Below are 57,671 nucleotides of genomic sequence, written 5' to 3'. Positions count from 1 at the left end.
CTGTATTTGGGACAGTCCAGTTGTTCTGCCTCTATTTCACCCAAACGCAACCAAGCCGAAATAGCACCAACATCACTTTGTTCTTGGCGGGTGCGACGAAAGGAAACTTCCATACCTGCATAGTAACTTCGCCACTCTTCCGGCGAAGCCACACCGAAAAAATGCAGTAACTTTTTTACCAAACTTGGTTTATTCTTGGCGACTAAATGGCACTTGGGAATTACACCTTGGTTCATCAATTCTTTAACTGGTAATCCATCTAACCAAGATGTCCACCCTTGTAAGCGGGTTTCTTCTTCTTTGCTTGCTAGAGCAGCGCGATATTGAGCTTCATATCTGAGCCAAAATGCTGCTGTACTCCCCAAAACCCGTTCTAGCTTTAGGGCTGTTTCTTCATTGATGGGTGCTTTGCCATTGATGAGCAAACTGATATGTTTCGTGGTGTAGCCTAAACGCTCTGCTAACTGTGCTTGTGTCCAATCACGCTCTTCTAATAAATCAGCGATGGTATCACCGGGAGGAGATACCCAATCTGGAGTGAATGTTCGGGTTGTCTCAGTCATGGTAATCCCCAATGAAAACAATACAAACAGCAGTAACTTGTGACCAATCAATGCTTCCATCTTCGGTGAGGGGGATGGGGTCGTTATCTGGCTTAAATACAAGTCGTTTTGCACCTTCTAGGTCTACTGCAAATTCACCTGCCCTATCTCCTTTTAAGGGATGGGGACGACCTGCAAGTAATTCAGTGACACAACCAGCCGCAGCAAGCATAGCCAACCGGGTTCTCAATTTCTTGGCACAGTTTGCACCCAAGTTTCTTTGTGCTACTTTTTCTTGCTCGCATAGGTTTTGCAATTTGTGATCGCCGAAAGTGATTTCCATGCGTTAGTAGACTAATACAAGTTTACCATTTTGGTAAACAAATTTGTTAGACCCCTTAAAATATCATTATTAGTTTAAAGAAAACTTTACCAAAATGGTAAATAAATTAGTTATTTTCTAGAGAATCTAGCATATCAACTAAGGCATCCATCTCTTGCCAGAAGTTTCTGCTGCCTTGTTCCCAGTCAGCCCAAACTTCAGCCAGTGTTTTTACTTCTTGGGTTTGGTTGTTGGCTATTGTCCGCCGGACATAAAGCGGGATGGACAGACTATAGTCCTGGGCGGCGACTTCTTTTAAAGTTGCAACTGTGGCAAAACCAGGTTCATCGCTGTAGTGCTGGTAAGCATTGAGGATGCGTGTCTGGTGTTCCGGCTTGAGAAAACTTTGTGCCTGTACGCGGGCGACTTCGTGAACGGCATCAATAAACAGTACTTTTCCTTGGCGATCGCGGGGTTTAGTGGTACGGCAAATAACAATACAAGCTTCCATTGGTGAGTTGTAAAACAAGTTTGCCCCCAGCCCCAGCACGCATTCTACCAAATCTGCTTCCACCAGCTTTTGCCGCATTTGGGCTTCTTCCTTGCGAAACAGCACTCCATGCGGGAAGAGAACCGCACAGCGTCCGGTTTTGGGGTTGAGGCTTTTTAAAATGTGCTGGAAAAAAGCATAATCAGCGCGTCCCTGAGGCGGTGTCCCCAAAAAGTTACGCCCCCACTGGTCAGTTTGAAACGCTTCCCGATTCCACTGCTTGATGGAGTAGGGCGGGTTAGCAAGGACTACATCAAATGTTCGTAGGCGATCGCTTTCAGTAAAAGCAGGACGTTCCAGTGTATCCCCCCGCATCACTTGGTAATCACCTACACCATGCAGCACCAGATTCATCCGGGCGATAGAGGCGGTCATGTGGTTGCGTTCCTGCCCGTACAGCTTGAGAGTACGATATTCACCTCCCTTGCGCTTAACTTCCGCAAGTGCTGAAATTAACATCCCTCCCGTACCGCAGGTGGGGTCATAAATGCTTTCGCCTGGTTCCGGTGCAAGCATCTGTACCATCAAATGCACCACAGTACGATTGGTATAAAATTCCTGTGCCGTGTGTCCGCTATCATCAGCAAATTGTTTAATCAGATACTCGTAGGCATTGCCCAATTCATCTTCAGGGATGTTTGCCAGAGATAGCACCACGCTGGAAAAATGCTCTAACAGGTTTTTCAGAGTGTAATCGGGCAGACGTTCTTTATTTGTCCACGGTGCATCCCCAAAAATCCCATCCAACCGACCTGGGTTAGCAGCTTCAATTTTCCGCATGGCATCCTGCAAAGCACGCCCTACGTCCTTGGCAACAATACGAACATCCTTCCAGTGAGCGCCATCGGGGATAATAAAACGGTCATTGGCGGTTTCACTGGCGTAATTTGCATCACCCGTTTCTTCTAACGCCTGCGTAAAATCCTCATCCCAAACATCGGACAGGCGCTTGTAAAACAACAGCGGAAAAACGAACTGCTTATAGTCCCCTGCATCGACAAGCCCGCGCAGGATGGTGGCTGCACCCCAAAGGTAACTTTCTAGGGCTTGTTGGGTGATGTGTTTGCTCATTCCAGCCATCCCCCTTGCCTTTCTCAGAATAAAGACCCCTTAGACGGAACGCAGTTTTACTTTGATTTTAAAAAAGCATTTATACTTACGCCACATCAACAATAGAAACAACCTTGCCATCATCATCATCTGACTCATATTCCAACAGTTCCCCAGGCTGACAATTTAACACCTTACAAATGCCATTCAATCTTTCTGGCGTCAATCGCGGCATTTGGTCAACCTTGCGAAGTCTGTAAACCGAATTTTCTGTTATCCCTAATGCCTCTGCCAAGTCCTTGTTCCTAACTCGCTTTCGTGCCATCACTTCATTTAATTTCCAGCGAATCACTTACTTCCTAGACATACACTACATCCCCAGTTTAGTAGCTGCTAGACGTAGATTTCTCTACTTGTCGGTATCTTGTATTACAAGTAGATTTATAACATTCTAAATTTTATAAATCTACATTTGACGTATACCTACGCGACACGTAGATTAATTGATAGACAAAAACAAAGGCGATCGCAGTCTCTTGCCGGAGGGCGATCGCCTTTTGTAAAACCCCGATTAAGAGGTCACTCACATGATGACACAACGAGAGTTTGATAACCAAGCCTCGGCTCAATCAGAGTTTGAGGAATATATTGAGCAGAAAGCTGATCCAGTAGCACCAGAATTTGAAATCGACTCGATACCAGACGATTTTGGAGAACTTTATCGAGTTTGGTATGGTTCCCGGCTTCTTGGCACTTTTTATCAGAATCTTGAGGGTAAATGGATAGCGCAAGCGTGTAATCGAGATGAACGAGTTTGTTGTGAAACTCCTGATGCAGCGCAACTATTAATCATTGCTGTTAGTGGGTTGCTAGTAGCAGATGTAGCGCAGCAAGTTGCATAAGTTTTTCCCTCAGCTAGAGGCGTGGTTAAATTCACGTCTCTTTCTTGCTTAGAACTTTTGGACGAATAACTTTTTTCTCAAAACTCTATCAATCATTCCTCTAATTGATAATCCTGCGTAAAACGACATGAGCATTATCACAATTCAATGTCGCCTGGTTGCAAGCGAATCCACTCGTCACTATCTTTGGCAGATTATGTCAGAGAAAAATACACCTCTGGTTAACGAGCTTTTGAAGCAAGTAGGGAAACACGCTGATTTTGAGAAATGGTTACAAGCAGGAAAACTTCCACCCGGAGTGGTAAGACCTGTGTGTAACTCGCTTGCAAACCAAGAGTGTTTTGCAGACCAACCCAAAAGGTTTTATAAATCAGCGATCGAATTAACGGAATATATCTACAAATCCTGGTTAGCTTTGCAACAGAGACGACAAAAGCAAGTAGATGGAAAAACCCGCTGGTTGTCTATGCTCAAAAGTGATGCTGAACTGGTCGAAATCAGCGGTTGTAGTCTGGAAAATATTCGAGCTAAAGCCCTTGAAATCCTGGTGAGAATAACTACTCATCCCAGTAATCAGCAACAGCAGAAGAAAAAAAGTAAAAAAGGTAGTAATTCCAAAGCTTCTTCCAAGCTATCAACTACCTTATTTGAGACTTACGACCAAACAGAGGATAAGCTAGAGCGCAGCGCTATCACCTACTTATTAAAAAATAACTGCCAGGTAACAGAAGAAGAGGAAGATGAAAAAAAATTTGCTCTGCGTCGTCGCAAAAAAGAAAAAGAAATTGAACGTCTTAAAGAGCAACTAGCTAGTCGAATGCCTCATGGTAGGGATTTAACCGGAGAACAATGGTTGCAAACTTTGCTTATTGCTACAACAACTGTCCCTCAAAGCGAAGAAGAAGCCCATTCCTGGCAAAGTAGTCTTCTCAAAAAAGCAAGCTCTATTCCATTTCCAGTCCAATTTACATCCAAGGAAGACCTGATTTGGTCAAAAAACCAAAACGGTCGTATCTGCGTTAAGTTCAGCGGTTTGGGCGAGCATATATTTGAAGTGTATTGCGATCGCAGACAACTTCATTGGTTTCAACGCTTCTTAGAAGACCAGCAAATCAAGCGTAGCGGCAAAGACCAGTATTCCAGTGGATTATTCACCCTATGTTCGGGTCGCTTGGCTTGGCAAGAAAACGAAGGCACAGGCGTTCGCGGTAGCGCGGCGACAGCAGCACCCTGGAATGTTCATCGTTTGACTCTCTACTGTTCCCTAGATACTCGTTTATGGACAATTGAGGGAACAGAAACGGTAAGCCAAGACAAAGCTGCTGAGGTAGCCAAAGAATTAACCAAGATGCAAGACAAAGGCGACCTCAACCCAAATCAGCAAAATTATGTCAAACGCCTTAGCTCAACGCTAACCAAAATCAACAATCCTTACCCACGTCCTAGCAAGCCTTTGTATCAAGGTCAAACATCAATCCTCGTTGGTGTTAGTCTTGGCTTAGAAAAACCTGCAACCGCAGCAGTCGTTGATGCTTCCACCAATACAGTGCTTGCATACCGTAGTCTTAAACAGTTACTTGGCAAGAACTATAAATTACTTAACCGCCAACGACAACAGCAACAACGAAATGCTCACGAACGCCACAAAGCCCAAAAACGCAGCACACCAAATCAACTATCAGAATCCGAACTAGGAAAACATCTAGATAACTTACTTGCTAAGTCAATTATTACTCTCGCTCAAACTTATCAAGCAGGCAGCATTGTGGTACCCAATATCAAAAATGTGCGCGAGGTTATTCACAGCGAAATTGAAGCCAAAGCCGAGAACAAATGTCCCAACTTCAAGGAGGGTCAACAAAAATATGCCAAGCAATATCGTCAAAATATGCACCGTTGGAGTTACAGCAGATTAATTGACTGCATTCACACTCAAGCAGCTAAGGCAAAAATTCCCGTAGAACAAGGACCCCAACCCATTCGAGGCAGTCCCCAAGAAAAAGCACGTTCTTTAGCGATCGCAGCTTACCATTCTCGTCAAAATAAATCTTAATCTCCCGATTGAGCAAAAATACCGAACCTTGAAAATAAAATAAGTAATAGCGCCGCAGTTCATGTTCTTAGGAACCGCTGAACTGTGAAAAATCTGGGTTAGTTTGACTATTGGAAGATAGTCTTGCTTTCTGACCCTAGTAGCTGCTCACCCCGATGCTGCTGTCTGCGGACAGGAATTAGGTGCGCTCCCAGCAATAAGGGCGCGGATATACTGCTGTAGTGGCTACCAAATCACCCCCGACCAAGGGGGAACCCATCCCAATCCTTGTTTTTAGCGATTTCAAAAGAGAAAAATTTCTCAATTCATCCGCGCTTTCTTGCGCTACAAAGGTTCCAGGGTTTTGTAGCACCAAAAATTGCTCTTTTTAACGGTAATTTGGGAAGGACAAAAATACATCCGCGCTACACACCTTGGAATCATCCGCATAACAAGGGTTTTAAGGGGGAGGTAACAATAACCCTCCCCATGTAGGGCGGGTTGAAAGAGCACTATCAGTATCTAACAGTAAGTATTTTCTTCAGTAACAATAACCCTCCCCATGTAGGGCGGGTTGAAAGACTATCAACAAAATGCGCTACACCATCCTCAAAAGGTAACAATAACCCTCCCCATGTAGGGCGGGTTGAAAAGTATCAATTCCGGCTCGCTGTTTTCTTCCTCAAAGTGTAACAATAACCCTCCCCATGTAGGGCGGGTTGAAGTCCTTCCTCAAATGTTTCCAAATGAGACACACACCAGTAACAGTACCCTCCCCATGTAGGGCGGGTTGAAGAAATGGAAATTGACGTAAATTAGCTAAAATTAGCAAGAACAATAACCCTCCCCATGTAGGGCGGGTTGAAAGAATGAAATCATCGAAAGACTGGCTGAATCTGTGCATTAGTAAACAATAACCCTCCCCGTGTAGGGCGGGTTGCAACAAGTTACCCGAATTAATCAGCCAGAACATAAGCGGATGTAACCCTCCGTGTAGGGCGGGTTGAAAGGAATTGCTGTCAAAATATTTTAGCCAAGTAAAAATATACAAACAGGGATTTATTTATATTTGAAATTGGATGGGTTGAAAGGGTTCAAATCCGTCTGCTTTGTTTGCAATACCTTATTTAAGGTTAAAATATTAAATTACGCTCTAACTTTGTTTGTAGCAATTCTTGCACAGCTAAATCAAAATCAAAGTAAGCGACATTTAATTTGTTAACGGCTACAGAGAATGCATATGCGACGCTAATTTGTGAATAACGACATTAATTTGTGAAATGCGACATTAATTTGTGAACAGCGACATTTAATTTGTGAATGTACAGTCGCTTTCTCCCCCTAACGGAATGATTATCATTATTTAAAAGCCAGCAGTCGGATTTGAACCGACGACCTTCCGATTACAAGTCGGATGCACTACCACTGTGCTATGCTGGCGTACTTGGCTCTTTTAGGATAGGATTTACCTTATCTTTTTTGAGCATCACACTAATTTATGATTATACCACAAGCTAGCTGATTGTACAATATTTAATTGAAGAGCAGTATTGAGTCCAAATGAGCCTGAAAATAAGTAATTATTCTCATACTGTTGATTTTTCAGCCGGAAATATATTAAAGCGCTGCAAGTGGAAAGAGATTAAAATAAATTTGTGATTTTTATCACTGATGAAATTGATAAACTAAATCATAGACCAAAGCCACCTTAAATTATGGGCTAGACACAAAAATATCTGGTACAGTTTTAAGGCACCATTTTTTGAAACGGCTAGGTACACTCTCACAAAAAGACAGAATTGTTTTTTACAGATCATCAGAAGCATGGCAGCGTTGATCGGACGAGATTTCTTAAGTCTGGCAGACTTTAGTCCAACGGAAGTTCTAGAACTTCTGCAAATGGCATCGCAGCTAAAATCACAAAAGCTGAGGTTGCGGTGTCAGAAGGTGTTGGGGCTGTTGTTCTCCAAAGCTTCAACTCGGACAAGGGTGAGTTTTACTGTAGCAATGTACCAACTGGGTGGACAAGTGATTGACTTGAATCCTAATGTCACTCAAGTGAGTCGCGGTGAACCAGTGCAAGATACAGCGCGGGTTTTGGATAGATACCTCGATGTTTTGGCTATTCGTACCTTTGCACAGCAAGAATTAGAAATTTTTGCCAATTATGCCAAAATTCCTGTTATTAATGCTCTCACTGATTTAGAGCATCCCTGTCAGGTACTCGCTGATTTGATGACAGTTCAAGAATGCTTTGGCACTTTTTCTGGATTGACTTTAACTTATGTAGGGGATGGGAATAATGTTGCTAATTCCCTGTTGTTAGGCTGTGCTTTGGTGGGAATGAATGTGAGAATTGCCACACCTAGTGGATTTGAAGCAAATGCAGCAATTATAGAAACAGCACGTTCGATCGCAGCCAATAAAACCGAAGTCCTCTTAACTCATGACGCTGAAGTCGCGACAAAAGGTGCTCATGTCATTTACACTGATGTTTGGGCAAGTATGGGGCAAGAATCAGAAGCAGACGATCGCATGCCGATTTTCCAACCTTATCAAGTCAATGAACAACTGATGAGCCTTGCTGACCCAGAGGCAATTGTTTTACACTGTTTACCAGCACATCGCGGTGAAGAAATTACCGATGAAGTGATGGAAGGTTCTCACTCACGCATTTGGAACCAAGCAGAAAATCGGATGCACGTTCAAAAAGCTTTACTTGCAAGTATTTTAGGGGCAGAGGAATTTTAAGTGATGAGTCATAAGTTGCTAAGTATTTACTCCTCAGTTTTAACTTCTGTGTTCTAAATTCTTAAATAAAAAATCAAAAATCCCAAAATATATAGTGCATAGGGAGGTTTTTTGTAGTACTAATGTTCTAAGAACATTAGTATTTACCTCCCTACAAATTTATGGAACGTCTCACAGAAGCGCAAAGAGAACTTTACGAATGGCTAGGAGAATATATACGAGTCCATCAGCATTCACCTTCAATTCGACAGATGATGCAGGCGATGAATTTAAAATCGCCTGCACCAATTCAAAGCCGCTTGGAACATTTACGCACCAAGGGGTACATTGAATGGAGTGAAGGTAAGGCACGGACAATTAGAGTTCTGCAAGCGATAAAACAAGGTGTACCAGTTTTGGGAACAATCGCCGCTGGTGGATTAATAGAACCTTTCACTGAGGCTGTAGAAAATGTAGATTTAACTAGTTTGACATTACCTCCGCAAACTTATGCTTTGCGGGTTGCTGGGGACAGCATGATTGAAGATTCTATTGTCGATGGAGATTTGGTATTTCTGCGCCCAGTACCAGAACCCGATCAAGTGAGAAATGGTACCATAGTCGCCGCACGAGTGGATGGATATGGTACCACATTGAAACGGTTTTATCGACTAGGCGATCGCGTCTCCCTCAAACCTGCAAACCCTAAATACGATCCCATAGAAGTGAACGCCATTCAAGTACAGGTGCAAGGTTCCCTTGTTGCCATTTGGCGCAATTACAACTGATAAATAGGGAATGGGGAATGGGGAATAGGGACTGGGTAATGGGTAGTAGTTAGTGGTTAGTAGAAAATTGAACTAACAATTAACAACGAACACGAACCTATCCTCACTCCCCACTCACCACTTCCCTTATCAATGAATTAGTTTATGTATGTAGTAAAGAACCAAGTTAAGCAACCGCCCACTTTCAAACTCAAATTACCATTTGTAGGCGAAACAAGGGGCGGTTATCAGACACAACCATCACCAGGATGCCCCAGAATGCCACCATCTCTGCAATTGCGGGGATATCAGCAACAAGCCGTTAACAACTGGTTTGCCAATAACGGCAGAGGTACCCTGAAGATGGCAACTGGTAGTGGGAAGACAATTACTGCACTGGCGATCGCCTGCGAATTATACAAGCAAATTAACTTGCAAGTCTTGGTGGTGGTGTGTCCTTACCGACATCTTGTCACTCAGTGGGCGCGAGAATGTGAAAAATTTAATTTGCAACCCATCTTAGCTTTTGAAAACGTACGTAATTGGCAGAGTCAACTTTCCACACAACTTTATAATATACGTTCTGGTTCTCAACGTTTTCTCACGGTGATTACTAGCAACTCTACCTTAATTGGAGATGGCTTCCAATCTCAACTCAAGTATTTTCCTGAAAAAACTTTAATTATTGGAGACGAGGCACATAACTTAGGCGCACCCAGGTTGGAAGAAAGTTTACCTCGCCGTATTGGCTTGCGACTGGCTTTGTCTGCTACACCAGAAAGGTATTTTGATGAAGGTGGGACTCAATCTTTATTTGATTATTTTGGTCCTGTTCTCCAACCAGAATTAACTTTAAGAGATGCGATCGCTCAAAATGCTTTGGTACATTATCTTTATTATCCTATATTAGTAGAGTTAACAGATACAGAAAGCCGCGCATATGCTAAATTAACGCAAAAAATTGGACGGGCGCTACTTTATCGGCAACGAGAAAATGTGGAATCGGCATATTTTGAAGATAACGAAGATTTGAAGCCGTTGTTGATGCAACGAGCCAGGTTAATTGGTGCAGCAGAAAATAAGTTAAATGCTTTGCGGGAGTTAATGTCAACTCGCCGCGAAACGACTCACACGCTTTTCTATTGCAGTGATGGTTCACAAGACGTGGGACAGCGTTCTAGCTTGCACCAACTAAAAGCCGTCGCCAAAATTTTGGGGGTAGAACTTGGTTACAAGGTAAGCACCTACACCGCCCAAACATCTTTAGAAGAAAGAGAAGTTTTGCGCCGTCAATTTGAAAGCGGCGAATTGCAAGGTTTAGTAGCAATTCGCTGTTTAGATGAAGGAGTCGATATTCCAGCAATTCAGACGGCTGTGATTTTGGCAAGTTCTGGTAATCCTCGCCAGTTCATTCAGCGGCGCGGACGAGTTTTGCGTCCTCACCCAAAAAAGGAACGCGCCACGATATTTGACATGATTGTTTTGCCACCAGATTTAGACAGGAAAACTTTAGAAGTTGAGCGCAATTTACTGCGAAAGGAATTACTGAGATTTGTTGAGTTTGCTGATTTAGCTGATAATGCAGGTGAAGCTAGAATCAAGTTATTGAACTTACAGAAGCGATACGGATTACTGGATATTTAATTTTTGAGTATCGCGCCAATCCGCCAAGAAAAACTTTCCGGATTGGCGTGAAATAATTTTCACATCTGGGCAAGAAAAAATTTAAATTATTATAAATAGATGATCTACCGAGCGGGGCAATCGGGTATACTTTAAATAATGGAAATATTGACTATTTTTTTAAAGCGATCAATATTTCAATGATAAAAAAATTATATTAAGTAATATGATAATATCAGAAAGACCCAAAAAGCAAGCATTTTTTGAAAAGTTTATGAAATAAAATGCGCGAATTTTGAAAAATTAAAAAGTTACATATATTAAGATGCAATAAGCCCAGTAGACTGGTTAAAATATAACTAAAATTTTATTGAAAAAAAATGAATAAAGAAGATAATAATAAAGAACATAATATAGATGATGTGCAGGAGCCAATTACCAGTGCTCCGCCAGAAGTGCGACAAATTATTGATCGCGTATGGCAACTAGAAAAAAGCCGACTAGATAAGAAAATTAACAGCCATATTAATGATGATATTCTGGCGATTGTGAAGGAAGCGGTACGATGAAGCTGACTTCAATTAAGCTTTGCAACTTTCGGTCTTTTTATGGCAAAACGCCGGAAATCATCGTTGCGGGAACAGACAGTTGTAACACAACGATCATTCACGGCAATAATGGTTCAGGAAAAACCAGTCTCTTGAATGCGTTTACTTGGGTACTGTATGAGAAATTTAGTGCAGCTTTTGCATCAGTTGAACAGTTGGTGAATAAGCGTGCTATAGCGGAAGCAAAACCAGGGCAAGCTGTAGAATGTTGGGTAGAGTTGGAGTGGGAACATGAAGGCAAACGCTACAACGTGAAACGCATATGTAAGGTTTATAAAAACCCAACTGACTTCAACGTTGGCAAGACAGAATTGCGTATGCAGGTAGCTGGAGATGATGGACGCTGGTATTTTCCACCTCAGCAACCAGAAGAAGTGATAGCCCAAATTTTACCTGTGAGTTTACATCAATATTTCTTCTTTGACGGCGAGCGCATTGAAGAGATAGTCCGTTCTGATAAGAAAGCAGAAATTGCTGAAGCCACGAAGATTTTCTTAGGTGTGGAAGTCATCAACCGTTCCATCACTCACCTGAAGGAAGCTAAAAAAACTTTAGAAAATGAGTTAAAGGCAATTGGTGATTCAGAAATTAAACAGCTTTTGAAACAGCAGGACAATCTAGAACAGGAAATTGAGCGCATCAGCAAGCGGCAAACAGAAATTAAACAAGAGTCGGAATATCAAGAAACTTTTAAAAAAGAGACAAGCAACCTTTTAAGAGAACTTAGTGCAGCTAAGGAATTGCAAGAAAGACGGCAAGAGTTAGAAAAACAGAAAGCATCAAGTCAGGAAAACCTGAGAGAAAGTAAGGAAGCAATCAAAAAAGCGATTTCTGCACGCGGTTATACAGTATTGCTCTCAGAAACAACAGCACAATTTCGGGAAATTATAAATGATTTGAAGCAGCGAGGCGAGTTAACCTCTGGAATTTCGCGGGAATTTGTGAATGAATTACTTGACTCTCAACGCTGTATTTGTGGTGCAGACTTACGCGATGGAAGTCACTCGCACAAGAATGTGAGAAAAATATTGGATAAAGCGGGTTCTTCGGCGGTGCAAGAAACAGCGATCCGCATGAGTGCTCAAGTGGATGAAATTGACAAGCAAGCAGTCAGCTTTTGGGAAGAAGTTGACAGAGAACAAACGAGGATTAATCAGTTAAGACAAACTATCTCCCAAATTGAAGGTGAGTTAGATAATATCCAAGAACGGTTGCGGAAAGATGCCAATGAAGAAATTAGCAGTTTACAAAAGCGGTTGGATGAGATTGAAGAGAAAATCAGAGATTTAATATTAGAACAGGGTGCAAATCAGCAGCAAATTGCGACTCTTAAAACTGAGTTGGAAGTTTTGAGAAAACAAATCGCCAAGCAAAAACTGAATGAAGATAGGCAAGCACTGGCGCAACGACGTATAGCGGCAACTCAAGATGCAATTGAACGTTTCACGGAAGTTAGAAACCGTCAAGAAAAGCAGTTTCGCTGGCAACTCGAAAAGCGGGTACAAGAGATATTCAGCGAAATTTCATTTACACCATATATTCCCAAAATTAGCGACAAATATGAACTGACGCTGGTAGAGAATACTGCTGGTTTAGAAATGCCAGTTGCAGCTTCTACAGGAGAGAATCAAATTCTCAGTTTATCTTTTATTGCCAGCATTATCGATATGGTACGGGATTGGAGTGAAAAGAAAAAAATTCTACTGGTTCCTGATAGTAGTACTTTCCCGATTGTCATGGATTCACCCTTTGGGAGTTTGGATGAAATTTCTCGGCGGCAAATTGCAAAGACAATTCCCAAATTGGCAAATCAGTTGATTGTGTTGGTGAGTAAGACGCAGTGGCGAGGTGAAGTAGAAGAAGAGATGGCAGAAAGAATTGGTAGGGAATATGTGCTGACTTATTATTCTTCAAAGCCTGATTGTGAACAAGATTCTATTGAGTTGAGTGGGGAACGGTATGCTTTGGTTAGGCAAAGTCCGAATGAGTTTGAGTATACGGTGATTGTTGAGGTGAACCGCGAGGGGTAGGGATATGAAAATTTCGCGCAAAGGCGCTAAGTACATGATTGCATCTGTTTGATAGCGAAAACTTAAACCAAGACTCTGCGTCCCTTTGTCTTGAAAAGTTTCCTACGGAGGGAAACCCTCCTGCAGAACTTTTCGCTGCGCTTACTTAGCTACCTGGTGCGTTTAAAAACATTACGAATTAATAAAATGCTGTACTAAGAAAAACTTTGTGTCTTTGTGTCTTAGCGTGAGAATTTAAGAGAAATGAACCGCCAAGACGCAAAGGACGCCAAGGGAAGAGACTGTTTAAGAAGTAAATAAAACAATAGCAAGGTATTGGGTTATGGTTGCGAGTTCAGACAAACGATATATAACTCCCCAGGAATACCTGGAATGGGAAGAACGCCAAGACACCAAATATGAGTACGTCAACGGCGAAGTTTATGCGATGACTGGGGGTACTATTCCTCATACTACCATTGCCCTCAACTTGGCTTCGGCATTAAAAAGCCATCTCAGAGGTCGTGGTTGTCGTGCTTTTATGGCGGATGCGAAAGTAGGTGTATCTGAGAATGGACCATTTCAGTACCCGGATGTCATGGTGAGTTGTGATGAACGAGATAGACAAGCTATTAAGTTCATTCAGTATCCTTGTCTCATTGTTGAAGTTCTTTCGCCTAGTACAGAAGCTTACGACAGAGGCGGTAAATTTTACCAATACCGTCGGATACAGACTTTGAAAGAATACGTTCTTATTGATGCTGAAAAAATCAGTGTGGAGTGTTTTCGGCTAAATCATACAGGTTTCTGGGAGTTACATCCCTACGAGGAGGGCGATGAAGTTCACTTAACCAGTGTTGATTTTCACTTTCCCATATCCCTCGTTTACGAAGATGTCGAGTTTCCGAGGTAGGCGATCGCGCTTTTGGAAGAAACGAACCACAGAGGCGCAGAGGACGCAGAGGGAAGAGAGGGCGATCGCTGGTCAATTGGTATAAAATAGTGCGTAGACTCGTAGCGGCTTGTCCTTAGACATTGCTTGAAGCCTTGAGTTAGGATTGTGACAAAGTAGATATTAGTATAATGGCTGATACTGGCAGAATCAGAGTTGCTAAAGATAAAGCTGAGTTGGTAAAAGCTTTAACATCGGCTGATGGTGCAACAGGTCCTTTTCAAACATTCGCTGATGTGATTGTGTTTGCTGCTGCTTTGGGTGCAAAGCATAATAAGCGGGTTCCTTTGGGTGAAATTTCTAAAAGAGAACCATCGCCAATTAGATTAGAGTATTTTGCCACAATGGGACATGATTGGGTAATCAAATTGCTAGGAATTACTGAAACTAAAGATATTAAAATTTTATCGCTTCATGAAGAAGAACACGAACATCAACGTAACCAAATTTTTGAAGAGTATGCTAATGGTGGACTGGAAATATTACAGAATGAGCTACGAGGAGCAGTAGATTATTCAGAGAGAATTTTATTAATTCTTAGTTCGGAAAAATTCAACATAGAGCAGCAAGAAGAGGAATTTGATTTAACCAAATTCCTGTCTTGATTTAAGTTACGTTCCAAAACAAAGATTTATATCCATCCCAGTCTTATTTTTACCATCTTGACTGCATCTGTTACAGCATTTGCAGCAGTAGATAGTTTATAAGGCTTCTGTGGATTTTTAGGGTTGGGGTCTATCCTAACTATGTTATCCTTCCAAAGTGGGTTTTCTCTCGACCAATCTAGTTGTGCTAGTTGGGAAACCTTATCTTGATCAAAATAATTTCTTGCCTTGTCATATGTACAGTATAGTAATCTACCTAGAACTTCTAGCCCAACACTCATTCCGAGTAAACATTCATCCTTGAATTTTCTTACATCATCAACAGTCAAATCCTCAACACTAGTTTCAAAAATATATTTTGTATTGTTGCATTCTAATAAAAACTGATTGAGGCATTTTACTAAAGCTTCAGAAAAACTTTCAACGTCGTAGTCTTTAAGTTCATCATCTGGATTGTTAGTAAAAGCACAACTTACAGCCCTAGCTATGTAATTATTTGTATAAATTAATTTGTCTTTTATGCGTGGTGAGTTATGAATTTTGTCTGTTTTATCTTTAAATATTGGTACTATTTGTACCAATTTTTTAGTAATACCAACACGACCTTCAAACTGACCAAAAGACAATAACAAAGCTTTATCTAAAGGTTTGGTTTGAGCCATGTCTCGAAAATCTGTCTTACATTGCTGTAAGTCTCCCTCTAACACCAGAGTAATTGGAAAGTCATCATCGCTAATTAAGTAACTTTCATCACCTTCAACCAATTGTTGAATCGCACTCTTACGATGTTGTCCATCAGTGATTTCTAACTTGACCCCACGAGGAATGACAACTAAGCAAATACCCCTACCAAATTCCAGAATTTTTATCTTCCCTGGAGATACATTTGCGGTAATTGTTCCTAAAATCCAAGGTTTTCCTTTTTGGGCGTGTTCGATAATATATTGTTTGATTTCATCAGCATGACCTGGCACTTCTGGGCGTTGTTTGCCTGAATCAGGATCATTCTCAGTAGCAGGTTTTGCTACTAGAAGAGCGGGAAAGTCACCAGCCGGTACATTGATTTGCAGCATAGTCCGCTTCCCCTGGTGAAAAATCAGCCCTGGATAGCACGACTCCCGATAATGCTCCGAAAAGAACGGCTCGATGAAGGCACTAAACTTAACTTTCACCTCAGATGAGACGCTGTTGGTATAAGCGTCATTCGTTTTAACCATAATAGTACGCATCAATTTTGTATAAAATTTGTCTATAATTATATGCTAATATTAAATCCTTGGTTATCAGGGATTACAACCCCCATTCCGCACCCCAACTGTCACAAACGGGAATTACTGAATGAAATCTCTAAAACAAGAATAAAATTATACTGTTTTTTTCATAAAAACAGATGAGAAAGCCTGAAAACTCATATCTAAGATATCCAAGCTATTCTCAATTATTAGCAATAAGACTGCAATAGATTTTCTGTCGCGATTAATAGATAAAGTTCTATAGTTAGTTGAATTAAGTTATGATTTCACTGATGTATCAGTCTCACAAAAAAACATTAGATATAATGATTTAAAGCTATTTTCTAAAGAAAAAATAGCCCGTTGCTGGAGAAATTATACATTTAAAAAATCTAATTATGTGATGAATCGATAATAACGCGCTCCAGTCTTCAGGTAATAGGTTTAGAATAAAGTTTCTCTGTTGATTCCAATTTGAAACTTGTTTTTTTTCATGAAAAATCACGAGATGAATTGATTGAAAAGATTGGAATATCCACTTTAATGTAGGATTGTCTATAGGCTTTCCTAGCTGATTCTTAACAGTTAATCGTGACTCGTATAAAGCCAGTCGTATTTGTCGCTGTGCTAACTTATAAACTAATAAGCAGAAACCCATTATCATTGCCAATGCTTCAATTCTTTCGGGTCTTTTGAGATAAACACTATTTGCAAAAAACGATGGGTCTTTGAGAAAAGCAAATCCTCTCTCGCACGACTGCTGTGCTTTATAGTGGGAAATCATGGTGCTATTGCCAAGCTGATTTAGCTCTAGAACATTTGTAGCAATGATAAATCTTCCAGCGCTCAGAGAGTCCTGACTTATTTTAGTTTCATCCTTTATGATTGTTGCTGATATTTGATAAATATCTGATGGGATTTCTGCTCCTTGTGCTTTTGGTGTTATTACAGTCACTTTATGTTTCTCAATTTGATGATATTTGAACTTTTGAGAAAGTTTTGATAATGCTTTAACCGCATCAGCTTCACAGGCAAATTTTTCCGAAGATAACTTCTTCAATTCACTGCGAGCTTTTTCTTCAGCTTTCAGAATTTTTTGGGAGAGTTTCCGTAAATCTACCTCTCTTCTTTCTTGGCTTTGTACAACTAACCATCTCTGCTCTATTCCACCATAATCACTTTCTTGAGATACAAATGAATATCCTTTGAGTTCGCTTTCGGTAAATTTTGATTCTGGTAATGTTGAGACTAATGATTGTGCTAATTTTAGACTTAACGGCACTCTACATAGCCATTTCATTTCCGACATGAGTTTGAGATTCGCTTCTGTATATAAAGCACAATCTGCCACTATTAAACTATCTAATTGGATTTGATTTTTATACTCAACAGCAATTTCTCCAAAGTACGAAGAATCCACTTTATTTCCAGATGCTGTTTTAAAAAATAAGGGTATATCTGCATCCCCCGTACAAATTAATTCTATTAAAAATTGTTTTAAATCTGGTCTATGATCTCGCGAATATCCATAGGTAATATTTATTGCCTGTTTGGATTTTAACTGTGATTCTTCTTGGTCAGATTCATCTTCAATTTTTGAATTCTCAAATATCACTTCTGGTAAAGTTGTTTTATATTCTCCATGTACGTGGATTGATGATGAATCTAAGTGTGACGTTGTTGTCTGTATTTTAAACTTCTTGACAACATTTAAGCTAATTGCTAAAAATATTGTTTCTAGTCCTGTGAGAAACATTTTATCCATGACTCTGCCTAGTTTATCATCATTTAAATATTCGGCTTTGACTCCCTCACCTATTAAATGCTCGCAAGGAATTGATTCAAAAAATTTTGGAAACATATATAAAGGCTGAGATACAAATCCTAATCCATTTAAAATCATGGCTTTCACAACGTGACCAGCACTCACCTTCTCTTCTTCTTCTTTTCCCAATAAATCATTAATAATTTCTACTAATCCAATAGCATCTACTATCCCCAAATGGTCTATATTCTGTATAGACATCTCTTCGACATTAAACATAACAACAGAATTCTCCGAGCGCAATTCTGTCTCAATTTTTCTATCTTTCTTTTGAGAAAACTTAAATTTTTCTATTTCTTTTATTTTCGTAACTCAATCCTCACCAAGGTTTCCCGATCGCTTGAGCATGGGAATATGCCTCTAAATTCATTCTCTTGACTACCTATCGCTACTTATTCTCAATTGCTGAATTGTTACCTACTCTTTTTTTAGTTTTTATGTACTACTTTTCCTTCATCTTATTCATGTGCGACATTTAGGGTGCGGAATGGGGGTTACAACAGTGCAAGAGGCAAAAGACCAAGCTCAATGTAGCGTGGCAGAGTTAGTGGACGAGAGCCAAGCTCTCTCCACTGAAACCCAAAAGATTTACTGCTTTGTCTCAATTCTTTAGTTTTTAGACTACTTCCAAATTTAGAAGTTCCCCGCTAACTCTGCAAATTATAAGACAGGTGGAAGTCCTACCGCTTTAGGTTCAACAAACTTACCATCAAAACCTATTGTTTTATTTTCTACAGTTCTAGCTTTAGCCAAATCCTTGCGAAGTTCCGCACGTTCCATCTGATCCTGAATTCCACCCAAGATGTAAATCAGTAACTTCGCCGCCAAATCCCGTCCAGCAACCTGCACCCGCTTTTTGTTTGGGTCATACAAAATACCGTACCAGAGAGATTGGGGGTACTCCATACCGCTAAAACCACCGGAACGGTCAAACTTTTGCAGCTTCTTAAAAATGTCTGCCAGGGAAAGCCCTTTCTTAAAAACCAAAATACCCAAAGCTTGCGCTAAAGCTACTTGACCAACAGGACGGAAAAGCATATTTCCTTCGCCGCCATCCTTCTCAAAGCTGAACCGTCGCAACGCAGGCGTAGCCTCATCTTCAAGAAGCTTATAACTTGGAAGACTTGCCAAACAATCGAATAACTTATGAAACTCCTGTATCCCCTCATAAAGTTCCTCATCCTCTGGACGCATGGGAATTAGACCTTTATCCAAGGGTTTCCAGTGAGAGTACTTTTGCCCCAAGTATCGTTCAGACATTTCTTTTAAAGCTTGCAGCGTTGTCAAAACTGTTGAGTTCGCTGCAACTGTCGCACTATTCCAATTGACGCGAGGCTTTCGCGTTTCCTGTTGTTCCAAAAGTGGATGGTTGACAGCGATTTTTCTAGCAACAATCGAAAAACCATCATCCTCATTCAGCTGTGCTAACTGTCCTTTACTCAAGGGTGCAGCCATCAAATTGACATGAACAAAGATGGACCTCACCCGTCGCCTTGCTTCTTCGCGGGTTTCACCAGCCGCAACCGCACAAATGAACTCAATACCAATTTTTTCCTTGTGCAAGCTTTGCAGATAACTTGGTTCGACACGATATTGTTCTACCAAGTCAGCCAACGTAATGAAAGTTTCGTAAGCGGTTTTATCCTTTCTGTATCGCTGGAGTTTGCCAGTTTTGATCAACTCCATCAAACCCTGCACCCCCATTAATCGGTGTTGACCATCCAAGGCATAAATGGTGACATTCTCCTCAGAAAGATTTAGCAGACCGACTTTATCATCTTTATCCAGTGCAGTGAATTCGGTAGTAGATTTTGTGGCACGTCCCTGACTATCCCACTCAGCAGCTTTGGGATTATCCACCCACGGTTGGTTAATCACCACGAGAACTGGCGGAAACTTGTGATTTTTCCGCGCAGCTAAATACTGGACTAGCGGTGCTTGACGTGACCAATCAAGGGGACGTTGTTGAATTTCATCAATGCTATCCGCGTCAATTTCGATGTTATCAGTATCTGGATTGTACTTTTTTTGCAGCAGTGGTAAGCCAGACGCGAAGTGAACACGACCCGCAAACCATTCTAGGGTGACAGAACCAACATAAGCCTCGGTACCACCCATCTCGGTTTTCTGAACAAGAATGCGATCTTTCCTGCCAAGGAACTTCTCTAGCAGTAAAGCGAGTAGCTGTTGGTCTTTGATTTCCCGTTGCAAGTACTCGCTAGCGATGTCAGTGGTTGGGTTAGATGCGCTGTCCTTCATGCTGGTTTTTGAAAACTGGAAGGTTTGGTACAAATTAATTCTCTATAAAATTCGGTTAATATGGACAAGTTTTTAAAAACTTTACGTTCTACAATACTAGGGTTGCAATTGCACTACATATAATTCGGGTAACTAACGTCCGTGTTTAGACAGAGAAGGAGAAATGGCTACAGCACAACACTCAGAAAATCAAAGTCAGCAAGCTCGTAGTGTGGCAGAGTTAGTCGATTATATCCAAGAACTCACCACTGAAATACAAGAATTATACTGTCTGGATGCCATTCCTTGGGTCGTTGGATACTCTGGTGGTAAAGATTCCACAGCTACTTTGCAGTTAATCTGGAATGCGATCGCAGCACTTCCTCTAGAAAAACGGATTAAAACAATACACGTTATCACAACAGATACACTTGTAGAAAATCCCTATGTTTCTGCTTGGGTACGCAAATCCTTGGAGCAGATGAAAGTAGCTGCTCAAAAGCAAGAAATGCCAATTGAAGCCCATCTACTACAACCAGAATTAAAAGAGACATTCTGGGTAGGTTTGATAGGTAAAGGCTACCCAGCGCCAAGAGGAAAATTTCGGTGGTGTACAGAACGCCTGAAAATAAATCCATCTAACCGCTTTATTCGTAATGTTATCCGAAACAGTGGGGAAGCTATTCTTGTCTTGGGTATTCGCAAAGCTGAAAGCACAAAACGTGCTAACAGAATGAAAGAATGGGAAGCAAAGCGAGTACGCGATCGCCTCAGTCCTAACATGAACTTGCCAAACTCTCTGGTTTATAGCCCAATTGAAGACTGGCGAAATGATGAAGTTTGGCTTTATCTTATGCAATGGGAAAATCCCTGGGAATACAGCAACAAGGACTTATTTGCTATGTACAGAGGTGCTAGCGCTGATAATGAATGTCCTTTGGTTGTAGATACATCGACTCCTAGTTGCGGTAGCTCTCGTTTTGGCTGTTGGGTTTGCACCTTGGTAAGTCAGGATAAATCACTGACCGCAATGATTCAAAATGATGAAGAGAAAGAGTGGTTACAACCTCTACTAGATTTCCGAGTAGAATTAGATGCTGAAGAGAACCGCGATCGACGAGATTTCAGACGTAGAAATGGTGATGTGCAGCTATATGAACGCAACTTAGATGATGAAATATCAGTTGAGCCTATTCCTGGTCCCTATCTTAAAGAAGCACGGGAAGACTGGCTTAGAAAACTTCTTACTGTTCAAACACAAATCCGGCACACAGCACCAGAAAATATGCGCGACATCACTCTAATTACCCTAGAAGAAATGAGCGAAATTCGTCGCATCTGGTTAGAGGAAAGACACGAATTTGATGATAGTTTACCCCGCATTTATATGGAAGTTACAGGCGAACGTTTCATCGATCCCCGTCCTGGTGCTGGCTATAGTCTGCTAGGGAGTGATGAATGGGCGGTGCTAGAAGAAATCTGTGAAGGTGATGCGATGCACTTGGAACTGATGGCGAAACTGTTGGACACAGAACGCCAGTTTCGCAAAATGGCGCGTCGGGTAGGAATATACGATGCACTAGAAAGTTGTTTTAAAACAAGTTCGCGTTCCCAAGATGAAGCGATTAAAAATGCACACTTGAAAAGGGATTTGAAAGAGGCGGTTGATAAAGGCGATGTTGCAACAGTTAAACAGTTAACTTTGGGGGATGTTGCTGTTGAAGATAACAGTGAAGCTGCCAAACCGCGAACTTGGGCAAATATTAAGTTTCAAAAAAGCGAATAGAAACCAGGCGAATAGAAACCAGGCGAATAGAAACCAGGCGAATAGAATTCGCGGCTACACAGACGAAACCCCTTCGGGTTCGGAGTCGCCTACGGAGGGAAACCCTCCTGCAGCGCTGTCTCACCGCCTTCGCGGGTTTAAGAAACATGAGAGCAAATTTCACACAGTTGTATTTACATTATGTTTGGGCTACTTGGGATAGATTGCCTCTAATTACACCTGATATTCAGAAGCTAGTTTCTGCCTCAATTATTAAGGAGTGTGAACAGTTGAAATGTACAGTGATTGCGGTAGGGGGCATTGAGGATCATGTTCATCTATTAACAAGCTTTCCGCCTACTCTGACCATATCTGACCTAATTAAACAAATTAAGGGAAGTTCCTCCCATTTTATGACTCATGAAGTAAAGCCAGGTGAATTTTTCAAATGGCAAGGTAGCTATGGAGCATTTACAGTTAGTCATGATGCTATAGACAAGGTAGCTAATTACATCAGGAACCAGCCGATACACCATAGTCAAAAATCAATCATTTCTACCTGGGAACTTACTCCCGGATAATCTAAAAATTCTGTATTTATCTGTATTTAATAGTCCGCGTAGGCGGACTTTGCCTGTGTAGCCGCGAATTCTATTCGCAAGCGTGTATTTGACTCGTTCCCACGCTCCGCGTGGGAATGCCTACCTAGAGGCTTAGCCTCTAGTTTACCTCATTGATATTATAAAGGAGGCTCCGCCTCCCAAAATACATTCCCAGGCTGAGCCTGGGAACGAGATATAAAACATCACCATGATTTTTCTTGAACTCATTCTACAAAACTTTGGTCCCTACTTTGGGAAACAACTCATCAATCTCGATCCAAAAATTGATAAAGATAATTCTTGCCCAATCATCCTCTTGGGTGGGATGAATGGTGGCGGAAAAACTACCCTGATGGATGCCATTCGCCTCGCCCTTTATGGACCTCGCGCCCAATGTTCGACCCGTGGAAATCTTAGCTACGGCGATTTTCTTACCCAATGCGTTAACAGTCACGCACCGACAAATGAAAAAACCCGTATTGAATTGGCTTTTGAACACATTGAAAATGATAAGCCAGTCAAATATCGTGTCGTACGAACTTGGGAAAAAAATCCTAAAGATGGTAAAGACCACTTAGGTATTTTGGATATTCGTGAAAATGATGAATGGCTCGATACGGCATTAGTTAATATCTGGGATGAGTATATTGAAAATCTGCTGCCTGTAGGAATTTCTAATTTGTTTCTTTTTGATGGGGAACAGGTTAAAGAACTGGCAGAACAGGAAATTCCTCCACCAATTGTCGTTGATGCGATTCGCGCACTTTTAGGATTAGAATTGGCTGAACGTTTGGCAGCTGATATAGAAATTTTAACAAACCGCAAACGTAAGGAACTTGCAGATACTAAAGATTTGGCAAATTTAGAGGAAATTGAACAAAAGCTGAAACAGCAGGAAGAAGAGTTGGAAGCAACTAAAGAGGTCGAGATTAGCTTGGTAACATCTCTAAAAGATGCAGAAAAAGACCAGGAAGAAGCTTTTGATAAATTCATTTCTGAGGGCGGTAAAATTGCAGCAGAACGCAGCCAGTTAGAAAATCAGCGTGACCAAAAGAAAGCAGAGACAGAGGAATCTCGTCAAGGTATGTGTGAATTAGCGGCTGACGTTTTACCGCTAGCATTGATTGAACCTTTACTTACTCAAGCACAAACCCAAGCAGAAAAAGAATTTCGCATCTCTCAAGCACAAATTGCACGGAATATCTTATTTGAACGAGATAAACGCCTCTTGAATTGGATGAGCCAGGTAGGTATTTCGGAAGAACAAGTTGACAAAATTAAAACTTTTCTCGACCAAGATGTAGAAACTTTGAATTCAAGCTTTCTACAACCTGAAGAACTTTGGTTATTAGCTGATGCTGAAACTTTAAGTAAATTGGGTAATGTTCTTTACTATTTGCAAAATACTAAAAATCTTGCCAAGCAACAATTAGGGATTCTCAAAAATAAGGAAGAAGAAATTATCACCCTGGAACGACAAGTGCAGACTGCTGCATCACCAGAAGATTATAAGAAGCTAGTCCAAGCACTGCAAAAATCACAAACTCACGTTGCTGAACTCAAAGCGAATTGGGAAGCTACACGCCGTCGGGTGATTGAATTAGAAGATACAATCAAAAAGTTAAAAAAAGACTTACAAGAATATACTGTGCAAACTATTGACCGCAAAAATAGAGAGCATATTATTACAGCTTCTGCTAAAGTCCAAGAAACCCTCAAACTCTTCCGAGAACGCCTCACTCTCCGCAAACTCAATAAACTTGAAGTCGAAGTCACCGAGTGCTTCCGCTACCTCCTGCACAAATCTGATTTAGTGCATCGCGTGGCAATTGACACCCACACCTTTAGCCTCTCCCTGTATGATTTACAGGGGAAACCCGTTCCCAAACATCGCCTTAGCGCTGGAGAGAAGCAACTCCTCGCGATCGCCTTCCTTTGGGGATTAGCCCGTGTTTCCGGACGCCGCCTACCAGTAGCAATTGATACACCTTTGGGCAGACTAGACTCCTCTCACCGCAGTAACCTAGTTGAACGTTACTTTCCATCAGCTTCTCATCAAGTCATTCTCCTTTCCACCGACACCGAAATCGGACAAAAAGAAGTGCAAGCCTTGCGGGAAAATGAGGCGATCGCCCGCGAATATCTCCTCAAATACGACTCATCCAGCCGCCAAACAACAGTTCAACCAGGCTACTTCTGGTAACCTCTCTTAATTTCTTCTTTCTTTGCGTCCTTTGCGCCTTCGCGGTTTATTTTTCTCAAAATCATGGAACCCCCAATAGATCGTATCAAACTCTCCCAAACAGCCAAAGACCAACTCCTCAAACTCAGACGCAACACCAAAATCGACCAATGGAATATCCTATGCCGTTGGGCGTTTTGTCGTTCCCTAGCCGAATCAACCGCACCCTCACCTGTACCAATTCCCCAAGATAGCAACGTCGAGATGACATGGCGCGTTTTTGGCGGCGAAATGTCCGATATTTTGCTACTCGCCCTCAAGCAACGCTGCTACAACGACGGCTTCGGAACAGACAAAGAAACCCTCGCCACGCAATTTCGCCTCCACTTGCATCGTGGTATTGGGTACTTAGCAGGCGATCCAAATATCAAGAAGATTGAAGATTTAGTTGAATTAGCGACAAAGAGTTGAAAAGATATGAACAATGGTGCGTTACTGTACCCTAACGCACCCTACTTCTATTTTCTCCCCTCCTCGCTTGCGGGGAGGGGTTGGGGGTGGGGTCACTCCACCTTTATCTGAGGCGGAGCCTTACGGTAGGCATTCCCAGGCGGAGCCTAGGAACGAGGATATTGCTATGTCAGAGAGCTACGTAGAAATTGAGCGTCATAGAGCCGCGATTGTTCGCACTGACTTATCGAGACCTGTGCGATTGGCAATAGAATGGGCAATTATAAATAAAGATACCACGTTTTTTGACTACGGATGCGGACACGGTGGCGATGTCCAGCGAGTGGCAAACTTGGGCTACAGCAGTGCAGGCTGGGATCCTTACTACTACCCGGATATTCCGCCTATTCCTGCTGATGTCGTCAACTTGGGCTTTGTCCTGAATGTGATTGAAGACCCAGAGGAACGCCGCCAAGCTCTTTGCCAAGCATGGGAACTTACTCGCAAGGTCTTAATTGTCGCTGCTCAAGTCCTGATAAATGCTCCCAGCAAGGCGCAACTGGCTTACGGCGATGGTATCGTCACCAGCCGCAATACTTTTCAGAAATATTACGAACAAGAAGAACTCAAAAAATACATTGATGAAGCCTTGAATGTAGATGCGGTACCAGTGGCGCTGGGCGTCTATTTTGTTTTTCGAGATGAAGCCGAAAAAGAAGGATTCAAGGCAATACGCTTTTTCTCCAGAACCTCAACGCCAAGAGTACGCATTCCTACGAAACGGTTTGAGGACTACAAACAAAAGCTGGAACCACTGATGGATTTTTTTACCAAACGTGGGAGACTTCCAGTGAAAGGCGAATTGGATAACGAACAGGAATTACTAGGCGAATTTGGAAACTTCCGCCGTGCTTTTGCTGTAGTTTTGCAAGCCACTGACGAAGCAGAATGGGATGCGATCGCCTACCGTCGTTCTCTTGACATCCAAGTTTATCTTGCTCTCACCCACTTCGATCAGCGCCCTGCATGGCAAAAGCTATCAGCAGAAATGCGCCATGACATCAAAGCCTTTTTTGGCAGCTATGACGAAGCTTGTCAAGTTGCTGACGCCAAGCTTTTCAGCTTAGGGAAACCAAGAGTCGTTCAAACTGCTTGCGAAAAAAGTAAAATTGGCAAACATACTCGCAGCGCCCTTTACGTCCATGTTTGTGCCCTTCAAGAACTCGACCCCTTGCTGCGAATTTACGAAGGCTGCGCTAGCCGCACCATTGGGCGTGTTGATGGCGCAACACTGATAAAGTTTTGTACAGAGGAACCGCGTATTTCCTACTTGTTCTACCCTGAATTTGATACTGATCCCCATCCAGCATTAAAGGCAAGTATCACTATTGACTTAAAAACTTTGTATATAACTCACCGAGACTACGAACAAAGGGCAAATCCGCCGATTCTGCACCGTAAAGAAACATTTGTAACTCCCAACTACCCACGTTACGAAGAATTTGCCCAACTCACCCAACAAGAACAGGAATTAGGGCTACTCAAGCACAAAAGCGACATCGGAACTCGTGAAGGTTGGGCAAAATGCCGGGTGAACACGGTATAGAAATTAGAGGACATCAAATTTATCAAGTTAAAGACATTTAGGAAACAGCCAAAAAATGAAAAACGCAAAGTGCATAAGATTGCGGAACTTTGTGTTACATATTGGCATCTTTGCCTGACATTACACAGTAACTGTGGCAAGATATCTGAAATTCATCCTGGTCAGGAGAATTATATACAACAGTGAAAACAATTTCATCGCTTTTGCAAGTTTTTGGGAGCCGGAAAATGGCGGCTTTGTCGTTATTGGGCTTTTCATCGGGTTTACCCTTTTTGTTAACCGGTAACACTTTGAAGGCTTGGATGACTGAAGAAAATATAAATTTGGGGACTATTGGCTGGTTGAGTCTCGTAACTTTGCCTTATTCCTTGAAATTTCTTTGGTCGCCTTTGCTAGATAGGTATAAGCTCCCATTTTTGGGACGGCGGCGGGGCTGGTTAATTGCAACGCAGATTGCTTTGATTGTAGCGATCGCGTTCATGGGTTGGCAAAAACCCGGCACAGCACTACAACTTTTGGCGATCAACGCCATAGCGATCGCTTTTTTGAGCGCCACGCAAGACATTGCTGCTGACGCTTACCGCACCGACGTTTTAGAAAAACTGGAAGTGGGTGCTGGTGCTGGTCTTTTCGTCTCAGGTTATCGAGTTGCCATTATAGTAGCAGGTGCGTTGGCGTTAATTCTTGCTGACCGTATGCCTTGGAAATCGGTTTACTTGTTAATGGCGCTTTTCATGGTTATCGGCATTTTTGGCACTTTGTTCGCACCAGAACCAAAGAAAGTTAGCCCTCCAGATTCTTTAGCACAGGCGGTCATACTACCATTTGAAGAATTTTTTCAGCGCCTAGGCATATACCAAGCTCTGTTGAGTTTAGGGTTTATTGTACTTTATAAATTGGGAGATGCTTTTCTCAGCAATATGTCCACCCCATTTTTACTCAAAACTGGCTTCACCAAAACTGATATTGGTGCTATTCAGTTGGGTATGGGTTCAATTGCTACTATTGTTGGTGCCCTAGCAGGTGGTTCGATTTTGAGCAAAATTGGTATAAATCGTTCACTTTGGGTATTTGGTCTTTTACAAGCATTGAGTAATTTTGTTTACTTCATTTTGGCGGCACTCGGTCAAAACTACCAATTTATGGTAATTGCCATCAATGTAGAAAACTTCTGTGGTGGTTTAGGAACAGCTGCCTTTATCGGCTTTTTGATGAGTTTGTGCAACCAGCGCTTCTCGGCAACTCAATATGCTTTACTATCTAGTTTGATGGCTGTCAGTCGTGATATTCTCGCTGCCCCAGCTGGTGCAATAGCGGAAATTACGGGTTGGCAGATGTTTTTCTTAATTAGTATTGCCGTGGCTGTGCCAGGACTATTACTGTTGCCATTCTTTGCCCCTTGGAACTCTAAGCCAGTGGCAATGAACAGACCAGGTCTCGACTATGAGGAATAAGGATTTATGGGGCAGAAACTAATTATTATTGTTGCAACAGCTATTCTCTTAATTACTGGCGTCTTACTTGGCTACGTTCTCTCCCAGTTAGTTCTGGGATTCTTGACGCTTAACCTACTAACATTTCTAGGAACATTTAGCCTAATCGTCATTTTTGGTACGCTTTATTACGTTTTATTTTGGGAGTTTAGAAGACAACAGTCGCAAACAGGTCCCGGAAGAACGCGACGTTCAAGAACAGAAGAGCGTTCACCTGATGTCAATCTCAAAAACAGGCTGATCTCTTTAGCTGGTGATGTTGCTAGCGCCGAACGGCTAGTAAACCAGACAAAGCAAGATTACCCTGGTATGCCAGAAAATTGGTATTGGGAAAAAGCAATTGCTGACTTAGAACGCGATCGCCCCTAAAGGGCGGGCGCTTTGCGCCATCGCTCTTAAGGGCGCTTTTCCTTGCCCAATCGCCCGTAGCCCCCAGCTATGTGCGCTCTTCGCATCGCAAGCAGCACGCACTGCGCGATCGCCCTTAAAAAGCATCACTCAGTCCAGCAAGCCTCAAGCCCTGCTAAAAGCAAAGCTTGAGGCTCATTCACAGCTAGTAGGTGCTTTACAATCAGCGAAGTGTTTTCTTTAAAATTACGCAAAAATCGCTAAAATAAACGAAGAAAGCTTCACAATACTTAAGTAAAATTCTCATAAAAATCCGCTGTTCGTTGCAAAATACAATATGGCTATATTTCGTCAGTACATCGCCCCGTTCATCGTGGTGCTGATATTCCTCACTGCTCTTGTAGCAGTCAGCGCCCGCATCTTTTTACCCTCTGATATGGCTGCACCCGCGCCGATTGAAGAAAATGCAAAAGGGGGATTAGAGAGCGTAAATACCGCCATTACCATGTTGTCCACCTTGTCTCCTTCTTTAAGTGTCTGATCTGCTACCGGGTTACAAAATTCGCCGTGGTTCTACCTTGGATAAGGCGCTGCTGGTGAAATTCATGCAGCAAACTTACCAAGAAGCCTACCCACAGCAAGATTTCTCCCATTTAGCCAGAACAGTCGAGCAATACTTCTCCAACGACACCCCTGTGTGGTGGGTAGACTTTGCAGGAGAAGAACTCAGGCGAGAGGGAATAACATCCCCCTCATCCCCCTATCCCCCGTCGCCTGTCTCTGGGTGGGAAATGCCATAGATCAAGTGCAGGGAACGCGCCATGCTCACATCTTTTTACTCTACGTTGTGCCAGAACACAGACAACGAGGTATCGGCACAGCTTTGATGCGATATGTAGAAAATTGGGCAAAGGCGAGAGGCGATCACCAAATTGGATTGCAAGTGTTTCAAAGCAACACAGCCGCATTAAATCTTTACAATCAGTTAGGTTATCAAACCCAGTCACTGTGGATGGTAAAATCTCTTGATAGTTCAAGGAAATAGGGGTGTAGAAAAATTTTTGAATGTTGAATTCTCAAAGAACTTGCCTTACCCCTTATCCTTATAGTTAGAAAAATAAATAGTTAGAAAAATAAACTACTATTAAGAGTTTGACTTATTGACACGGGGGGTTATATGTTAATCCCTATCAGGGATTGAAGCTATGTATGACGAAGACGACCTCAGCCTACTAGATGTCGAAGCAGAGCTAGAAAGCCCTCTGGATCATATGGAACCGCTCTCTGCCCAAACAGAGACGCCAAAGCCCAATCCAGAGGAGATGCTGGCATTATTAGAACATCCTCAGCCTCAGCAAAGGATGCTGGCAGCGCGTGCCTTTTGCGACATAGAAGATGCGAGGGCGACTCCGCATCTGATTCGCTTGTTAACTGATACCTGTCCCTTGGTGCGCGTTAGTGCAGCATATGGTATCGGAAGAAACCCAAATCCAGATGCTGTTGAACCTTTGATTGCCCAGCTAAACCGAGATTGGAACGGCTACGTGCGTAAAGGAGTCGTTTGGGCATTGGGAAACTGCCGCGATCGCCGAAGCCTCGCACCCCTAGCAGACGCTTTAAGAACCGATATTTCCGCAGTACGTTTGTGGGCAGCCAGCGCCTTGGCGCAGATGGCAGACGTGGGTTACGAGACAGTTGTGGGAGCAATACCAGCCTTGATTGCAGCCTTGGTGCAAGATCCTGTAGCAGCAGTGCGAAGTAATTGTGCTTGGGCGATTGGACAACTGTGTCGCGAACTGCCTTCTAACGTAGTTTACGCCACCGCTATTGATGCATTAATTCAAGCATTTGCCGAAGACCAAGATTTGGGAGTGCGGGAAGACACCAAAGCAGCCCTTCTGGGAGTCGGCGATCCCCGTGGACTTCAATTGATTGAAACACTTGAACAAGAAGGATGGTTTTAACAAGTTAAAAGTTAAAAGTTAAAACTCAAAAGAAATTTCTTTTTACTTTTGCCTTTTTACTTTTGACTTTTTCCGCCCGTATACTGAATCCGATAAATACGGTTATTCGCTTCCTCTGTGACTAAAAGACTACCGTCGGGTAAAACGAGCAAGCCTACAGGACGTCCCCAAGTCGTTGGTACAGCAGGATCTAGCAGAAAACCTGTCAGGAAATCTTCATAGTAACCTTGCGGTTGTCCTTTCGTATCAAATGGTACCAAAACAACTTTGTAGCCAGTGCCGCGATCGCGGTTCCAGGAACCACGAAAGGTAACAAAAGCACCATTACGATACTTTTGGGGGAACGTCTGACCGTCATAGAATTGCAATCCCAACGCGGCTGAGTGCGCTTGAAACAGCACATCTGGAGTCCGGGTACGGGCTGCTAAATCGGGGCGTTTACTTTTGTCACTCGTCTTCTGACGTGGGTCAAGGTTATTTGGTGCTAGATATGTATAAGGCCAGCCATAGAATTCTCCTTGCCGAATGCGTGTTAAATAGTCTGGTACCAGGTCATCGCCTATACCATCCCGTTCATTGACAGATGTGTAAAGTTCCTTAGTCACAGGGTGAAAGTCCAAACCGACTGGGTTACGCAAGCCAGATGCAAAAGTCTGCTGCTGGGAACCGTCCAAATTCATCACCTGCACCGAAGCCCGTGGGAGTGGTTCTTCATCTACGTTGGTTCCTGAACCAATAGAAACGTACAGCTTATTGCCATCAGGCGAAACAACTACATTGCGCGTCCAGTGGTTGTTGTAGCCACTAGCAGGCAAATCAGCGATTTTTGTGCCAGTACCAGTGATTTCCTGCTGATTTTTAGCGTAAGGAAACCGCAACACCGCATCAGTGTTACCCAGGAAAAAGGAATTATCTGCAAAAGCCATCCCAAGGGGTCTATTGAGTCCGTTTGCTGCACTAGCAAAGGTGTTTTTGACATCAGCCACTCCATCACCGTTTGTATCGCGTAGTAAACGAATACGGTTTTGCTTGGTTTCTGTCACCAACACATCACCGTTGGGAGTTAAAGCTAACCAGCGTGGCGCATCTAAACCGTCAGCAAAAACGTTGACCACAAAGCCAGGAGGTACACGCAGAGTCGGGTTGGCTGGAATTGGCACTACATTAGGTGACTTTGAGGCACTTTCAGTAGCGAAGGGTTTTGGCAAATCACCGACATTAATGCGGATAGGTGTAGGTGAAAGTGGTTGAGTAGGAACGAGATTTTTTGGCTGTGTAGAATTCTGTGCTACTTGACCAGAAGCTGGAGAAGATTGGGGTGTGGCTTCTTCCAAAGAAGCGCGAGTCTGGTCACAGGCTGCTGCTGTAGACAGTAGCAGAAAAAGCAGCAAGCAACGCAGATGTTTCATAGTAGCAATTTCAATAATAATGCACGTTCTCTTCAAAATTAGAGTGGATGTTGCAAAATTGTCACCAGTCTAAAGTCCGATTTTTACCATTTCATATATAGCGCAATTCAATTGAATGAAGTAATTATTTATCAGTGTCCATCTGTGTCCATCTGTGGTTCATTATTTCTTTGTGTTCCTTCCTCTAAGATCTTGCAAGAGTTGCAACAGTGAGGAGGCGAAGCCTCCAAACCTTCGTTACCAGGTTCAACCTGGTAACTTTGATATTAGAGCCAGAGGCTCTTGTTGGGTGAAAGATCTGAGTCCTCAAATACAGGGAAGCACCACCTGCACAACTGTTTTTTCTCCTAGCTGACTCTGGATGCTGAGTTCCCCTCCGTGTAATTCAGTCATACGTTTAGCAATGATTAAACCCAAACCCAAACCTTGTTGTTCATAAAGTTGGCGATCAAATTGCCGATATGCTCCCAATTCAGCAATTTGAGCAGCTGTCATTCCTCGCCCGTGGTCAGTAACTGATATGATAAGTTGATTGCTCACTAAAGTACTTACAAGATGAATTGTTGTTCCTGATTCTGAAAACTTCAAGGCATTATCAATTAATTCTTCAATAATTTTATAAAGTTTGGTTTCACAAATTTGTAGACAACAATAAGTTTGGAAATTCACGTGTAAATCTGCATCACGTTCTGCTTGTTTAGCTTGTTCGGTAATTATTTTTTTCAACGCCATTGAAGGGAAAATCGTTTTCTGACTTCGCAACTGGTTAATTCGTTTTGAATCTGTTGCGATAATTTCGAGTTCTGCATAAAGTAAAAAGTTCTGAACTAATCTGTGTAAGCGTTCTCCCGACAGATGAATAAATAAAGCCATATCACGGATTTCATGCCGAGAAAGGGTATTAGCTTCTTTCATTAAAAGTTCTGAAAAACCCAAAATACCATTGAGTGGTGTCCTCATTTCGTGAGGAAGGGACATAGTAATACTACTTCGTAACTCGTCTAACCTTTTTTCTGACTGCTGATGAATGGTAACTTGTTTTTGTAATCGCGAGGAAATCGCAGCTAGTAGTTCTGCGCGGGTGAAAGGTTTTGTTATGTAATCATCAGCTCCCAACTCCATCCCTTGGCGCAAGTCAGTTTTGTCACTTTTAGCTGTTAAAAAAATCAACGGAATTGTCGCTGTTGTAGGCTCTTGACGTAATATATTTAAAACAGCATGACCGTCTAGTTCTGGCATCATCACATCACAAATCACCAGATCGGGAATTTCCTGTTGAGCTAACTGTACGCCAATGCGACCATTTTCTGCAGCAATGACATCGAAATCCTCATAGGTTAGTAATTCCCAAAGATTCTGCCGTACACTTGTCTCATCTTCTATGACTAAAATTTTATACATATTAAAAAAATCAAAAAATTAACTATAGAAATCATTTATACTAGTACAGCATGGCCTAAATAAACCAACCATTCAAAATAGTCAGAAACCTTGTATTTCAAGCTTTTTGAATTTTGAATTTTGAATGCGTGAATTCCAAGGGAGCGGTACTAGTGGTTTCATTTACTATTGTTTATTTCAAGTTGCTTGGTAGTAGTGCTGATCCACTGACTACAAACCATTATTACAGCAGGTTGTATCTTTATTGAAGTAGATCTTTTCAACTCGAAAGCCAGAGATCAAGAAAAGTTTACTTCTGAGTTCTAAGTTCTCAGTTCTAAGTTCTAAGTTCTGAGTTCTAAGTTCTCCTGTATAAAACCTACACATTCAACCGTTTGTTAGCAAACAAAATCTTTTCAAATTCTGCGGCGCTTAACGGACGGCTAAAGAGAAAACCTTGCATAGCGTTACATCTATGTCCGCGTAAAAAATCAAGTTCTTGTTCCGTTTCCACACCTTCAGCAACTGTCTGAATTTTGAGATTACGTCCCATTTCAATCAATGCGGTTGTAATAGCTGCTTTTTGAGAATCATTTGCAATATCTTGAATAAAGTAACGGTCTATTTTCAACGTATCAATCGGTAATTGCTTCAAATACATTAAAGCAGAATATCCAGCACCAAAATCATCAATAGCTATTTTTACACCGAACGAGTGTACTTCCTTCATAGTAGAAGTAGCGCGATTGACATCTTGCATAATTATGTTTTCTGTTAACTCTAATTCTAAGCAATTTGGCAGCAAATCGTTTACTAATAAAAATTTCATTATTTTTTCACTAAAATCAGGTTGAACCAACTGATGTGATGATAGGTTAACAGCGACACGTAACTCGGGGAATCCTGCATTATGCCAGAGTTTATTTTGTTTACAAGCATTTTTTAAAACCCAATCACCAATAGGGAGAATTAAACCAGTAGATTCAGCCAAAGGAATCAATTCTGTAGGAGAAACCATCCCCAATTCGGGATGCTGCCAACGTAATAAGCTTTCAGCAGCGATAATTTTTCCAGAAATTAAATCGACTATAGGTTGATAGTAAACTAGAAATTGTTGGAAATCTCTCCGTTCTAAAGTACGGCGCAAGCACTTTTCTATCATCTGTGCTTTAGCAGAGATGGTCTGAGTTTCCAATGTAGATACTTTTTTTGTCAAATTCGCCTGCTTGATCAAGCGACTTGCGATCGCACTTAATAATTCATCACGAGTAAATGGTTTCGTCAGATAGTCATCAGCACCCAATTCCATCCCTTGACGAAAATCAGCCCGAGCTGCTCGGGCTGTCAGAAAAATAAACGGAATGTTTGCTGTTACTGATTCTTCACGTAATGCTATCAGTACGCCATAACCATCAATTTCTGGCATCATCAAGTCGCATAAAATTAAATCGGGAACTTCCGAAGCCGCTAACTCTAGCCCAATGCGTCCATTAGCAGCAGCAATAGTATCAAAATTTTCTGCTTCCAACAAATCCAGAATATTCTCTCGTACTGACTTTTCGTCTTCAATAACTAAAATTTTTGTCATAGTTTGCCTCTGTTTTGGTGTAACTATTTAACGGCACAGTCACAGTAAATATTGTTCCCACTCCGACTTCACTTTTCACAGCAATTTCACCATTGTGGGTATCCACACACTTTTTGACAATTGCTAATCCTAACCCCGTGCCTTGGATGTTACCCACATTCGTAGCTCGATGAAAAGACTCAAATAGGTGGGGTAAATCTTCTGGTGGAATGCCAATACCTTGGTCTTGAATTGTAAATACTGCTAGTCCATCCTTAAAGGTAAGATAAAACCTGACAGTACTACCAGTTGGAGAATACTTAATTGCATTCGAGAGTAAATTACTAATAATATGTTCTAGCAATTTCTCATCCATACAACACGGCATCGAATCCTCTTGACAAATAAAGTTGATTCGATGTTGATTGTTGACATTCAGTTGTAATTCTTCCACTAGATAGCGGCAGTATTTCACTAAATCCAAGGGCACGGGTATAAAATCTAGTTTTCCTGCCTCTGCCTTGCCAATCACCAATACATTGTTTAACATCTCAGTCATATGCTTAACAGCAGTTTGAATGCGATGCAGGTGCGACAGTTGTTTTTCCTCTGTCCACCTATGGCGGTAGTGTTCCAGCAACTCCGATGAGGAAAGAATAGTACTCAAAGGCGTACGGAACTCATGGCTCGTCATGGCGACAAAGCGAGATTTGAGTTCATTAAGCTCTTTTTCTTTGTGCAGCGCAGCTTTCAGTTCCTCTTCTAGTTGCTTACGTTCGGTGATATCTAACCAGTAACCGACAATTTCCAATGGATTGCCAGCGTCATCCTGCACCAGTTTGGCTTGATCGTACATCCACCGATAAGTACCATTTGAGTGCAAAAAGCGGTACTCCTGGCTGTGTTGTCCTTGCTGTATGAGTGTTGCATTCGCAGCAAAAACTTGATGTAAGTCTTCCGGGTGAACATGATTCGCCCAAAAGTTAGGAATTTCCATAAATTCCTCTACTTCATATCCCAGCATACTGATAACGTTTTCGCTCATAAAGGTAATGCCATGATCACCGTAAATTTTGCAACTATAAATGACACCTGGACTAGAATAAAGTAAATATTGTAACCGCTCTTGCGAGATTAATAGCGCTACTTCTGCCTGTTTGCGCTCAGTGATATCACTTTGAATAGCAATATAATGAGTGAATCTGCCATGAATGTCATAAACCGGAGAAATACTTATCTCATTCCAAAATAAAGTGCCGTCTTTACGGTAATTACGTAAAATTACGGTACAGCTTTTTCCTTGGGTAATGGCGTCGTGTACTTCGGTTATGCCTGGTTGATTGAGATCAGCACCATGCAGAAAACTACTGTTTTGCCCAATCACTTCCGCTACTGAATAACCAGTGATTTGCTCTAATGCCGGGTTAGCATATATGATTGGGGAGTTTGGCATGGTGACATCAGTAATGATGATGCCATTACTGCTAGCTGCGATCGCGCGATCGCGCAGTTGTAAACTTTCTTCTGCTTGTTTGCGTTCTGTGATGTCAGTATGAATACCGACCGAGCCGATGATTTTGCCAGTAGTATCTTTAATCGCATCACCATGTAATTCGATTTGGATGATACGACCACTGCGAGTTTTCATCGTCACTTCACCGCGCCAAGATTCTCCTTTGTTAACAGTTGCAAAAATTCGTTCACACTCTGCCTGATTGGTATAAATAGCTGGTGGTCCCCAGAGTCGCGCAATTCCTCCAACGTATACCCAAATAACTCAACAAACGCTGGATTAAGGTAAATAACGTTACGTGTCATATCAGCCATACCTATAGCATTGCTGCTGCTTTCTATGGCTTTGCGAAAGCGCAGCAGAGACTCCTCGGCTAATTTGCGCTCAGTGATGTCTGTAGAGATGCCGCAAACAGCATAAGGGATGCCATTAGCATCTTGTAGAGGAAACTTGACAGAAAGGTAAGTGTGTAGCCCATTTTCGTGGGGGACGACTTCTTCAACTTCTATCGGTTTGCCTTCTGTAATGACCTTGCAGCTATTTGCCATGAGCTTATGAGCAATGTCGTGAGGCCAGAAATCATAGAAAGTTTTGCCTACAATCTGCTCTTTGCTAATTTTGAAATGCTTTTCATACTGGTGGTTGACTAACAGGAATTTATTTTGAGTGTCTAGTAAATGAATGAAAGCTGGGGAGTTATCCAAAATCGCCTGTAGTTGTTCCTGAGTCTCCCGCAATACTGCCTCTCTGAGCTTACGCACAGTAATATCTCGGCCAACGCCACGATAACCCCGAAATTTACCTTCACCATCAAATATGGGAACCCCACTGGTTTCGCAAATAACTAAATGCCCATCTTTATGAGTATTTGTGTTCTCCAGACATTTGAATGGTTGTTGTGCAGCAGCAATTGGGGCAAATATATTAGCAACACGCTCGGCTTCTTGCGGTGGCATCAAGTCAAACGGAGTTTTGCCCAACACGAATTGCGGCTGGTAACCCAACAGGTCGTATATTTTTGGACTCGCATAAGTGTAGACAGTGTTCTCATCTACTTCCCAAACCCAATCACTGCTCGTTTCAACTAAATTACGGAAACGCTCTTTGCTGCGTTTGAGCGCTTCTTGTGCTTGCCTGCGCTCGGTTATATCTTCACAAGTGCCAAGAACTCCTATCACATTCCGGGAAGCATCGTGAAGTGGAATTCTACTTACCTCTAGCCAAAGTTGTGTGCCATCCTTTTGGAGGTGGGGAATGATAACGCCATATTCTGGCGTATCGCTTTGCATCACCCGAAGGTCAGATTCACGGTAGAGATCTGCTTCCTCCTTTTGAGGGAGTAAATCATAGTCAGTCTTACCCACAATATCTTCTGGACTGTCAAGACCAGCTATTTCGGCAAAGATGCGATTGCAACCCAAAAATACAGAAGCTGTATCTTTCCAGAAAATACTTTGGGGGATGTTGTCCATGACGAGCTGCAACATTTCCTGTGATTGCCGCAGTTGCTCTTGGGCATAGAGGCGATCGCTCATTTCAGAAATGAGTTGCCGATTCATTTCGTTAACAGCCCTTGTTCGCTCCTCAACTCGCATTTCTAGCTCTGCGTTTGCCTGCTGAAGTTCTGCTTGTGCTTGCTGCAATGCTGCTTCTGCCTGCATACGTTCAGTAATATCTGTACAGCAGCCGATGTAACCGATAAAGCTGCCATCAGATGCAAACCTAGGAACGCCCATGTTGATCAGCCAACGATATTCTCCATCTGCATGCAAATAACGACAGACATACTGGAAACGCTGATGCTTTTTGAATGCGGATAGGTATATCTCAAAACAGCGCTGTTTATCTTCCGGATGAATTCCTTCTGCCCAACGTTCACCCAGTAACTCTTCTAAAGGTCGTCCTGTAAATTCCAGACAAGATTGGTTGACAAACGTACCCGAAGCATTATCATCATTCATCCAAATCAGAACCGGTGCTTCGTCTGCGAGTTTACGAAAGCGCTCTTCACTCTCGCGTAACGCTTCAGTCGCTCTTTTTTGCTCGGTAATGTCTTCGCTGATTCCAAAGATGCGGTATTCTCCCAGTTCATTTTTTACGGGAACGGCTCGCGTCCAAACCCAGCGCTCCTCGCCGTCAGGACGGACAATGCGATATTCTTGGCTGTAAACATGACCATGATCAAAGGTTCTGATCCCAGCTATAACGCGATCGCGGTCTTGTGGATGGATAGCCTCTATAAAATCTTTTGGATTTTCGTAAAGGCGATCGCGGCTACGTCCCCAAATTTCTTCGTAAGCTGGATTTACATATATAACTTTGTCCTGTTTGAGGTCTCGCACAAACAAAACTTGGCCAATATTTTCTGCTGTTTGTCTGAAGAGTTCTTCACTTGCTCGTAGCGCTTCTTCTGCTAGTTTGCGCTCAGTAATATCTCTTTGTGTGCAAACAAAATGAGTAACTTTGCCTTCGCAATATGCAATTGGGGCTATGTTAACCTCAACCCAGTATGTACAACAGCCGTTTTTGTCGTAATTAATAAATTCTGTTCTAATTGAGGAGCCATCTCTAAGCGCCGTGCAAATTCTATCTATCTCTGTGCGAAAAGTTTTTTCATCATATAAAGTCGGTAGCGTTTTGCCAATAATTTCACAAGTTGACCAACCGCTCATACGGGTAAACGCTTCGTTGACATACACTATACGCCAACCCAATGGATCATCCAGCCCCTGAGCTTCGATGATCACGACAGCGTCGTTGCCATTGACAACAGCAGCCTCCAGCAAGCGCCCTTGTGCCTCCGTTTGCGTTAATTCGCTTGTTTCCCCTGCTTCTTGTTCAAGAGCTTGACAGATACTTTCATAAGTGCATAATCCCACGAGTTGACTTTGCTCATCAACTAGTGGTATAAAATACAAACGATATTCGCGTAAAAATGACAGTATTGATATTACACTAGAAACCTCAGAGCATTTTAAAGTGAGTACTGAAGTCTCCATAACTTCAGATATTCTAGCTGTTTGTAGGTTTACGTTTGAGTACAAAAGTTGCAATGCATCATGCTCTGTGAACCACCCCACTACCTGCAAATTTTCAACTATCAACGCACAACCTGCTTGCGGTTGACGCTGACTCATCAAAGCAACTACATCTAACAATGGTGTATCAGGTGCAACACTTAGGGGAGAAAAGTCAATTGCAGAATCCAATGATGGTAGTGAGATAAATTGAGCAAAGGCGTGCATAAATGTTTGCAATAGCTTGTAGCACAAAAATGTTTTAGATCTATGAGGTAATGCCTTTAATTATTTTCTATTATTTTTACGTTTTTCCTCAGTAATTTCTTGCGTATAATTCCTTAGACTAATTGAATTTTATACTAAGATTTAGCCGATGCATATTAAAAGGAAGTCAAGACAAGTAGAGGGCAAGAAATTAAGCGGTTACGTACTTCAGGTGCATCTTTTAAGGTTAAGCAAAACTCTTCCATTCTTCTGTCCATCCTCCCCATAGCGCAACTCAATCGAATGAAGTACATATTTATCTGTGTGCCCTGAGTGTGCCATAAGTGGTTCATTATTTCTTTGGTGTACCTTACTCCGGGTTGCAAACCGTTATAGTACAAGTTCAAGGAACCTTTTTTGCAATTAGTCAAACAAGACAAGGGGGATAAGGAGGAATTTGCTTCTTTGTCTTCCCCCTCTTCCTTATCTGCCTTGTCTAACAAATTTAGAACTTATATCAAGTCCAGTTAAATACTTATCATTACCCTAAGAACCCCACCCCGGTAAAGCTACGCTTCACCTCCCCGGATCGCTTGCGGTGAGACCAGTGCTGCAGGAGGGTTTCCCGACAGCAGGCAAGTGGCGTTCGCCCTTGGCGTGCCGTGCCTCCTCCGGAGGACGCACGGTACAGGCGATAGCCGTGGCCGTACCCACTAGGCATACCCGAAGGGGGAGGGGCGGCGCGGGGTGGGGTACAGTTAACGTGGGAATCATAACTAATTAGCCGGACATGATATTAGGCATTGACAAAATTTTGATTATGTGAATATTACGATAGTAGACATAAATTACCTCAACTTTGTCAAGGTTTTGAACTTAGAGGACATCAGCCCTCCTTCGATTTCTTATATAGGTGTAAGTGAAATTAACTTATGCACTGTTCGGAAGATGTAACGTGGATTGTAGATAGTTGAAGCATTTTGCAACCGCAGTGCAATTGATCTGCAGGTACAGCCAATGCTTTGAGTAGAAATCGCGCAAATTATACATAATCCAATCTTTTTGTACAGTGCGTAAGTCCTAAAATTATTGCAAAATATCTAAGAATGAAAGCGCACTAGGGATGCAACTGTACCCGTTCTCCGTAACGCAATAACTTTTCTACCGTGGCGAGACGATTTTCCCAAACTTTGACTTGATATGGATTTTCCAGAGCTTGTAGACGCATCCACACTCTAAATTGAGACTGTAACCTTAAAAGCGACGCTCTTGCTGTTACCAACTTAGTTTGATTTGGGTTAGTAGCCAGCTGATTTAAAGCATTTTCTACAACTTCTGCTTGGGAGTTAAAAGTTGAAAGCGTTGTGGAAGGTATTCGCAGCTTGTTGTTTTGGAATGCCAATTTCCACTCATTTTGTAGGGCTGTGTAACGGACAGCAGCAGTTTGAAAAGGTTTGCGGTGTGGAATCGGTTCTTTTTGTGCGCCTTGAACGTTACCTTGAGTATTAGTAAAGACTTTATTCAGGTCATTGGTGAAATTCTCGGCAGCAAACAAAGCGTAACCAATAACAGGCAAATCTCTCAGTAGTTGAATTTGATCAAATGCTCCGACTGTCTGCAAAGAAAGCAGGCGAATTCCTGGTACCAACAGCGAAGAACCCAGTTGTGTAGAAGATGTTATCCAAGGTTGTGCCAGTCGCTCAAAGCGCGGGGTATCCTGAGCATAAGTCATAGGGACAATTAAATCGATATCGCCACGCCTTGCCCAAACCTCCCAGTGTTGCTGCAGTTTCTGAATGCGTTCTTGTTCTGGAAGGGGAAAGACAGCAGCCGATAAAATCAAATTAGGTCGCTTTTTTCGGAGTTGCTGTGACACTTGAGCAACAAAGTTATCAATTTGTAGGGTACGGAATTCTGTCCACTTTTGCCACAGTTGCCGTTCTCTTGGAGAAATCCTGACTGGATCTACACCAGCGATTTGCTGAAACTGCTCTCTAGCCGCCTTGCCATAACCATAAATCCGGTTAGCGGCTGGGTCTTGGAAGGGATAGCGAATGTAATCTAGTTGTAGACCATCCACGTCATAGCGGCTGACAATTTCCTCATACAAACTCAGCAAATACTGCCGCACCTGGGGATTCGCCGGGTCAAAAAATGGCTTGCTTTGTCCAGAAGGAACCATTTGACCGCGATTATCGTATCCTGCCCAATCAGGATTAGCAGCAAGCACTGGTCCTGGGTAATTAGGATCTATGTTGAGGAGTTCATTGTGTTTTCGATTGCCAGCAGCAAAAGCCCAAACCCAAGCGTGTAATTCTATACCCCGCTCGTGAGCCAACTTGACTCCAGATGCCAATGGATCCCAACCGCGAACTAAAGGGTTTTGCTGTGGCGCAATTTTGCTTGGATAAATCGTGTAGCCAGCATTTACCGTTTCAAAAAATACTGTGTTAATTCCGGCTTGCGCTATGCGATCAAAAATCAGAGCGAGTCCCTGCTCGTTTTTCGCACGGATAATAGTTCCCCGATCCAGCCATATTGCCCTGATTTCTGGTTGCGCTAACCTGCGATTCAAAGGAAATTGGTTCCACAAATTTGCTTTTGCTACCAACCATTGCTGACGAGCCTGAGCGTAGTTTTTCTGTGCAATCAATTGGGGCAAGTTTTTCGCAACTTCGCGAGCAGCATCTAAAGCTTGCTCTACGTTCACAACTGCTCCTCCAGGTCTTGTTGAGGCAACTTGCGCTTGTTGCGTCTTTGCTAATTGGGCGTTGTCGCCATTTTCAGAAAGAGTTAGTGCCGCTAAATTAGCACTCTCGACTCTACCAATAAGTTTTTCTAGCTCGTACTGCAGGGTGAGCGTTTCAGTTTGGCTAATTGGTGCTTGCGAGTTAGGGACAACATCGAAACGCACTGTTGTTTCAAGTTGATCAATAGCCTCATCTGATTTTGGGGGTGTGACACTAGGAACAGGTCTGGGTAGAGGAGCTGTGGCAATCTTGGGAGATGGGGGAGATGAGGGGGATGAGGAGGATGAGGAAGATGAGGGAGATGAGGAAGATGAGGGGGATGAGGGAGTGCGGGAACTAGGGGTAGATGGGGAAGTGGAGGAAGTCTTTTCTCCCCCTGCTGACCTGCTGACCTGCTGACCTGCTGACCTGCTGACCTGCTGACCTGCTCTTGCTTGTTCCCTCGTCGGAGTTGCTGGCGCTTTCGCCACCACAGTGGTGGAGCAGGTTTGAGAACCTCCTGCTACTTTAGTTGGGGTAGTTGTGGGCTTTTTTACATATCGGTTGATAGTCGTCTGTAACCAAGCAGTATCTAACTGAGCGCTTGAAGCCGCATCTACACCCCAGCGCCAGCCAAAAAAGGTGGAACGCTCATTAGCTACCACTGCTGCTGGATTATCTTTGGAACCCCAAACAGCAGCAGGCTGAGTTGTGAAGTTATCAGGAATCACGACGCCACCGCGTACCTCACCAAAGAGTCCGTTTTGATTTGCCCATTCTAGGAATTTTGCTTTTGGTGATGGTTGCAGCTTTTGTGGACTATCAAGGCTGAATCCCCAATAGCCGCCTAGAAGAGTTCGCAGTAGCTGTCGCACTCCCGGCGCTGACAAACTCCCTACAGGACCGCTGGCAATTATGCGCCCTCCCTTGCTCATCCACTCTTCCAGGGCAATGGCTTGTGCGGGCGATAATAACTCGACGTTTGGCAAAAATAAAACCGCGCGATCGCCCCAATCTGCTGCATCCTTCACACTCGCTAGAGAAATCACGCAATACTTCACCCCACCCGCCTGCAAGCGGTTTGTGATTCCCGTCCACTGATTTGCATTTTCTTCGCTATGGACTATGCTTAATATCGGTTCTGAAGTTGCCGCGCTGGCTGGCAAAATGTTTAATAGATTAAATATTAAAAAATTAAAATTTAGAATTAATATTCCTGCTTTTTTAATTTTCAATTTTATCTTTTTACTTCGTCTTTTCTGATTTATCACTCTTTATCCTCACCTTTAAAAATTCAAAATTCAAAATTCAAAGTATGCCTACGGCACGCTGCGCGAACAAAAATAAACAACTTAATGATGAATTTTGAAAGAAAATTATAAAAGATTAACTCTTGTCGCCGTTCAGTGGGTTGATGCACTTTTGAATGAATTCTTCTACTCCCGCTACTGGAAATATTTTTGTATCGAGCTTACAAGCCACATCCTCAACACTTATATCATCTAAAAATACCAATTCAGCATGTTTTAGCATGACACTTGGCAGCAAAATTCCATCTCCCAAATCTTGCCCCTGTAATTTCAAAAGCAAATCATGACCAGTCAGCAAGCCAGTAACGGTAATATTTTGTCCCCAGTAATCGCTTGACAAAGCGCACATTTTAACCTCTAAACCCTCAACAGAATTCAATTGCTTCAAAATAGGTTGAAACGCTTGTTCTACTGCATTACCAACTATCCAAGTCAATTTTCTCGGCTGAACTTTTGGCGGTAGTAACTTGTTTGCTGTTTCGGCAAACTGCTTGAGAAACAAACGAATCGAACCGACACCGTTATCTATTTGAGGATAATCTTTGTATTCTGCTTCAGTTGGTAATTCCTCTCCAGCAATCAAAAACCACTCATCAGCCAGCCAAACACAGCTTCGTTGTTTCTTTTGAAATTCCTGCTGTAGCGATCGCACCTGGGAAATGACTTCCCGTGCTTTTTCTCTGGTGACAGGTGTGAGTTCATCTTCTTGGGGACGAAACCGCGTTAAACCCACCGGTACCACTGCCACAGAGGCAACAGCAGGCACTTCTCCAGTATGAAAAGACGCTAAATCTCTTAACGTCTGTTCCAGATGAACGCCATCATTGATACCAGGACAAACCACGACTTGTGCGTGAATTTGCAGCCTTCTTTTTTTGAACCACTTGATTTGCTGCAAAATTTGTCCTGCACGGGGATTTTTCAGCAGTCTAATTCTAACATCGGGTTCCGTCGCATGGACAGACACGTACAAAGGAGACAGCCGCATATTTTCAATTCGCTGCCATTCTCGTTCTGTTAAATTTGTGAGAGTTAAGTAGGAGCCATACAAAAAGCTCAGGCGATAATCATCATCCTTTAGGTATAAGCTTGAGCGCTTACCTGGTGGTTGCTGATCAATAAAGCAAAACGGGCAACGGTTATTACACTGAATCAAACCATCAAATAGAGCTGTTTCAAACTCTAGCCCTAAGTCGTCGTCATAGTCTTTTTCAATTTCAATATGATGAGTTTTGCCAGCAGTGTCTAAAACTTCTAGTTCTAGTACCTCATCCGCACACAAAAACTGATAATCTATCAAATCGCGAGGCTGTGTACCGTTGATGCTGACAATTGCATCTCCCACTTCAAATCCAATTTCTGCGGCGATGGACTCTGGTAGGACTTTTGTAATTCGGGCAGGATGAATGGTAGTCATAAGTTGTGAGTTATAATATACGGGCTATTATTTATTAGTTAATATGCGATAATTAATCGTCTGGGAAGTTGTAGAGTCAAACGAGTGATACTCTACAAGCTTATAATTTCTCGCTACTGATTTTAACTTACCTGGAATCAAAGTAATATTTATAATTTATCCAAGAGTCGATAATAGACTTTAATTGATTTAATAAAGAATAAAAATCAGTGTATTAACTTTATTTTGCATAAAATAGACCTCTTGCGGAATATAAGTTCTATCTGTGTCCATCTGTGGTTAGTTATTCTTTGTTTTCGACTTTTGCAAGAAGTCTAATGAAATCTCTCTATGATTATCAACGTTTAAAGTCGTAACAGCAGCGTAGAGTTCGAGTGCCAAAAATAATCTCAAGCAACCGTGTACTGGTGGTAACTTTATTACTGAGTATCGCACTACTTTTTATGATAGGGATTTCCTTGTCATTTGGAGCGGTAGCGATGACTCCAGCCCAATTGTGGCAAGCAATCCTGCGTAAAGGAGACACACTCACTCAAACGATTATCTGGGATTTACGACTACCGCGCACCCTAGCCGCAATGCTAGTCGGTGCAGCCTTAGGAATGTCTGGCGCACTGCTTCAGGGAATGCTACGAAACGGACTGGCAGATCCGTTCTTACTCGGTATTTCTGCTGGTGCAGGTTTGGTAGTTGTGCCAATAATTACGCTTGGAGTATTGCAGAGTTGGGTACCTTTGGCTGCTTGGATTGGCAGCTTACTAACAACTGTTTTCGTTTATTTTCTGGCTCGCAGTGGTGATGGTATTTCCATTGAACGGTTAATTTTGGGTGGAGTCGCAGTGAGTTCATTATTTGGGGCGATTCAATCGGTATTGTTGCTGCTGGCAGACGATGGACGGGTGCAAGCGGCGTTAAATTGGTTAATTGGTAGTTTAAATGGAAGAGGATGGAATCTGGTAGCGATCGCCGGACCTTATATTTGTTTATCCTTACTGCTGGGGTGTCTGTTGGGGCGTAGTGTTAATTTGCTCAATTTGGGCGATGACTTGGCAGTTGGGTTAGGGGTTTCTTTAGTGCGATCGCGCATTTTTATCGGCGCGATCGCCACACTATTAACCGCAGGTGCTGTGAGTGTCGCGGGATTGATTGGCTTTGTCGGCTTAATCGTTCCCCACGCTATCCGCTTGTTTGTTGGCACAGATTATCGGGTTGTTTTGCCATTGAGTGCGGTTGGCGGTGCTTTCGTCCTCACAGGCGCTGATTTGCTCTCTCGCTTAGGCGCTGTGGAGTTACCAGTTGGTGCTGTCACGGCACTTTTTGGATCGCCTTTGTTTATCTGGTTGCTGTATCAACGCAAAGGAAATTTTAACAATTGATGTTTTTGGGAGACTGAAATCTTGCAAGAGTTGCAACAGTGAAGAGGCGAAGCCTCCAAACCCTCGTTACCAGGTTCAACCTGGTAACGAGATATTAGAGCCTCTGGCTCTTGTTGAGAATGGTGAGTCCAGAGAAAGCAGGCGGGCTTCGCGGCTCGACTGAGCTTCGCCGAACGTCCGTGAGGCTTCGACGGTGAGATCAGCGGCTCGTGTGAGATCGCCGAACACCGAACCGCGCTCAACGGCTCGAGTGAGCGGCTCGATGCAGCCCACGCCGAACTCCTCGCCGAACTCCGAACGGTTTCCCAACAGAGGGTATGAAAACGAGCGGTGTCATTTTAAGTGACCAAATCAAATCTCTAGATTGGAGAGCCAGAAAAATTCTGTTTGTAGAGAAAGCTGAACAAGACTTAATTGAAGAAGTGCAAGCAAAAATCGAAGCACTCATTCTTTGATAGTTCCACGTATAGGTAATAGGGCAATAGTGTCAAAGGTTATTGAAGAGCGATCGCCGCAACGCTACACACTACCCGAAAACCGTCGTTGTCGCTGACATCGTCCGGGAGATCCGTGACACGGTAAGCACAACGGCAGTTCTCAGGAGCGTCGCCCCACGAACCACCGCGCAGCAGCCGATTTTGACCCCTAATATTTTTCCATCGGTTAGTGAGTCTTGAACCTATACCCGTATTCTGCTCTTGATTATTATCATTAGTCCACGCAGTTCCATCTGTTGGCGCTCCTTGGTAATTTTCATGCCAAGCGTCTCCACACCATTCCCATACGTTACCGTGCATATCATATAAACCAAAGGCGTTAGGGGGAAAAGTTCCTACTGGTGTTGTTTGTTCTCGGTATTGTCCTTGTGGAGCATCATCAAAAGTTCCCCTGACATCATCAAAAGTTCCCCTGACATCATCAAAGGTTACTCTGGCATCATAATTGGCTAACTCATATGTAATTGTCTCGCCAAAATGAAACGGTGTTATCGTTCCAGCACGACAAGCATATTCCCACTCTGCTTCACTGGGTAGTCGATATTCCCGTCCTGTTTTTCTAGAAAGTCTGGCACAGAATTCGACGGCATCATACCAGGAGACTTGCTCTACAGGAAGATTATCACCTTTAAAATAAGATGGTTCTGGATTAAGGTCACGGTTAACTCTAGGTAACGCAGCAACTGCTCGCCATTGTGCTTGGGTAATAAGGTATTTGCCCATAAAAAAGGGTTGAACAGTGACTTCATGCTGAGGTTTTTCACTTTTACATCCTTCCCCTTCTGGCGAACCCATCATAAATTTGCCACCAGGGATAGCAACCATTTCTAAGGTGATACTATTTCCTAAGTCTTCGGTGAAGTATTGAGCTTGTTTAGTTTTTCGTTTAATGATGTCTCCGGTGCTGTGAACTGTGACCACTTCAAATTCAAATGATTTTGTAGTAACAGCCAATTCTATGCCCAATCTCTTCAACTCATGAACTCGCCTCCACTCCTCCGGTGTGACCTTGAATATGGAACCGCGATTAAGGCGAATTACTGCTAAATTATTCAGTATAAAATCTTGCTTTAATTCTTTCCGCAATAGTGGTTTCTCTAGTAGTTTGCTTGTTAAGCGGATGCGAACTTGATCTTGATTACGTTTAGTATCAAGAAGACTTGTATCAATCCAGTAATCAATTTCAGGAAGTTCCTCTAATTTCTTGACAGGTTCAATAACTTCTCCGAACGCATAAATCCCAGATTCTTTTCCAGAGACCCAAATGAGAACCCCATCTCCCACAGCAATATCTTTTTTATAGCGATTGATTGACCAGAATATCTCCTCTAAATCCCGAATAGCATCAAGCATTCTATAAGATTTGGGATTTCCTTGGAATAGCCAATAATTCTTTAAAGACGTTGGTTTTGCTTTATACTGCGGGTCTAATTCCTCGGCAAAACGCGCATACTCCCTTCCCAATTGTCGTAAAACTTGAGCCTTGAACTGTGCAAAGGGACGAATCTTTGTTTCTAGAGAATCTTTCCCCTGAGATGCAGCTACAAGCAAACGCGCTTCAAATTCCCGTACTGATAAACCTAGTCGTTTAGCGACAAACTCAGATACGTTATCAATGACTGAAATTGTTTTACTAACTGGTACAGACTCTAGCAGTAATTCTCTTACCCCTTCAACAAACTCATACTCAATATAATCAGCGTCTGTATCTTGGCGAATAGATGTTAGAGGTTTGAGCAATCCACTCATAAACACCTCCGCCACATGAATTTGTGATGATTGCGAGAGCAGGGTTTGCTGAATCAGTTGCACGACTGGTAAACTAACGGGTGCAGCTGCGATTAATCCAGCTAACCGACGAGCAAGGGGAGAAGCTGTGGCGCGAAATCGACTAACTAACGCTTGTGGAGTCAGGTTGAGTTCTTTGTGTTCTGTTAATCGTTGAGTGTCCCTGTGTTCAACCACATTTACAGAGGAAAATTTAAACCCTGCTGTTTTTACATTCCCTAAACCCGCTATAACCCGTGACCATAATAGTAAAGGTTCAGGCTCTAGAGTGATAATGGGAACAGGGATAGAATTTTGAATTTTGTTTGCGTCTTCTTGATCAGCGTTCTCAATTTCATCAGTTGTATCTTCATCCCAAGTTTCTACAATCAACTGAGAATTGAAAACTCCAGGGTTAAGGGAACGCAGTAGAACAGGTATTTCTGAAGCTAAACCTGTTCGTTCCCAAAGCCGTTCGGGGAGTAATTGCAGAATAGTTATTAAACCCTTACGTCCCCACAGCTCTAATACTGGATGAATAAACTTCCTTCGCCAAGCGGGAGAAATACAATCACTCACCAGTAAAATTAAACGCTGTCCCTTGGAGTCAATCAATACTTCCCGACTATAGGGAGTTGAACTATAAGCACCTGTACTATTTTGAGGGAATAATTGTGCTTTTGTTTCAGTAACCTTTAATTCCCAAGTTCGCACATCCCGGAACGCACCGTGATGTTTTAACAGCCGTTGGAGTTCGGTGATAGTCTGTTTCCAGACAGCGGTGGAACTGCTTTGTTCAACAACTAACGCTAACTCTAACCATCTTTCTGGCGCAGGTTTTAGAACTGGTACCCAAATTTTTTCTTGTGCAATGCGGCAAACGGTTGCTTCTTCATCCAGTATATTTTCTGTAGGAGATGGAATTTTCCGCATTAAAGGACGAAGTGCGCGTCCTAAAGCTAGGGAATTTCTTAGTGCTACAGCCGCAGGTACTTTGATAGGAATTGCTTCCCGATTTTCTGGAGACTTTGCGGAACTTTGCACAGAAGAGGGAAGATAGACTTCAGCACGAGGTTCTGTGACTTGAGGTTCTGACTCTGGAATTTCTTGAGTTTGGGTTTGGGGTTGGTTAGTTCTGGGTGGCTGTGATTTTGATACAGTTAATTGTTGGGTTAAGCGAAGCTCTGCCGTAGGCAATCGCTGTTGTAATTGCTGCTGTAATTGCTGCTGTAATTGCTCAGACTCCTCTATATGAACCGCCAACCAAATAATTTCTGCTAACTCGCGGGCGGTTAGGTCAAAGCCTGCTTGTTGTAGAATGGCGATCGCCCGCTCAATCATATCCCCTCTGTACTACTCAAGTATTGCAGCAAGCGTTCGATGAACTTTTCTTTATTCTGTTCTTTTTCTCCATCATCCACAGAATCAAGCATCGGAGAATCAGGCAAATGAGCCGTACGGGTTAACATATAAATGGCATTGAGTAATTGGTCTGTTGCCAAGTCTCCCTTATCCCGTCGGTTGACAAATTTCTGAATAATTTTGTCTGCTTGTCCAATAATATCTCCTAAATGCGCTTTGACAATCGCTTCTAACTCCTCACGAGTCGGTTCTCGTAAATCTAATCTCAAGCAGCGCCGCAAGAAAGCGGGTGGAAATTCTCTTTCGCCGTTACTTGTGAGGACAACAAACGGAAACGCCTGACACTGCACCTTTCCTCTTACGATGGTTGTCGTTTGGTTATCGTAAGTTTGTACAACAATTTCAGAAATTTTATCCGCTATCCTTGCTAGTTCGGGAATCTCATATTCCCCTTCTTCAAAGATATTTAATAAATCATTGGGTAAATCAATATCGCTTTTATCCATTTCGTCAATTAATAACACCTTGGGATTTTTTGAAGGAAGTAACGCTGTTCCCAAGGAACCCAATTGAATATACTTGCCAATCTCAGCTAAATTTTTCTTATTATCTTTGTCACTATTATTCTTATCACTATCTTTATTATCCTGACTCATTTGAGCATCTTGTAACCTACCAATGGCATCATAACGATAAAGTCCTTGCTGTAAAGTCGAGCGAGTCGTAATGTTCCAACGCAACACCTCTCCCAGTTGTAATTCTTTAGCCACCGCATAAGCTAAAGAAGTTTTCCCTGTCCCCGGTTTTCCTGTCACCAATAAAGGACGACGCAAATATAAAGCTGCATTGACTAGCTCTATTTCCTCACCCCTCGCCTGATAAGCGATACCTCGTTCTTCTTTGTCAAATCTGCGCCAGTTAGGAGGCTCAGGAAGGCGTTCAATTCCATTGTGGGGTTTTTCAGGAGTTCCTTGAAAGATTTTCCAAGATGTCATGATGGTGTTGTATATTCAATCTGAGGTGGCAATATATGAGGATTTTCCCATAGTAAGGAGAGGTGATGTCCGATGCGCTGCTCATAATCGTAAGGAAAATCATCTGAACGCTTGCGTTTGACTCGCTCTGGTAATTCTGTTATTGAACATATCAGGAGTTCGTCAAGTTCAACTTGATGATGTGAGTTTTGTAATTCCTGTCTTAACCATAATGCAACTGGAATGGCAGTTTGATTCATCACTTTAAAAAAATTATTAGACGGTGGTTTCAACAGTTTTAAAGCAATAGCAGTCTCTTGATTTAATATAGAAAACAGTTCTTTCCAAGAATGACAGTCACCAGAGGTACAACACTTAGAGCAAGCGTTTTCAGTTAGCTCCTTTAAAGTCTTCCACTTCTGCACCCAAACATTTCTATGAGGATATTCCTTCCTCAAACGACGACTAGAACGAAGAATAACTTTGTATAAACTACCGATAGAAATTGGTAGTTCTTCCTCTTGCTGAATTATCCAAGTATCAATAGGTTCGTTTAACAGTTCATACGGTAAAAAAACCTCAATTGTTGGTTGGCTAGAGAAGTCAGTTAGGTATGGAGTTATTTTGTCAAGATAGTCTTCTAGTAAAGAAGGAATTTGTTCTAGAGTAAATGTTTCTTGCTCCTGTTCTTCGATTTCTAAAAATTTATAACCTTCTCCTGTCAGATGATTGAATTTCTCATTTGCTCCATCAGGGATAAACCAAGCCGAAACAAAATAACGCTTTTTTTGTTGTTTACTTGAGTCTAGGTAAATAATCAGGTGATTTGGTATATTTTCTTGTTCTTTGCTTGTTTTTTTCTCATCTTTCCGAAGAAGCAACTCAGAAAAATTCTCAAAACTCTGTTCGCCCCATTCCTTTAATTTATTAAATTCCTCAGGATGTAGCTTATTTTCTACATCTACTAAGAAACGAGCCACAAACTGCTCAGTACGGCTGTAAAGATTACTCCCTTGAGGCATATCCTCAAGATTATCTAAAATTTATTCCAGATCATGAGCAGTATCAGTATTTTGATTGATATGCCAATCCTTAGGACAACAGGCAAGATAAGACTGCTTCATTTTTTCAAGATATTTTTCCTCCAAAGGAGCAAGTTTTTTAAAAGCATCAATTGTAATAGATAATTTCTGCAAGCAGTAATTACCAGAATTTCCCTTACGCGCACCATTAATTAATTCTTGGATACTACCTCGAATCTCAAAATTGGTTATTAATCTAGAGAGAACAATATCATAATCTGAATCTTGAGGAACTTCTGACTCATCTATATCAATTTCTTCACGTAGCATTATAATCAATCTGTCTCGCCTAGGGTAAGCAGATTTTAGTGCCTTTCTTATTTTTTTTATCTCATATCCAGACAAGCACATGAGTGACTACTCCATACCTACCAAAATGAAAATTCACAGTTGTTAACTCCATTCAAGTATCTACACCCTGGTTTTATTTGCTTCCGGAAATTCAACTTTCCTATTCTCGATATAAAATATTTACCATAGTGGTTGACCACTTCGTAAATCAGCCAATAAACCTTGCTTCTCTAAACGTGAACAAATAGCACTCAAGGGAGTTCCCGCGTTGTAAGTTGGATTTCTCCTGTCGGGATCACCGCTATGATGCAGCGCTACTAAATTCCAGTTAATGTCAAAACATGGAGAACCAGAGGAACCAGGCTGAGTATTGGTTTTATATTTAACAGTTGTGCCATTTTCGTTGATGCCAATAATAGCATCTGTGTCAAACGCCAATTTTAATGGCTCGGCTTTTGGATGTTGCACTATTAATAATGGAGTCTCAGGCAAAAATTCATAAGGTTGGGTAGGTAACGAAATCCATCCTCGCTGTGGAGCATTTGGATCAGAGTTTTTCGCGATCGCTTCTTCTCCAGGAACTCCATCTACTCGGAGCAAGGCATAATCTAGTTCGTCAGGTGTTGGCAAAGTATTTTTGGTGTAAGGACTTTTATCAATCAGCCAGTCAGACTCTACTAAGCGATACTCTGTACCTTTATTGATAATCTTGCCATCCGCTAGTTGTTTATAGTCAAAACGCAGAATAACATTGCTGGCATTTGCTTGTCCTGAATCCACAGATTCGATGACATGGTAATTGGTAATAACGACATTTGGTGCAATCAGAAAACCTGTTCCAAATTCTTTCGTATTATTGTTGTTGGTAATTTCTATGCGGCAGACTTGCGCCTCAATTGTGCCTAACTTTTCTCGCCATGTATTCACGTCTAGAAAACTATTCGTTTTCTTAATAATTTTCTCTAATGCGCCTCTTGCTGATAGCTGTGGTGGCATAGGAGTCGCAAGATTAAACTCTTGGGCAAAGACAAATAATGCTGGGTTTCCAGGATTTGACTCACGAGCACCTGCAATCAGTTTATCAACCCATCCCTCAGCTTCTGCTGCTTGAATTAATCTAAAAACAATTGCTTGTAAGTCATTGCCCATTGCTATTGCATTGAGGTTTTTTTCAAACTGGAATCTTACTACTTCAGCAAGTCTTTGCTGCTCTGGAAATGCGTCAAGTAGAGCTTGTGTGAATTGTTTGTATTGCTGACCATTTAGTTTCATCGGTTCTTCTACGCAAGTGCGGTTCTAGTTTGGATGTATGCAGTACAATTTTAGAACTCCATTCTTATACCATTTCACGTTAATCGCGATACATTGAAATTCTGTAGAGACGCTTCAAACAGCGCGTCTCTACACTACCGATTTGTATCATCCTTTTCGTAAAATGGTATTAACCCTTTTTCCAACAATTGTGTATTTTGACTCCTTTTATGTTTAACTTTCTTCAATGCCGTTAGAAACACACAATCTCACCGGTGGATACGCAGGTAAACCGATTGTTCAAGAAATCCAAATCGCACTGCAAGCGGGAGAATGGCTGAGTCTAGTAGGTGCGAATGGTTCAGGAAAATCCACCCTCCTAAAACTCATGAGTCGCCTGCTGAAACCGCAAACAGGCGCTGTGCTACTCGATGGTAAAGCCATTCACACCCAAAAAGCTGCTGTTGTCGCCCAAAAACTGGCATTATTACCACAACAGCAAACGATACCTGCGGGGTTGACGGTGCGACAGTTGGTGTCTTTAGGGCGCACACCTCATCAACCTTGGTGGCAATGGGAATTAAACCCCGAGGATAGAGATAAAGTAGAGAGAGCCTTACAGTTAACGCGGATGCAATCTTTGTGCGATCGCCCTGTAGAACAATTATCCGGTGGTGAGCGACAAAGAGCTTTTTTGGCGTTGGCTTTAGCGCAAGATCCGCAAGTTTTGCTGTTGGATGAACCGACGACTTATTTAGATATTCGCTACCAGTTACAGTTACTAGAACTGCTCAAACAACTCAACGAGGAACAAGGCTTGTCAATTATCACAGTTTTGCATGATGTGAATTTGGCAGCAAGATATAGCTCTCGCATTGCACTGCTATACCAAGGTAAAATTTGGGCAGTAGGAGAACCAAGGCTAGTTTTGACACCTCTTAATTTGGCTGATGTTTTAGGCGTAGAAGTTGCTGTGTTGGAAACGCCAGTTGGTTTGCAAATTTGCTCCTTGGCTGCTATTGGTGATGAGTACCAAGCTGCATCTAGCAATGAATAAAAATTATGGGGTAATTATGCAACGTCGTTTCATACTATTTGGCTTAATACTCTGGTTGACTTTGGGTATTTTTGCTTGCACAAATACAACAACTGAACAAGCAAAAAATACAGATGCAACTACTATCTCTACATCGCAGGAATCCCAACAGCCAGCCGAAAGAGTTGTCAGCCTCACATCTCTTTCGGCTGATATTATTTATCAATTGGATAGTACAAAATTAGTAGGTATATCTGGTAGCAATTTATTCAAAAATGACTCACGATTTAAAGATATTCCCCGTGTCAGTGAGGGACAAGCAACACCAAATTTAGAGAAAATAGTAGCACTGAAACCAGATTTAGTGATTGGCGCTGAAGGTTTTTCTAATTTAACTACCGACAAACTCAAAGAACTGGGTATTACAACTTTACTCACTAAAGTTGACAGTTGGGAAGGATTACAAGAGTTAACCAAAAGCCTGGCAAAAATTGTTGATGCAGACTCAACTCCATTATTAAACCGCTATCAAACTTTTTTGCCAGATAAGCTAACTCAGAATCCTTCTACATTGGTGCTAGTTAGCCGTCAACCAATTTTGTCACCAAGCAAAAAAAGTTGGGCGGGAAATTTGCTAGAGAAATTTCAAGCAAAAAATCTCACAGCTGATTTACAAGGTAAAATTTCAGTACCTGGTTATGTGACGCTTTCTGCTGAAAAAGTTCTGGAAGCAAATCCAGATGTATTAATTGTTGTGAGTCCCCAGGCTGGACTTTTGAAATCTTTTAAGTCAGAATCTTTTTGGAATCAACTCAAAGCTACGAAAAATAATCGAGTTTACGAATTTGACTATTACGGGCTTGTCAATCCTGGTAGTGTAGATGCGATTGAAAAAGCTTGTCAGCAATTAAAAGTAGCATTATCAGGGCAGAAGTAAACAGTTAATATAGCGGGCTCAATTGAGTGCAATACATCAGGAGATAAGAACCACAGATGGACACAGATGGACACAGATAAATGATCTGCGTCCATCTACTTCGGCGTCCATCTGCGGTTTTAAAGAGCCAAAAATCAGATTTTTGTAAGAAATCTCATCAAATATTTTTCAATAATCCTGCTCCAATTGCCCCTAGGATAAGTACGCCAAACACCAATCGATACCAGATAAATACCCAAGTGCTTCGGTTTTTCAAAAAGCGCAACAAACCAGCGATCGCCATGTAAGAAAATATCGCAGATGAAACGACGCCAACGACCAGGGAAACTATCGCTGCATTCTCTAAGCCTTGTCCTAAAACATCTTTTAACTCAACTAACCCAGCTAAGGTAATAGCAGGGATACCTAGCAAAAAGGAAAATCTAGCTGCTGTTGCCCTTTCTAAACCAATAAATAATCCTGCTGTTAAGGTAGAACCGGAGCGCGAAACACCAGGAATTAATGCCATAGCTTGAGCTAATCCCATGAATATACCATCTGACATATTCAATTGGCTAAACTCTCGCTTTCGTGTGCCCAGTTTTTCTGCAACTCCCAATAACAGTGACATAAAAATTGAGGCACCTGCGATCGCTGCCATACTCCGCAAAGGTGAATTATCAAAATCGGGAATGAACTTTTTTATTAGAAGTCCAAAAAAGACAATTGGCAACGTTCCGATGAGAATTCCCAAGGTGATACGAAAGTCCTTGTCTTGGTAATCAGAACGCGCGATCGCTTTTGTTGTACCTTGAGCAAGTTGTGTCAAATCGCTCCAGAAATACCACACTACAGCAGCAATACTCCCAAGCTGAATCACAGCGGTAAAAGTTACCCCGGATCGCCCCATCCAAGCAGCACGGGCACAACCTTTAAGTGTGCTGTGCTACTGATAGGTAGAAATTCCGTAGCTCCTTGCACAAAGCCTAAAACCAAAGCTTGGAAAATATTCATTTGTTGCACCCCATCTGCCCCTACGTTGGGCTGGGTGGCAAGAACTTTTATCGGTACTGCGACAACCGAGATCATCGCGGATGCAGCACTTAAAAGCAAAAACAATTGACGTTTTGATAGAGCCATTCCTTTACCTATGCTCACTGTCTCTACAACCAAATACACAAACACCCCACACACAAACCCGGAGGCAAAATAGCTTTTTCAGGAGTGCTACGTGGTTAAACTCACGCATCGAGCCATGAGTCCACAGGCAGTAGTCTAAAGTTGTAACTGTAAAAAATATAATAATAGCTTCTAAGTATTTTTCAATAGCCCAGTCGCGATTGCAACGAGAATTGTAGCCCCAAAAGCCAAACGATACCAAACAAATATCCAATTGTTACGGGTTTGAAGATATCGCAGCAACCAAGCAATCGATATATAAGAAAATACAAACGTAGAAAGTACCCAACACTCACCACCACCAAGTCAATTTTGCCCAATGCCTCTTTCAAAAACTGATATATTGTTGCAATAGCTAAGGCTGGAATCCCTAACAAAAAGGAAAATCTTGCGGCTGTTTGTCTCTGGAGCCCTAAAAATAAAGCAGTCGTAAAAGTGGAACCAGAACGGGATACACCAGGTGCTAGCGAGAGCATTTGCCCCAACCCTATCAAAAGTCCATCTTGCATTTTTAGTGCTAAAAAATCTCGCTCGCGACTACCAAATTTTTCTGCTGCTCCTAGTAAAATTGCCAAAACAATTGAATCGATGGCAATGGTACTCATGCTGTTGATCAAAGAGTTTTCATCAGTTTACAGCACATCCTTCAGCAGAAAGCCTGCCACCAAAATTGGTAATGTGCCTATTGCTATACCAACGAGCAATTGCCATTCATTTCGCTGCCAGTCTTTTTGCTGAAAAGCTTTCCAGCCTCCAGTCAAGATTTGACTGATATCTTTGCGGAAATACATTAAGACGGCAATGACACTGCCAAATTGAATCGTCGCCACAAATGCCTTTTGCCCCAAGAGTTCCCATCCAAATGCTTTGGTAAATACCTCCAAATGTGCAGTACTGCTGATAGGCAGAAATTCTGTTATGCCTTGGATAAGCCCCAAGATAAATGCTTGAATGAGTTGCTGCATGAGGTTGGCTTCACCACCAGCTGTGGCGT

The 57,671-nt window shown here is 42.3% G+C and carries 41 protein-coding genes, 1 tRNA gene, 6 pseudogenes and 1 CRISPR repeat array (1 of these 49 running past the window's edge); of the genes and pseudogenes, 24 read left to right on the top strand and 24 right to left on the bottom strand.

What is annotated here, in order from left to right:
* The 5 genes from V5G28_RS28955 to V5G28_RS28935 form a co-directional block, all read right to left on the bottom strand.
* Nucleotides 1–563, bottom strand: the 5' portion of a protein-coding gene (locus V5G28_RS28955; protein ID WP_332994248.1) for a helix-turn-helix domain-containing protein. The gene continues 544 nt to the left of window position 1, outside the view; only the first 563 of its 1,107 coding nucleotides appear in the window; the start codon lies at nucleotides 561–563; the stop codon falls past the left edge of the window.
* Complete coding sequence (locus V5G28_RS28950) at nucleotides 556–885, bottom strand: type II toxin-antitoxin system RelE/ParE family toxin (protein WP_332994246.1); 330 nt, start codon at nucleotides 883–885, stop codon at nucleotides 556–558. The genes V5G28_RS28955 and V5G28_RS28950 overlap by 8 nt, the downstream gene beginning before the upstream one ends.
* A gap of 106 nt (nucleotides 886–991) precedes the next feature.
* The gene (locus tag V5G28_RS28945; protein ID WP_332994244.1) at nucleotides 992–2,485 is read right to left on the bottom strand and encodes a type I restriction-modification system subunit M; all 1,494 of its coding nucleotides are present in this window, start codon (nucleotides 2,483–2,485) and stop codon (nucleotides 992–994) included.
* An 85-nt stretch (nucleotides 2,486–2,570) separates the two neighbouring features.
* The gene (locus V5G28_RS28940; protein WP_332994241.1) at nucleotides 2,571–2,816 is read right to left on the bottom strand and encodes a helix-turn-helix domain-containing protein; all 246 of its coding nucleotides are present in this window, start codon (nucleotides 2,814–2,816) and stop codon (nucleotides 2,571–2,573) included.
* Between the two features lie 106 nt (nucleotides 2,817–2,922).
* Nucleotides 2,923–3,051 carry a hypothetical protein gene (locus V5G28_RS28935; protein WP_332994239.1) on the bottom strand — a complete coding sequence of 43 codons (129 nt, stop codon included), beginning with the start codon at nucleotides 3,049–3,051 and terminating at the stop codon, nucleotides 2,923–2,925.
* Here V5G28_RS28935 and V5G28_RS28930 point away from each other — a divergent pair, their 5' ends adjacent.
* Nucleotides 3,052–3,366, top strand: coding sequence for a hypothetical protein (locus V5G28_RS28930; protein ID WP_332994236.1), 315 nt, complete (start codon nucleotides 3,052–3,054; stop codon nucleotides 3,364–3,366).
* Nucleotides 3,367–3,493: 127 nt separating this feature from the next.
* Entirely contained in the window at nucleotides 3,494–5,419 is a 1,926-nt protein-coding gene (gene cas12k, locus V5G28_RS28925; protein ID WP_332994233.1) for a type V CRISPR-associated protein Cas12k, read from the top strand.
* 459 nt (nucleotides 5,420–5,878) lie between these two features.
* Nucleotides 5,879–6,340: a CRISPR direct-repeat array (repeat unit 26 nt; unit sequence ACCCTCCCCATGTAGGGCGGGTTGAA).
* 426 nt (nucleotides 6,341–6,766) lie between these two features.
* On the opposite strand, the gene V5G28_RS28920 is transcribed toward cas12k, so the two are convergent.
* Nucleotides 6,767–6,838, bottom strand: a tRNA-Thr gene (locus V5G28_RS28920).
* A gap of 384 nt (nucleotides 6,839–7,222) precedes the next feature.
* Between V5G28_RS28920 and argF the strand changes: the two genes are divergently transcribed.
* The 7 genes from argF (at nucleotide 7,223) to V5G28_RS28885 (ending at nucleotide 14,692) form a co-directional block, all read left to right on the top strand.
* Nucleotides 7,223–8,149 carry an ornithine carbamoyltransferase gene (gene argF, locus V5G28_RS28915; RefSeq protein ID WP_332994231.1) on the top strand — a complete coding sequence of 309 codons (927 nt, stop codon included), beginning with the start codon at nucleotides 7,223–7,225 and terminating at the stop codon, nucleotides 8,147–8,149.
* A 161-nt stretch (nucleotides 8,150–8,310) separates the two neighbouring features.
* Nucleotides 8,311–8,916, top strand: a complete 606-nt coding sequence (gene lexA, locus V5G28_RS28910; protein ID WP_332994228.1) for a transcriptional repressor LexA — start codon at nucleotides 8,311–8,313, stop codon at nucleotides 8,914–8,916.
* Between the two features lie 144 nt (nucleotides 8,917–9,060).
* Nucleotides 9,061–10,539, top strand: coding sequence for a DNA phosphorothioation system restriction enzyme (locus V5G28_RS28905; protein ID WP_332994226.1), 1,479 nt, complete (start codon nucleotides 9,061–9,063; stop codon nucleotides 10,537–10,539).
* A 359-nt stretch (nucleotides 10,540–10,898) separates the two neighbouring features.
* Nucleotides 10,899–11,087 carry a hypothetical protein gene (locus V5G28_RS28900; RefSeq protein ID WP_096561493.1) on the top strand — a complete coding sequence of 63 codons (189 nt, stop codon included), beginning with the start codon at nucleotides 10,899–10,901 and terminating at the stop codon, nucleotides 11,085–11,087.
* Nucleotides 11,084–13,156 carry an AAA family ATPase gene (locus V5G28_RS28895; RefSeq protein ID WP_332994223.1) on the top strand — a complete coding sequence of 691 codons (2,073 nt, stop codon included), beginning with the start codon at nucleotides 11,084–11,086 and terminating at the stop codon, nucleotides 13,154–13,156. The genes V5G28_RS28900 and V5G28_RS28895 overlap by 4 nt, the downstream gene beginning before the upstream one ends.
* A 322-nt stretch (nucleotides 13,157–13,478) precedes the next feature.
* The gene (locus V5G28_RS28890) at nucleotides 13,479–14,048 is read left to right on the top strand and encodes a Uma2 family endonuclease (RefSeq protein WP_332994222.1); all 570 of its coding nucleotides are present in this window, start codon (nucleotides 13,479–13,481) and stop codon (nucleotides 14,046–14,048) included.
* 170 nt (nucleotides 14,049–14,218) lie between these two features.
* Nucleotides 14,219–14,692 (top strand): DNA phosphorothioation-associated protein 4, encoded by a 474-nt coding sequence (locus V5G28_RS28885; protein WP_332994219.1) that lies wholly within the window; start codon nucleotides 14,219–14,221, stop codon nucleotides 14,690–14,692.
* 26 nt (nucleotides 14,693–14,718) lie between these two features.
* Here V5G28_RS28885 and V5G28_RS28880 read toward each other — a convergent pair whose 3' ends face one another.
* Together V5G28_RS28880 and V5G28_RS28875 are read right to left on the bottom strand one after the other, a co-directional pair.
* The gene (locus tag V5G28_RS28880) at nucleotides 14,719–15,909 is read right to left on the bottom strand and encodes a DNA sulfur modification protein DndB (RefSeq protein WP_332994281.1); all 1,191 of its coding nucleotides are present in this window, start codon (nucleotides 15,907–15,909) and stop codon (nucleotides 14,719–14,721) included.
* Between the two features lie 411 nt (nucleotides 15,910–16,320).
* A pseudogene (locus V5G28_RS28875) lies at nucleotides 16,321–17,968 on the bottom strand (IS1634 family transposase).
* A 268-nt stretch (nucleotides 17,969–18,236) separates the two neighbouring features.
* Between V5G28_RS28875 and V5G28_RS28870 the strand changes: the two are divergent.
* Nucleotides 18,237–18,362 (top strand): hypothetical protein, encoded by a 126-nt coding sequence (locus V5G28_RS28870; RefSeq protein ID WP_332994215.1) that lies wholly within the window; start codon nucleotides 18,237–18,239, stop codon nucleotides 18,360–18,362.
* Between the two features lie 47 nt (nucleotides 18,363–18,409).
* On the opposite strand, the gene V5G28_RS28865 is transcribed toward V5G28_RS28870, so the two are convergent.
* Complete coding sequence (locus V5G28_RS28865; RefSeq protein ID WP_332994213.1) at nucleotides 18,410–20,008, bottom strand: DGQHR domain-containing protein; 1,599 nt, start codon at nucleotides 20,006–20,008, stop codon at nucleotides 18,410–18,412.
* Between the two features lie 163 nt (nucleotides 20,009–20,171).
* Here V5G28_RS28865 and dndC point away from each other — a divergent pair, with 163 nt between their 5' ends.
* The 7 genes and pseudogenes from dndC (at nucleotide 20,172) to V5G28_RS28830 (ending at nucleotide 28,454) form a co-directional block, all read left to right on the top strand.
* The gene (gene dndC, locus V5G28_RS28860; protein WP_332994210.1) at nucleotides 20,172–21,773 is read left to right on the top strand and encodes a DNA phosphorothioation system sulfurtransferase DndC; all 1,602 of its coding nucleotides are present in this window, start codon (nucleotides 20,172–20,174) and stop codon (nucleotides 21,771–21,773) included.
* Between the two features lie 146 nt (nucleotides 21,774–21,919).
* A complete protein-coding gene (tnpA, locus tag V5G28_RS28855; RefSeq protein WP_332994208.1) occupies nucleotides 21,920–22,333 on the top strand; it encodes an IS200/IS605 family transposase in 414 nt (137 codons plus the stop codon).
* 229 nt (nucleotides 22,334–22,562) lie between these two features.
* Nucleotides 22,563–24,557 (top strand): DNA sulfur modification protein DndD, encoded by a 1,995-nt coding sequence (gene dndD / locus V5G28_RS28850; RefSeq protein ID WP_332994204.1) that lies wholly within the window; start codon nucleotides 22,563–22,565, stop codon nucleotides 24,555–24,557.
* Nucleotides 24,558–24,620: 63 nt separating this feature from the next.
* The gene (gene dndE, locus V5G28_RS28845) at nucleotides 24,621–25,007 is read left to right on the top strand and encodes a DNA sulfur modification protein DndE (protein WP_332994202.1); all 387 of its coding nucleotides are present in this window, start codon (nucleotides 24,621–24,623) and stop codon (nucleotides 25,005–25,007) included.
* Between the two features lie 166 nt (nucleotides 25,008–25,173).
* A pseudogene (locus V5G28_RS28840) lies at nucleotides 25,174–26,633 on the top strand (DNA phosphorothioation-associated putative methyltransferase).
* A 141-nt stretch (nucleotides 26,634–26,774) separates the two neighbouring features.
* Nucleotides 26,775–28,068: pseudogene (locus V5G28_RS28835) on the top strand (AmpG family muropeptide MFS transporter).
* Complete coding sequence (locus V5G28_RS28830; RefSeq protein WP_096561483.1) at nucleotides 28,053–28,454, top strand: ABC transporter permease; 402 nt, start codon at nucleotides 28,053–28,055, stop codon at nucleotides 28,452–28,454. Before V5G28_RS28835 ends, V5G28_RS28830 begins: the two are co-directional and overlap by 16 nt.
* Here V5G28_RS28830 and V5G28_RS28825 read toward each other — a convergent pair.
* A complete protein-coding gene (locus tag V5G28_RS28825) occupies nucleotides 28,434–28,583 on the bottom strand; it encodes a hypothetical protein (protein ID WP_332994198.1) in 150 nt (49 codons plus the stop codon). The genes V5G28_RS28830 and V5G28_RS28825 overlap by 21 nt on opposite strands.
* A 187-nt stretch (nucleotides 28,584–28,770) precedes the next feature.
* Here V5G28_RS28825 and V5G28_RS28820 point away from each other — a divergent pair, with 187 nt between their 5' ends.
* From V5G28_RS28820 to V5G28_RS28810, 3 genes and pseudogenes are all read left to right on the top strand, one after another.
* Nucleotides 28,771–28,974 (top strand): hypothetical protein, encoded by a 204-nt coding sequence (locus V5G28_RS28820; RefSeq protein ID WP_332994197.1) that lies wholly within the window; start codon nucleotides 28,771–28,773, stop codon nucleotides 28,972–28,974.
* A 64-nt stretch (nucleotides 28,975–29,038) separates the two neighbouring features.
* Nucleotides 29,039–29,478 (top strand): annotated as a pseudogene (locus V5G28_RS28815) (GNAT family N-acetyltransferase).
* 160 nt (nucleotides 29,479–29,638) lie between these two features.
* Nucleotides 29,639–30,397 (top strand): HEAT repeat domain-containing protein, encoded by a 759-nt coding sequence (locus V5G28_RS28810; protein WP_332994193.1) that lies wholly within the window; start codon nucleotides 29,639–29,641, stop codon nucleotides 30,395–30,397.
* Nucleotides 30,398–30,453: 56 nt separating this feature from the next.
* Here V5G28_RS28810 and V5G28_RS28805 read toward each other — a convergent pair whose 3' ends face one another.
* The 7 genes from V5G28_RS28805 to V5G28_RS28780 form a co-directional block, all read right to left on the bottom strand.
* Nucleotides 30,454–31,806: a PQQ-dependent sugar dehydrogenase gene (locus V5G28_RS28805; RefSeq protein WP_332994191.1), complete on the bottom strand. Its 1,353-nt coding sequence runs from the start codon at nucleotides 31,804–31,806 to the stop codon at nucleotides 30,454–30,456.
* Between the two features lie 306 nt (nucleotides 31,807–32,112).
* Complete coding sequence (locus V5G28_RS28800) at nucleotides 32,113–33,207, bottom strand: hybrid sensor histidine kinase/response regulator (RefSeq protein WP_332994188.1); 1,095 nt, start codon at nucleotides 33,205–33,207, stop codon at nucleotides 32,113–32,115.
* Nucleotides 33,208–33,565: 358 nt separating this feature from the next.
* The gene (locus V5G28_RS28795) at nucleotides 33,566–34,774 is read right to left on the bottom strand and encodes an EAL domain-containing response regulator (RefSeq protein WP_332994186.1); all 1,209 of its coding nucleotides are present in this window, start codon (nucleotides 34,772–34,774) and stop codon (nucleotides 33,566–33,568) included.
* Complete coding sequence (locus tag V5G28_RS36905) at nucleotides 34,752–36,401, bottom strand: sensor histidine kinase (RefSeq protein ID WP_442994304.1); 1,650 nt, start codon at nucleotides 36,399–36,401, stop codon at nucleotides 34,752–34,754. The genes V5G28_RS28795 and V5G28_RS36905 overlap by 23 nt, the downstream gene beginning before the upstream one ends.
* A gap of 2 nt (nucleotides 36,402–36,403) precedes the next feature.
* Nucleotides 36,404–39,511, bottom strand: coding sequence for a PAS domain S-box protein (locus V5G28_RS28790; protein WP_442994303.1), 3,108 nt, complete (start codon nucleotides 39,509–39,511; stop codon nucleotides 36,404–36,406).
* Between the two features lie 1,096 nt (nucleotides 39,512–40,607).
* A complete protein-coding gene (locus tag V5G28_RS28785; RefSeq protein WP_332994183.1) occupies nucleotides 40,608–43,490 on the bottom strand; it encodes a family 10 glycosylhydrolase in 2,883 nt (960 codons plus the stop codon).
* Between the two features lie 115 nt (nucleotides 43,491–43,605).
* Entirely contained in the window at nucleotides 43,606–44,946 is a 1,341-nt protein-coding gene (locus tag V5G28_RS28780; RefSeq protein WP_332994180.1) for a TIGR03279 family radical SAM protein, read from the bottom strand.
* A gap of 374 nt (nucleotides 44,947–45,320) precedes the next feature.
* Here V5G28_RS28780 and V5G28_RS28775 point away from each other — a divergent pair, with 374 nt between their 5' ends.
* Nucleotides 45,321–46,322, top strand: a complete 1,002-nt coding sequence (locus V5G28_RS28775) for a FecCD family ABC transporter permease (RefSeq protein ID WP_332994177.1) — start codon at nucleotides 45,321–45,323, stop codon at nucleotides 46,320–46,322.
* 317 nt (nucleotides 46,323–46,639) lie between these two features.
* Nucleotides 46,640–46,777: a hypothetical protein gene (locus V5G28_RS28770; protein WP_332994175.1), complete on the top strand. Its 138-nt coding sequence runs from the start codon at nucleotides 46,640–46,642 to the stop codon at nucleotides 46,775–46,777.
* A gap of 39 nt (nucleotides 46,778–46,816) precedes the next feature.
* Here the strand turns inward: V5G28_RS28770 and V5G28_RS28765 are convergent, their stop codons facing one another.
* From V5G28_RS28765 to V5G28_RS28745, 5 genes are all read right to left on the bottom strand, one after another.
* Nucleotides 46,817–49,927, bottom strand: a complete 3,111-nt coding sequence (locus V5G28_RS28765) for an SAV_2336 N-terminal domain-related protein (RefSeq protein ID WP_332994173.1) — start codon at nucleotides 49,925–49,927, stop codon at nucleotides 46,817–46,819.
* Nucleotides 49,924–50,943 (bottom strand): AAA family ATPase, encoded by a 1,020-nt coding sequence (locus V5G28_RS28760; RefSeq protein WP_332994170.1) that lies wholly within the window; start codon nucleotides 50,941–50,943, stop codon nucleotides 49,924–49,926. The genes V5G28_RS28765 and V5G28_RS28760 overlap by 4 nt, the downstream gene beginning before the upstream one ends.
* On the bottom strand, nucleotides 50,940–51,965 hold the full coding sequence (locus V5G28_RS28755) for a VMAP-C domain-containing protein (protein WP_332994278.1): 1,026 nt from the start codon (nucleotides 51,963–51,965) through the stop codon (nucleotides 50,940–50,942). The genes V5G28_RS28760 and V5G28_RS28755 overlap by 4 nt, the downstream gene beginning before the upstream one ends.
* Nucleotides 51,966–52,355, bottom strand: a complete 390-nt coding sequence (locus V5G28_RS28750) for an effector-associated domain EAD1-containing protein (protein ID WP_332994167.1) — start codon at nucleotides 52,353–52,355, stop codon at nucleotides 51,966–51,968. It abuts the gene before it with no gap.
* Nucleotides 52,356–52,475: 120 nt separating this feature from the next.
* Nucleotides 52,476–53,567, bottom strand: coding sequence for an effector-associated domain EAD1-containing protein (locus tag V5G28_RS28745; protein ID WP_332994165.1), 1,092 nt, complete (start codon nucleotides 53,565–53,567; stop codon nucleotides 52,476–52,478).
* Nucleotides 53,568–53,793: 226 nt separating this feature from the next.
* Here V5G28_RS28745 and V5G28_RS28740 point away from each other — a divergent pair, with 226 nt between their 5' ends.
* Nucleotides 53,794–54,603, top strand: a complete 810-nt coding sequence (locus V5G28_RS28740) for an ABC transporter ATP-binding protein (RefSeq protein WP_332994163.1) — start codon at nucleotides 53,794–53,796, stop codon at nucleotides 54,601–54,603.
* 16 nt (nucleotides 54,604–54,619) lie between these two features.
* Nucleotides 54,620–55,519, top strand: coding sequence for an ABC transporter substrate-binding protein (locus V5G28_RS28735; RefSeq protein ID WP_332994276.1), 900 nt, complete (start codon nucleotides 54,620–54,622; stop codon nucleotides 55,517–55,519).
* A 157-nt stretch (nucleotides 55,520–55,676) separates the two neighbouring features.
* Here the strand turns inward: V5G28_RS28735 and V5G28_RS28730 are convergent.
* Nucleotides 55,677–56,638 (bottom strand): annotated as a pseudogene (locus V5G28_RS28730) (undecaprenyl-diphosphate phosphatase).
* Between the two features lie 171 nt (nucleotides 56,639–56,809).
* Nucleotides 56,810–57,671: pseudogene (locus tag V5G28_RS28725) on the bottom strand (undecaprenyl-diphosphate phosphatase); the annotation flags it as partial.

It is taken from the genome of Scytonema sp. PRP1, assembly GCF_036697665.2.
In the GTDB taxonomy this organism is placed as follows: domain Bacteria; phylum Cyanobacteriota; class Cyanobacteriia; order Cyanobacteriales; family Nostocaceae; genus Kalymmatonema; species Kalymmatonema gypsitolerans.
Note: the sequence above shows the minus strand (reverse complement) of the source record. Positions and strands in the feature narration are given on the sequence as shown.

What these genes read in the sequence shown, in the direction of transcription:
- V5G28_RS28950 (WP_332994246.1), bottom strand. Translation starts at nt 885, where the DNA reads ATGGAAATCACTTTCGGCGATCACAAATTGCAAAACCTATGCGAGCAA.
- V5G28_RS28945 (WP_332994244.1), bottom strand. Translation starts at nt 2,485, where the DNA reads ATGAGCAAACACATCACCCAACAAGCCCTAGAAAGTTACCTTTGGGGT.
- V5G28_RS28930 (WP_332994236.1), top strand. Translation starts at nt 3,052, where the DNA reads ATGATGACACAACGAGAGTTTGATAACCAAGCCTCGGCTCAATCAGAG.
- cas12k (WP_332994233.1), top strand. Translation starts at nt 3,494, where the DNA reads ATGAGCATTATCACAATTCAATGTCGCCTGGTTGCAAGCGAATCCACT.
- argF (WP_332994231.1), top strand. Translation starts at nt 7,223, where the DNA reads ATGGCAGCGTTGATCGGACGAGATTTCTTAAGTCTGGCAGACTTTAGT.
- lexA (WP_332994228.1), top strand. Translation starts at nt 8,311, where the DNA reads ATGGAACGTCTCACAGAAGCGCAAAGAGAACTTTACGAATGGCTAGGA.
- V5G28_RS28905 (WP_332994226.1), top strand. Translation starts at nt 9,061, where the DNA reads ATGTATGTAGTAAAGAACCAAGTTAAGCAACCGCCCACTTTCAAACTC.
- V5G28_RS28900 (WP_096561493.1), top strand. Translation starts at nt 10,899, where the DNA reads ATGAATAAAGAAGATAATAATAAAGAACATAATATAGATGATGTGCAG.
- V5G28_RS28895 (WP_332994223.1), top strand. Translation starts at nt 11,084, where the DNA reads ATGAAGCTGACTTCAATTAAGCTTTGCAACTTTCGGTCTTTTTATGGC.
- V5G28_RS28890 (WP_332994222.1), top strand. Translation starts at nt 13,479, where the DNA reads ATGGTTGCGAGTTCAGACAAACGATATATAACTCCCCAGGAATACCTG.
- V5G28_RS28885 (WP_332994219.1), top strand. Translation starts at nt 14,219, where the DNA reads ATGGCTGATACTGGCAGAATCAGAGTTGCTAAAGATAAAGCTGAGTTG.
- V5G28_RS28880 (WP_332994281.1), bottom strand. Translation starts at nt 15,909, where the DNA reads ATGGTTAAAACGAATGACGCTTATACCAACAGCGTCTCATCTGAGGTG.
- V5G28_RS28870 (WP_332994215.1), top strand. Translation starts at nt 18,237, where the DNA reads ATGGGGGTTACAACAGTGCAAGAGGCAAAAGACCAAGCTCAATGTAGC.
- V5G28_RS28865 (WP_332994213.1), bottom strand. Translation starts at nt 20,008, where the DNA reads ATGAAGGACAGCGCATCTAACCCAACCACTGACATCGCTAGCGAGTAC.
- dndC (WP_332994210.1), top strand. Translation starts at nt 20,172, where the DNA reads ATGGCTACAGCACAACACTCAGAAAATCAAAGTCAGCAAGCTCGTAGT.
- tnpA (WP_332994208.1), top strand. Translation starts at nt 21,920, where the DNA reads ATGAGAGCAAATTTCACACAGTTGTATTTACATTATGTTTGGGCTACT.
- dndD (WP_332994204.1), top strand. Translation starts at nt 22,563, where the DNA reads ATGATTTTTCTTGAACTCATTCTACAAAACTTTGGTCCCTACTTTGGG.
- dndE (WP_332994202.1), top strand. Translation starts at nt 24,621, where the DNA reads ATGGAACCCCCAATAGATCGTATCAAACTCTCCCAAACAGCCAAAGAC.
- V5G28_RS28830 (WP_096561483.1), top strand. Translation starts at nt 28,053, where the DNA reads ATGGGGCAGAAACTAATTATTATTGTTGCAACAGCTATTCTCTTAATT.
- V5G28_RS28820 (WP_332994197.1), top strand. Translation starts at nt 28,771, where the DNA reads ATGGCTATATTTCGTCAGTACATCGCCCCGTTCATCGTGGTGCTGATA.
- V5G28_RS28810 (WP_332994193.1), top strand. Translation starts at nt 29,639, where the DNA reads ATGTATGACGAAGACGACCTCAGCCTACTAGATGTCGAAGCAGAGCTA.
- V5G28_RS28805 (WP_332994191.1), bottom strand. Translation starts at nt 31,806, where the DNA reads ATGAAACATCTGCGTTGCTTGCTGCTTTTTCTGCTACTGTCTACAGCA.
- V5G28_RS28800 (WP_332994188.1), bottom strand. Translation starts at nt 33,207, where the DNA reads ATGTATAAAATTTTAGTCATAGAAGATGAGACAAGTGTACGGCAGAAT.
- V5G28_RS28795 (WP_332994186.1), bottom strand. Translation starts at nt 34,774, where the DNA reads ATGACAAAAATTTTAGTTATTGAAGACGAAAAGTCAGTACGAGAGAAT.
- V5G28_RS36905 (WP_442994304.1), bottom strand. Translation starts at nt 36,401, where the DNA reads ATGAAAACTCGCAGTGGTCGTATCATCCAAATCGAATTACATGGTGAT.
- V5G28_RS28790 (WP_442994303.1), bottom strand. Translation starts at nt 39,511, where the DNA reads ATGCACGCCTTTGCTCAATTTATCTCACTACCATCATTGGATTCTGCA.
- V5G28_RS28780 (WP_332994180.1), bottom strand. Translation starts at nt 44,946, where the DNA reads ATGACTACCATTCATCCTGCCCGAATTACAAAAGTCCTACCAGAGTCC.
- V5G28_RS28770 (WP_332994175.1), top strand. Translation starts at nt 46,640, where the DNA reads ATGAAAACGAGCGGTGTCATTTTAAGTGACCAAATCAAATCTCTAGAT.
- V5G28_RS28765 (WP_332994173.1), bottom strand. Translation starts at nt 49,927, where the DNA reads ATGATTGAGCGGGCGATCGCCATTCTACAACAAGCAGGCTTTGACCTA.
- V5G28_RS28760 (WP_332994170.1), bottom strand. Translation starts at nt 50,943, where the DNA reads ATGACATCTTGGAAAATCTTTCAAGGAACTCCTGAAAAACCCCACAAT.
- V5G28_RS28750 (WP_332994167.1), bottom strand. Translation starts at nt 52,355, where the DNA reads ATGTGCTTGTCTGGATATGAGATAAAAAAAATAAGAAAGGCACTAAAA.
- V5G28_RS28745 (WP_332994165.1), bottom strand. Translation starts at nt 53,567, where the DNA reads ATGAAACTAAATGGTCAGCAATACAAACAATTCACACAAGCTCTACTT.
- V5G28_RS28740 (WP_332994163.1), top strand. Translation starts at nt 53,794, where the DNA reads ATGCCGTTAGAAACACACAATCTCACCGGTGGATACGCAGGTAAACCG.
- V5G28_RS28735 (WP_332994276.1), top strand. Translation starts at nt 54,620, where the DNA reads ATGCAACGTCGTTTCATACTATTTGGCTTAATACTCTGGTTGACTTTG.